Source organism: Pseudomonas germanica, from assembly GCF_019614655.1.
Classification (GTDB): Bacteria; Pseudomonadota; Gammaproteobacteria; order Pseudomonadales; family Pseudomonadaceae; genus Aquipseudomonas; species Aquipseudomonas neuropathica.
Genome location: NZ_CP071586.1, coordinates 2,609,713 through 2,667,383, shown reverse-complemented (window position 1 = coordinate 2,667,383; position 57,671 = coordinate 2,609,713). Strand labels below are relative to the sequence as shown.

General features: G+C 60.3%; 49 protein-coding genes (2 of these 49 only partly in view). 18 read left to right on the top strand and 31 right to left on the bottom strand.

Features of this window, described 5'->3' with window-relative positions; all coding sequences use genetic code 11:
* Together mnxG and J0G10_RS11895 are read right to left on the bottom strand one after the other, a co-directional pair.
* Window positions 1-3,798: the 5' portion of a manganese-oxidizing multicopper oxidase MnxG gene (gene mnxG / locus J0G10_RS11900; RefSeq protein ID WP_220558525.1), read on the bottom strand. It extends 2,037 nt beyond the left edge of the window; only the first 3,798 of its 5,835 coding nucleotides appear in the window; its start codon is at window positions 3,796-3,798; its stop codon lies beyond the left edge, outside the window.
* A gap of 201 nt (window positions 3,799-3,999) precedes the next feature.
* Entirely contained in the window at window positions 4,000-4,608 is a 609-nt protein-coding gene (locus tag J0G10_RS11895; RefSeq protein WP_220558524.1) for a transglycosylase SLT domain-containing protein, read from the bottom strand.
* A gap of 205 nt (window positions 4,609-4,813) precedes the next feature.
* Here J0G10_RS11895 and gspG point away from each other — a divergent pair, with 205 nt between their 5' ends.
* From gspG to J0G10_RS11880, 3 genes are all read left to right on the top strand, one after another.
* Window positions 4,814-5,242, top strand: coding sequence for a type II secretion system major pseudopilin GspG (gspG, locus tag J0G10_RS11890; protein WP_007913548.1), 429 nt, complete (start codon window positions 4,814-4,816; stop codon window positions 5,240-5,242).
* A 14-nt stretch (window positions 5,243-5,256) separates the two neighbouring features.
* On the top strand, window positions 5,257-6,444 hold the full coding sequence (locus tag J0G10_RS11885; protein ID WP_220558523.1) for a type II secretion system F family protein: 1,188 nt from the start codon (window positions 5,257-5,259) through the stop codon (window positions 6,442-6,444).
* Window positions 6,445-6,519: 75 nt separating this feature from the next.
* The gene (locus J0G10_RS11880; protein WP_220558522.1) at window positions 6,520-7,020 is read left to right on the top strand and encodes a hypothetical protein; all 501 of its coding nucleotides are present in this window, start codon (window positions 6,520-6,522) and stop codon (window positions 7,018-7,020) included.
* A 281-nt stretch (window positions 7,021-7,301) separates the two neighbouring features.
* On the opposite strand, the gene J0G10_RS11875 is transcribed toward J0G10_RS11880, so the two are convergent.
* A complete protein-coding gene (locus tag J0G10_RS11875; protein ID WP_220558521.1) occupies window positions 7,302-8,201 on the bottom strand; it encodes a LysR family transcriptional regulator in 900 nt (299 codons plus the stop codon).
* A gap of 250 nt (window positions 8,202-8,451) precedes the next feature.
* On the opposite strand from J0G10_RS11875, the gene J0G10_RS11870 reads away from it, so the two are divergent.
* The gene (locus J0G10_RS11870) at window positions 8,452-9,471 is read left to right on the top strand and encodes an alpha/beta hydrolase (RefSeq protein WP_220558520.1); all 1,020 of its coding nucleotides are present in this window, start codon (window positions 8,452-8,454) and stop codon (window positions 9,469-9,471) included.
* Window positions 9,472-9,579: 108 nt separating this feature from the next.
* Window positions 9,580-11,007 (top strand): mechanosensitive ion channel family protein, encoded by a 1,428-nt coding sequence (locus J0G10_RS11865; RefSeq protein ID WP_220558519.1) that lies wholly within the window; start codon window positions 9,580-9,582, stop codon window positions 11,005-11,007.
* Between the two features lie 316 nt (window positions 11,008-11,323).
* Here J0G10_RS11865 and ycaC read toward each other — a convergent pair whose 3' ends face one another.
* The 6 genes from ycaC to J0G10_RS11835 form a co-directional block, all read right to left on the bottom strand.
* The gene (ycaC, locus tag J0G10_RS11860; protein WP_007913541.1) at window positions 11,324-11,947 is read right to left on the bottom strand and encodes an isochorismate family cysteine hydrolase YcaC; all 624 of its coding nucleotides are present in this window, start codon (window positions 11,945-11,947) and stop codon (window positions 11,324-11,326) included.
* A gap of 70 nt (window positions 11,948-12,017) precedes the next feature.
* On the bottom strand, window positions 12,018-13,856 hold the full coding sequence (locus J0G10_RS11855; RefSeq protein WP_095124792.1) for an amidohydrolase: 1,839 nt from the start codon (window positions 13,854-13,856) through the stop codon (window positions 12,018-12,020).
* Window positions 13,857-13,899: 43 nt separating this feature from the next.
* Window positions 13,900-14,526: an antibiotic biosynthesis monooxygenase gene (locus J0G10_RS11850; protein WP_220558518.1), complete on the bottom strand. Its 627-nt coding sequence runs from the start codon at window positions 14,524-14,526 to the stop codon at window positions 13,900-13,902.
* Window positions 14,519-14,935, bottom strand: a complete 417-nt coding sequence (locus tag J0G10_RS11845; protein WP_220558517.1) for a DoxX family protein — start codon at window positions 14,933-14,935, stop codon at window positions 14,519-14,521. The genes J0G10_RS11850 and J0G10_RS11845 overlap by 8 nt, the downstream gene beginning before the upstream one ends.
* 118 nt (window positions 14,936-15,053) lie before the next feature.
* Complete coding sequence (locus tag J0G10_RS11840) at window positions 15,054-16,799, bottom strand: hypothetical protein (RefSeq protein ID WP_220558516.1); 1,746 nt, start codon at window positions 16,797-16,799, stop codon at window positions 15,054-15,056.
* A gap of 111 nt (window positions 16,800-16,910) precedes the next feature.
* On the bottom strand, window positions 16,911-17,834 hold the full coding sequence (locus J0G10_RS11835; RefSeq protein WP_095047593.1) for a LysR family transcriptional regulator: 924 nt from the start codon (window positions 17,832-17,834) through the stop codon (window positions 16,911-16,913).
* 210 nt (window positions 17,835-18,044) lie between these two features.
* Here J0G10_RS11835 and J0G10_RS11830 point away from each other — a divergent pair, with 210 nt between their 5' ends.
* Both J0G10_RS11830 and J0G10_RS11825 read left to right on the top strand, forming a co-directional pair.
* Entirely contained in the window at window positions 18,045-18,476 is a 432-nt protein-coding gene (locus J0G10_RS11830) for a helix-turn-helix domain-containing protein (protein WP_095124796.1), read from the top strand.
* 125 nt (window positions 18,477-18,601) lie between these two features.
* Complete coding sequence (locus J0G10_RS11825) at window positions 18,602-21,490, top strand: ATP-binding protein (protein WP_220558515.1); 2,889 nt, start codon at window positions 18,602-18,604, stop codon at window positions 21,488-21,490.
* On the opposite strand, the gene J0G10_RS11820 is transcribed toward J0G10_RS11825, so the two are convergent.
* Window positions 21,467-22,924 (bottom strand): ATP-binding protein, encoded by a 1,458-nt coding sequence (locus tag J0G10_RS11820; RefSeq protein ID WP_095047596.1) that lies wholly within the window; start codon window positions 22,922-22,924, stop codon window positions 21,467-21,469. The genes J0G10_RS11825 and J0G10_RS11820 overlap by 24 nt on opposite strands.
* Window positions 22,925-23,014: 90 nt before the next feature.
* Window positions 23,015-23,965: a GlxA family transcriptional regulator gene (locus J0G10_RS11815; protein ID WP_220558514.1), complete on the bottom strand. Its 951-nt coding sequence runs from the start codon at window positions 23,963-23,965 to the stop codon at window positions 23,015-23,017.
* A gap of 215 nt (window positions 23,966-24,180) precedes the next feature.
* On the opposite strand from J0G10_RS11815, the gene J0G10_RS11810 reads away from it, so the two are divergent.
* Window positions 24,181-24,903, top strand: a complete 723-nt coding sequence (locus J0G10_RS11810) for a pirin family protein (protein WP_095047598.1) — start codon at window positions 24,181-24,183, stop codon at window positions 24,901-24,903.
* 49 nt (window positions 24,904-24,952) lie between these two features.
* On the opposite strand, the gene J0G10_RS11805 is transcribed toward J0G10_RS11810, so the two are convergent.
* Window positions 24,953-25,348 (bottom strand): hypothetical protein, encoded by a 396-nt coding sequence (locus tag J0G10_RS11805; protein WP_095047770.1) that lies wholly within the window; start codon window positions 25,346-25,348, stop codon window positions 24,953-24,955.
* Between the two features lie 249 nt (window positions 25,349-25,597).
* Complete coding sequence (locus J0G10_RS11800) at window positions 25,598-26,473, bottom strand: LysR family transcriptional regulator (RefSeq protein WP_220558513.1); 876 nt, start codon at window positions 26,471-26,473, stop codon at window positions 25,598-25,600.
* A 111-nt stretch (window positions 26,474-26,584) separates the two neighbouring features.
* On the opposite strand from J0G10_RS11800, the gene J0G10_RS11795 reads away from it, so the two are divergent.
* The 3 genes from J0G10_RS11795 to J0G10_RS11785 all read left to right on the top strand — a co-directional run bounded on the left by J0G10_RS11795 (window position 26,585) and on the right by J0G10_RS11785 (window position 29,901).
* Complete coding sequence (locus J0G10_RS11795; protein ID WP_220558512.1) at window positions 26,585-27,784, top strand: YbfB/YjiJ family MFS transporter; 1,200 nt, start codon at window positions 26,585-26,587, stop codon at window positions 27,782-27,784.
* Window positions 27,785-27,845: 61 nt separating this feature from the next.
* The gene (locus J0G10_RS11790) at window positions 27,846-28,844 is read left to right on the top strand and encodes an NAD(P)H-quinone oxidoreductase (RefSeq protein WP_220558511.1); all 999 of its coding nucleotides are present in this window, start codon (window positions 27,846-27,848) and stop codon (window positions 28,842-28,844) included.
* Between the two features lie 112 nt (window positions 28,845-28,956).
* Window positions 28,957-29,901: an alpha/beta hydrolase gene (locus tag J0G10_RS11785; protein ID WP_220558510.1), complete on the top strand. Its 945-nt coding sequence runs from the start codon at window positions 28,957-28,959 to the stop codon at window positions 29,899-29,901.
* Here J0G10_RS11785 and J0G10_RS11780 read toward each other — a convergent pair.
* Window positions 29,898-31,709, bottom strand: coding sequence for an ABC transporter ATP-binding protein (locus J0G10_RS11780; RefSeq protein ID WP_095124802.1), 1,812 nt, complete (start codon window positions 31,707-31,709; stop codon window positions 29,898-29,900). The two genes, J0G10_RS11785 and J0G10_RS11780, sit on opposite strands and share 4 nt — an antisense overlap.
* Window positions 31,710-31,930: 221 nt before the next feature.
* Here J0G10_RS11780 and J0G10_RS11775 point away from each other — a divergent pair, with 221 nt between their 5' ends.
* Window positions 31,931-32,344 carry a VOC family protein gene (locus tag J0G10_RS11775; RefSeq protein WP_220558509.1) on the top strand — a complete coding sequence of 138 codons (414 nt, stop codon included), beginning with the start codon at window positions 31,931-31,933 and terminating at the stop codon, window positions 32,342-32,344.
* Window positions 32,345-32,401: 57 nt separating this feature from the next.
* Here J0G10_RS11775 and J0G10_RS11770 read toward each other — a convergent pair whose 3' ends face one another.
* The 5 genes from J0G10_RS11770 to J0G10_RS11750 all read right to left on the bottom strand — a co-directional run bounded on the left by J0G10_RS11770 (window position 32,402) and on the right by J0G10_RS11750 (window position 37,830).
* On the bottom strand, window positions 32,402-32,731 hold the full coding sequence (locus J0G10_RS11770; RefSeq protein ID WP_093439361.1) for a hypothetical protein: 330 nt from the start codon (window positions 32,729-32,731) through the stop codon (window positions 32,402-32,404).
* 151 nt (window positions 32,732-32,882) lie between these two features.
* Window positions 32,883-33,908 (bottom strand): RNA 3'-terminal phosphate cyclase, encoded by a 1,026-nt coding sequence (gene rtcA, locus J0G10_RS11765; protein WP_095047603.1) that lies wholly within the window; start codon window positions 33,906-33,908, stop codon window positions 32,883-32,885.
* Window positions 33,905-34,705 carry a nucleotidyltransferase domain-containing protein gene (locus tag J0G10_RS11760; RefSeq protein WP_220558508.1) on the bottom strand — a complete coding sequence of 267 codons (801 nt, stop codon included), beginning with the start codon at window positions 34,703-34,705 and terminating at the stop codon, window positions 33,905-33,907. The genes rtcA and J0G10_RS11760 overlap by 4 nt, the downstream gene beginning before the upstream one ends.
* Window positions 34,706-34,719: 14 nt before the next feature.
* Window positions 34,720-35,946, bottom strand: coding sequence for an RtcB family protein (locus tag J0G10_RS11755; protein ID WP_220558507.1), 1,227 nt, complete (start codon window positions 35,944-35,946; stop codon window positions 34,720-34,722).
* Window positions 35,947-36,282: 336 nt separating this feature from the next.
* On the bottom strand, window positions 36,283-37,830 hold the full coding sequence (locus J0G10_RS11750; RefSeq protein ID WP_220558506.1) for an RNA-binding protein: 1,548 nt from the start codon (window positions 37,828-37,830) through the stop codon (window positions 36,283-36,285).
* Window positions 37,831-38,034: 204 nt separating this feature from the next.
* Here J0G10_RS11750 and rtcR point away from each other — a divergent pair, with 204 nt between their 5' ends.
* Window positions 38,035-39,639, top strand: coding sequence for an RNA repair transcriptional activator RtcR (gene rtcR / locus J0G10_RS11745; RefSeq protein ID WP_220558505.1), 1,605 nt, complete (start codon window positions 38,035-38,037; stop codon window positions 39,637-39,639).
* A gap of 99 nt (window positions 39,640-39,738) precedes the next feature.
* Window positions 39,739-40,017: a hypothetical protein gene (locus J0G10_RS11740; RefSeq protein WP_038364780.1), complete on the top strand. Its 279-nt coding sequence runs from the start codon at window positions 39,739-39,741 to the stop codon at window positions 40,015-40,017.
* 8 nt (window positions 40,018-40,025) lie between these two features.
* On the opposite strand, the gene J0G10_RS11735 is transcribed toward J0G10_RS11740, so the two are convergent.
* The 9 genes from J0G10_RS11735 to J0G10_RS11695 form a co-directional block, all read right to left on the bottom strand.
* Window positions 40,026-41,843, bottom strand: a complete 1,818-nt coding sequence (locus J0G10_RS11735; protein ID WP_220558504.1) for a glycosyl hydrolase family 28 protein — start codon at window positions 41,841-41,843, stop codon at window positions 40,026-40,028.
* Window positions 41,844-41,856: 13 nt separating this feature from the next.
* Window positions 41,857-42,225, bottom strand: coding sequence for a 5-carboxymethyl-2-hydroxymuconate Delta-isomerase (locus J0G10_RS11730; RefSeq protein WP_220558503.1), 369 nt, complete (start codon window positions 42,223-42,225; stop codon window positions 41,857-41,859).
* A 23-nt stretch (window positions 42,226-42,248) separates the two neighbouring features.
* On the bottom strand, window positions 42,249-43,025 hold the full coding sequence (locus tag J0G10_RS11725; protein WP_220558502.1) for an ABC transporter ATP-binding protein: 777 nt from the start codon (window positions 43,023-43,025) through the stop codon (window positions 42,249-42,251).
* Window positions 43,026-43,035: 10 nt separating this feature from the next.
* Entirely contained in the window at window positions 43,036-43,875 is an 840-nt protein-coding gene (locus J0G10_RS11720) for an ABC transporter ATP-binding protein (protein WP_026000816.1), read from the bottom strand.
* Between the two features lie 11 nt (window positions 43,876-43,886).
* Window positions 43,887-44,804, bottom strand: coding sequence for an ABC transporter permease (locus J0G10_RS11715; protein ID WP_034152645.1), 918 nt, complete (start codon window positions 44,802-44,804; stop codon window positions 43,887-43,889).
* A 62-nt stretch (window positions 44,805-44,866) separates the two neighbouring features.
* Window positions 44,867-46,477, bottom strand: a complete 1,611-nt coding sequence (locus J0G10_RS11710; protein WP_134174211.1) for an ABC transporter substrate-binding protein — start codon at window positions 46,475-46,477, stop codon at window positions 44,867-44,869.
* Window positions 46,478-46,523: 46 nt separating this feature from the next.
* Window positions 46,524-47,537, bottom strand: a complete 1,014-nt coding sequence (locus tag J0G10_RS11705) for an ABC transporter permease (RefSeq protein ID WP_401042814.1) — start codon at window positions 47,535-47,537, stop codon at window positions 46,524-46,526.
* An 84-nt stretch (window positions 47,538-47,621) separates the two neighbouring features.
* Entirely contained in the window at window positions 47,622-49,232 is a 1,611-nt protein-coding gene (locus J0G10_RS11700) for an ABC transporter substrate-binding protein (protein ID WP_220558500.1), read from the bottom strand.
* Window positions 49,233-49,304: 72 nt separating this feature from the next.
* Window positions 49,305-50,459 (bottom strand): mandelate racemase family protein, encoded by a 1,155-nt coding sequence (locus J0G10_RS11695; protein ID WP_008079679.1) that lies wholly within the window; start codon window positions 50,457-50,459, stop codon window positions 49,305-49,307.
* 360 nt (window positions 50,460-50,819) lie between these two features.
* Here J0G10_RS11695 and J0G10_RS11690 point away from each other — a divergent pair, with 360 nt between their 5' ends.
* From J0G10_RS11690 to J0G10_RS11680, 3 genes are all read left to right on the top strand, one after another.
* Window positions 50,820-51,545 (top strand): oligogalacturonate-specific porin KdgM family protein, encoded by a 726-nt coding sequence (locus tag J0G10_RS11690; RefSeq protein WP_122597771.1) that lies wholly within the window; start codon window positions 50,820-50,822, stop codon window positions 51,543-51,545.
* A 95-nt stretch (window positions 51,546-51,640) separates the two neighbouring features.
* Window positions 51,641-52,483, top strand: coding sequence for an NAD-dependent epimerase/dehydratase family protein (locus tag J0G10_RS11685; protein WP_220558499.1), 843 nt, complete (start codon window positions 51,641-51,643; stop codon window positions 52,481-52,483).
* The gene (locus J0G10_RS11680; protein ID WP_220558498.1) at window positions 52,480-53,373 is read left to right on the top strand and encodes an SMP-30/gluconolactonase/LRE family protein; all 894 of its coding nucleotides are present in this window, start codon (window positions 52,480-52,482) and stop codon (window positions 53,371-53,373) included. The genes J0G10_RS11685 and J0G10_RS11680 overlap by 4 nt, the downstream gene beginning before the upstream one ends.
* Window positions 53,374-53,377: 4 nt before the next feature.
* Here J0G10_RS11680 and J0G10_RS11675 read toward each other — a convergent pair whose 3' ends face one another.
* Entirely contained in the window at window positions 53,378-54,133 is a 756-nt protein-coding gene (locus J0G10_RS11675) for a FadR/GntR family transcriptional regulator (protein WP_122597768.1), read from the bottom strand.
* Window positions 54,134-54,332: 199 nt separating this feature from the next.
* Between J0G10_RS11675 and J0G10_RS11670 the strand changes: the two genes are divergently transcribed.
* A complete protein-coding gene (locus J0G10_RS11670) occupies window positions 54,333-55,475 on the top strand; it encodes a pectate lyase family protein (RefSeq protein ID WP_134174217.1) in 1,143 nt (380 codons plus the stop codon).
* A 244-nt stretch (window positions 55,476-55,719) separates the two neighbouring features.
* Here the strand turns inward: J0G10_RS11670 and gspF are convergent, their stop codons facing one another.
* Complete coding sequence (gene gspF, locus J0G10_RS11665) at window positions 55,720-56,931, bottom strand: type II secretion system inner membrane protein GspF (RefSeq protein WP_220558497.1); 1,212 nt, start codon at window positions 56,929-56,931, stop codon at window positions 55,720-55,722.
* On the bottom strand, window positions 56,931-57,671 hold the 3' portion of the coding sequence (gene gspE, locus J0G10_RS11660) for a type II secretion system ATPase GspE (protein WP_220558496.1). The gene runs 666 nt beyond the window's last position; 741 of the gene's 1,407 nt are visible here — the last part of the coding sequence; its start codon lies beyond the right edge, outside the window; it ends in the stop codon at window positions 56,931-56,933. Before gspE ends, gspF begins: the two co-directional genes overlap by 1 nt.

Genomic DNA, 57,671 nt, shown 5'->3' with positions numbered 1-57,671 from the left:
GGGGCCGGTCGCCGAGGTGAGCAGATTCGGCGCCAGGTTCATCGCCGGGATCGCACGGTCGGTACGGCTTTGCATGGCGAACGACAGATCACCACCGAGGCCGTCGGCCTGCATGCCGCGCTTGCCGTCCGGGCCGACCTTGTTCGGGTCGTACACGCGCAGGGCCAGCGGTTCGTTGCGATAGTTGACGACGAACATGCCCGGGTCATCCACCGAAATCGCCTGCGGACATGGCCGGCTCGGGCAGCCCGGAACCTGACCGCCCTGCACTTCCAGCACACCCTCAAGCAGGTTGCTGGCGTTGTTACGCACTGGCGGGTTGATCGCGTAGCGGAAGCTGTCGGCGGTGGCCGGGAACGCCTGCGCATTCGGCACACCGTTGGGACCGGCACCGACATAGACGCCAGCTTCATAGGCGTGCTGGAAGTCGCTGTACTCGAGGAAGAACTCGCGGAAGCTGTCGTTCTTGCCGTCGCCATCGAGGTCACCGGTGTTGATCACCGCTTGCCACGACGTCGGCCCACCGTCCTGACGCGCGCCGCTATAGAGAGGCTCGCCGGTTTCGGCGTGGAACCAGGTGGAACCGGCCGGCTCGGCGAGCACAGTCGCGTACAAACCGATCTGTTGGTGCGTCGATGGGCCTAAGTGGTCGTGGGTGAAGATGGTGCCGAGGCCGCGATCGACGCCTTTGGCGTTGACCACCGGATCGACGAACCAGCGCTGCATCGCCGTGCGCGCACCGACCCAATCGGCGCGCCCGTATTGGCCGAAGAACGGATGGTTCTTGGCTTTCGGGCAGGCCTGGGTGCCGTCACGTGGATCGGTGCCGGCGCACTGATTGAATTCGCGAATCGCGTGAATGCGTTCCTGCACGGCGCCGGGCGAGAGCACGCCATCCTCGTAGTTCCAGCCGTTGGACGAGCCGTCCGCCGAGGTCAAATCCCATTTCGGCAAGTGGATGTGCTGGCCGATCACATCGGTAGGCGTGCGCACCTGATAGTCGTCCATCTCGTAGGTGGCCGGCACCAGGTTGGTTTGCTGGTATTGCACGCAATCGAAGGTGTTCATGCGCATCACCAGCGGCTCTGGCGGACGCTGCTTGGTGATTACCGGCCAGGCGTCTTCCCACAGCGCGAGAATGCGCGCCTGCGGGAAGTGATAACCGACCTTGTTGTACACCGCGTCGAACTGGATGTTGGCGGCTTTGTAGATCCGTGGGCGGTCGGCGGTGAAGCTCGAGGCGCCGACGAAGGACATGCCGTCGATGCGCTCACCGCTGGCGAACTCGCCGCTGCCAGCGCTGGCGGTCAGGCGTTTTTGCCGATCGTCCATGCACGGTTCGTAGTACGGGGCGCCGGCCATCGGCAAGGCACCGTTGGTGCGGAACGCCTTGGCCACCAGTTGATTGCCGGGCAGCAAGGCATAACTTGGGTGATCTTTTTTCGCGTGGAAGGCCATCGCAGACTGTTCGACTTCGGTGCCTTCTTCCGGAAGGTAAATCGGTTTGGCGCGGGTGACTTCCTTGGAGAAGTCCAGCGAGGTGGTCACGGTGTGCGCTTCGCCACCGGCCGACACGCCGTCGAGTGCATGACGCTGCAAGCCGCCATCCCAACCGCCGGACTGCGCCGGGTCAAGGTTGGCCCACAGCGCTTTGCCGCTGGCCTTGAGCGATTGCGCGGTGGCGGCGTCGAGCATGTCCAGCGGCGGAGTTGGCGGACGCTGGCCGACCGAACTTTCCATGCCGCCGATCCAGAACGGATAGCCAGGGTTTTTCAGGCTGCCGTCGGCATTGCGGTTGGCTTCGCTGCGATCGACCAGCGCCAGTGAGCCGATGGCTTGACCGCCGGCGTTGCCAGCATGGTGCTCGCCGTCGTCATCGCCCTCTTCTTCATCCTCGTCGTCATCATTGCCGGCGACCAGGGTTTCGCCGATTTTCGGCACCACCACGACTTTGCCCGGCATCGGCGCCATGGCTTTGCCCGGCAGCGGCACAATGGCCGGGATCGGTGTGCCGGCAACGATCTCGCCGTCCGGCAAGGCGCGTGCTCCGGCGGCCGGTTTGCCACTGCGCAAGGCAAACGGTTCGCTGTGATAGCCGTCGGCGCCCTGCTGCGAAACATCAAGTCGAGTGCCTTCTTCGAAGACATCGTGCACCCGCCACATGGCCCACATGCCCTGGGCAAAGTGCGGATAGAAATGGCAGTGATAGATCGCATCGCCAGCCACGCGGTTGCGGTTGCCCGAACCACCGTTGGCGATTTCATAGGTATAACCGGCGCCCGGGCCAATGCCCTGGGCGTCGACGTAATCGGAGTTGTCGTCGTTGGGGTTGAACAGCCACTGATGGCCGTGCAGGTGGAAGATGTGCTGCTCGTGGCCATTGTGGGTGTTGCGGAATTTGACGAAGTCACCGATGTAGCTGTGGTTGACGTTCGACGGCTCCGACGGATACAGCGCCATGGTGGCTTTCACGCCGATCTGATCGGCGCGCGGTATCTGGCCGGGGGCGATGTTCTCAAGCCCGGTGTTGGCCGGCACATCCACCAGCATCGCCACATCGCCGACGGTGTGCGAGCTGAGGAAGAATTCTTCATAGGCGCACGACAGGCAATCGTGCATCGGCCCCACGCCCAAGCGGTTGGCGACCACTTCGGCACCCATGCCGCCGGAGCCATAGTTGATCATGAACGAGTCGCGGGTCGGCTCCAGCACATGGGCCATCACCGGATCAGCCCAGTACGCCGGGAATGCTTGAGTGGCGGCGGTTTCATCCTGGAATTGCGAGGCAAAATCACGGAACGCTTCGAGGCGGTTGGGGATTGCCGGGTTGCGTTTGCCGACCGATTCCAGCGGATAGGTGCTGGATGGGAAGCTGCCGTCGGCGTTGCTGCCCATGACAATCGCATCGCTCTCGCTGGAAATGATTTCATTGCCGTCGACCATGCCGATGATCGGCGTGCCAGCCTTGCCTTCGCGCAACCACGGTTCGCGCTGTGGGTAGCGCGCCTGGTAATCAACGATCGGTTGACCGGTGGGTGCGCGGCCCGTGGTGGCCAGGCGCATTTCTTCTTCGGTGAGGGTATTGCGATAAGTGCGACCACCCTTGGGTAGGACGACGACCTGGCCGAACAAGCCATTGGCGACGTTGCCGGCCGCGCCCTCGCCGCCAAACGTTGCGCCACGGCTACTGACGGCGAATGCGCCTTCGCGCTCGGCGTACAAGGTGTAGGAGCGACTGGCGCCCGGTGGCACCAGCGTGTTGGCGTTACGCCCGGTGAACGAAGAAATGTCATCGATGCTGTTCACCGCTTGCAGGCCATTGACCTGGAAACCGACGTGACGATCCGCCACCTGCTCATCGACTTTGAAGTCTTCGGCGCCGTTGGCGTTTTCCGCGCCCTCTTCTTCGCCCTCGTTCTCAAAGTGCTTGTTCGGGTTGGCCTGATAGTCGAGCAGGTTCTGCAGATTGATCGTCAGGCAATCGCCGGCAGCCACGCGCAGCACCAGCGGCCGTGGACGCTTGTCCGGGCGCAACGAGACTTTGCCTGGCACTGCGGCGCCGCCGTAAGCCAGTGACTGCTCATGTTCATCGACCACATCGCGGCGCAGGGCGAACATCATGCCGTTGATGTTCTGCGCGCCGAGGCGGTTGAACATCAGTGGCTGATCGAAGGCGACGACGTTGGCCACCAGGTTGCGCTCGCAACGTACGGCCGCGCCGGCCAGCTCGACGCTGAGCATCGAGGCCAGAATCAGCAGCCAGTTAATCAGGGACGGAGCGTGAGGAAAGCCAGCCATGATCAGTAACCTCGTAGTGGGTGCTCTTGGGAACACTTCTCGACAAATGCCTCGGAGCAATCCGCGTGCCACAAAAAATTGCATTAGCGTTCAATCAGTTACTGCGGCCACTTGAGAATCCGGGGGATATTCCCCACCCGTTTTCCCCACTTTTCGGGCCTCCACGGTTTACCCCGAAAGTGGGGAAAACCGGGTTGGGGGTCACAACGGCGCGTCCATCGCCAGGCCCTGCAAACGCCGGTACTGACGCAACACATTCGGTACATAACGCTGGGTTTCGGCGAACGGCGGAATCACTCGACCACGGCTGAGCACCGCGTCGGGACCTGCGTTGTAAGCCGCCACGGCGAGGGCAATGTCGTTGTCGAACAGGGTCATCAGGCGCTTGAGGTATTTCGCTCCGCCCTGGATGTTGGCTTTGGGGTCGTAGACGTCGGTGACGCCCAGCTCGCGTGCGGTGTCGGGCATCAACTGCATCAGCCCGCCGGCGCCTTTGGGGGACGTAGCGCCGGGGTTGTAATGCGACTCGGCGTTGATCACCGCGTGCAGCAGCGCTTCCGGCAATTGATTGACCTTGGCCGCCGCCGACACCAGTTCCGCATAGGGCTGGTTGGCGATCATTTGCGGCTGTTGATCGAGGCTGACCACCGAGGCTTCTGCCTCGCGGATCACCCGTTCGTAGGTGCGTCCGGGCCGGTGAACGTTGGACAGTACATAGCTGCCCTTGGCGTCCACCGAAATGAACACATCGGCCTGCGCGGCGCTACTGAGCAGCACACAACCGAGCAATCCGCCGGTGAGAAATTTCATGTCGGGCCTCCCCGGATCGACCCCGATAAATTGGGGGAAATGCCCCAATGGCCGATCACGTTTGAGCCATACGCAAGCACTGTGCCGACTCTTGAGATGCCCGATTTACAAGGGCTTCAGCCAATCAGGTGGTTTTCAGTGGGGCTGAGCATGGCAATTGCATAAGCCCTTCTGGCGACACGGCTGCCACTCACGGGAGGTCATCATGAAGCTGCAATTTCGTCCGCGTGGCCAACGCGGTTTTACCCTGCTCGAATTGCTGGTGGTGCTGGTGGTGCTTGGCCTGTTGGCCGGGATCGTCGCGCCGAAATACTTCGCCCAACTCGGCCGCTCGGAAGTGAAAGTAGCCAAGGCGCAGATCGAAGGGCTGAGCAAGGCGCTGGATATCTATCGACTGGAAGTCGGCCACTACCCGTCCACCGAACAGGGCTTGCAGGCCTTGGTCACCGCACCCAGCGACGAGGCGAAATGGACCGGTCCGTACTTGCAGAAAAAACTGCCGCAGGATCCGTGGGGACGTAATTACGCCTACCGCTATCCCGGCGAAAACAGCGAGTACGACCTGCTGTCGATGGGCAAGGACGGCCAGCCCGGCGGCGAAGGTGAAAACGCCGAAGTGACCAACTGGCAGTGAGCGGAGCGCGGCCCATGCGATTTCATTTGAAAGCGGTCGGCAAGGCTGGGGTGGTGTCCTTGAGCGTCGAAGCACCCGGCGACAGCGAAGCACGGCGGATCGCCGAGGATCAGGGTTTGCGTGTGCTCAGTTCGCACGCCGACAAACATTGGCGTTCGCTGAAACTGCGCCAGCGCGAGACCTTCAATCTGGTGTTGTTCAGCCAGGAACTGACCACGCTGCTCAATGCCGGCCTGCCGCTGATCGATGCGCTGGAAAGCCTCGCCGAAAAAGAAACCGCCCCCGCTGCCCGGAAAACCTTGAGTGAACTGGTGCGCCTGCTTTATGAGGGCAAATCCTTCTCGCAGGCGTTGGGCCAGTTGTCGGCGGTGTTCCCGCCGCTGTACGTGGCGCTGGTGCAGTCCAGCGAAAAGACCGGCGCGGTCGGCGATGCGCTGGGGCGCTACGTCAGCTATCGCCAGCGCATGGACGAGGTGCGGCAGAAGATCATCAGCGCCTCGATCTACCCGATGCTGTTGCTGATCGTCGGCGGTGGCGTGGTGCTGTTCCTGATGGGTTATGTGGTGCCGCGTTTCAGTCTGGTGTTTGAAGGCTTGGGCGATAACCTGCCGTGGCTGTCGCAGGTGTTGATGAGCAGTGGCATGTTTTTGCATGCGCATCAGGCGGAATTCTTCGGTGCATTGGCAGCAATTGTCATCGCCCTCGCCGTGCTGCAAAAGCAACCGGCGTTTCGCCGTGGGCTGGATCGGCTGGTGGAGAAACTGCCGGCCGTGCATCAGCGGATTTTCATGTATGAGCTGGCACGGTTTTACCGCTCATTGGGAATCTTGCTGCAGGGCGGGATTCCGCTGGTGACGGCCATGAGCATGGTGCGCGGCTTGCTCACCGTGGCGTCGCGGGTGCGGCTCGATCAGGCCTGCGAGCGCGTGCGCGAGGGGCAATCATTGTCTACCGCGCTGGAACTCAATCACCTGGTGACGCCGGTGTCCCTGCGCCTGCTGCGCGCGGGCGAACAGTCCGGCAACCTCGGGCAGATGATGGAACGCAGCGCCGACTTCTACGACGAGGAAATCAGCCGTTGGCTGGAGTGGTTCGTGAAGTTGTTCGAACCGCTGCTGATGACGTTTATCGGCCTGCTGATCGGGGTCATCGTGATCCTGATGTACATCCCAATTTTCGAACTGGCTTCGAGTATTCACTGACTCCGGGAACGGGTCCGATCCCGGCAACAACGCACTTCTACGTTCCCAAACAAAACCACAAAGACGGAGAACGATATGCACATTAAAAAGCTCGTGCTCGCAATGGCCATCGGCGCAGTTCTGTCAGCGTCTACGGTACTCATTCCGGATAGTTTGTCCGGGGTATCCAGTGCTTATGCCAAGGATGGTGGGAGTGGTGGTGGAGGCAGTGGTGGCGGTAGCGGAGGCGGAGGTGGAGGAAGTGGCGGGGGCGGCGGTCACGGTGGCAGCGGTGGTGGCAGCGGTGGAAATGGTGGGGGCGGAAGTGGCGGCGGAGGCAGTCACGGCGGTAGCGGCAACAGCGGTAGTGGCGGTGGCAACAGTGGCCACAGCGGCAGCGACCACGGCTCGGGGCACTCGGGCGACAGCGCCTCATCCGGCCGCAGCGGCACCCATGCTGAAGCGGGAGATGACCACGGGGTCCACCGCGCTGGTGAAGTCGGTGATGATCGTGGCGTACATGCTGCAGGCGAAGTCGGCGATGATCGCGGTGTGCATGTCGGCGGCGAGCCGGGCGATGACAAGCGCGCCAACTGATCCATCCTGAAACACCGCAACCCTTGTGGGAGCTGGCTTGCCAGCGATGAGGCCCGATCAGGCAACGCTGTATTGCCTGACACACCGCCATCGCTGGCAAGCCAGCTCCCACAGGGTTTTGTGGTGTGCAAACAATCAGCAGACAACCACCATCAACTGTGGGAGCGAGCCTGCTCGAGAAGGCTGGGGGTCAGCCAATATTGTTTTGACTGACACACCGCTTTCGCGAGCAGGCTCGCTCCCACAAGGGTTTTGCAGGGTTTGAAAATCTGCTGTAAGGCTCAGAGGGCGACGTTGTTTTGGTTCAGGCGCTCGCGCAAAAACTCGACCAACGCCTGCACCGGTCTGGAAGCCTGACGATGCTGCGGATACACCGCCGATAACGTCAGCGGCTCCGGGCGCAGATCATCCAGCACCGGCACCAGCCGGCCATCCTTCAGCGCCGCGCCGACAATGAACGTCGGCAGATAAGTAATCCCCATCCCCTGCACCGCCGCATCCCTGAGCAACTCGCCGTTGTTCACCCGCATGCGCCCGGTGACATTCACCAGCAACGGCTTGCCCTGCCCCGCATTAAACCGCCACTGCACCGAACGCCCGTGCCCGTAAGGCAAACAATCATGGCTGTGCAGATCTTCAGGCTTGAGCGGCGTACCGCGCTCGGCGAGGTACGTCGGGCTGGCACAGTACACCCGTTCGATCGATGCGATGCGCCGGGCAATCAGGGTCGAGTCTTCCAGCACGCCAATGCGCAGCGCCAGATCGTAGCCCTCACCGAGCAAATCCACCGGCCGATCACTCAAGTCCACCTCAACCGTGACCTCGCGATAGCGCTGCAAAAACATCGGCAGCAGACAGCCCAGATGCGCCACGGCAAACGACAACGGCGCACTAAGGCGAATCGTCCCGCGCGGCTCGGCAGTCTGCCCGGCGATGCCCTGCTCCACTTGCTCGACTTCGCCCAACAGCCGTAGCGCCGATTCGTAATAGCTCTGCCCCAGCGGCGTGACGTCCAGACGCCGGGTCGAACGGTTCAACAACCGCACACCGAGGCGCTCTTCCAGTTGCATCAAGCGTCGGCTGACGAACTGCTTGGACAGGCCCAATTGATCGGCCGCTGAGGTGAAGCTGCCGGAGTCCATGACCTGGCAAAAAATACGCATGTCTTCGAACGGGTTCATTGTCACTCTCTGGTGGACAGTTAAACGCTTTATAGCTGCTTTTTCACTTTTCGGCAGCTCATTAATCTGTGCTCACGGTTTGAAAACAACCCTGAACAGGTAGGAGCTGCCGCAGGCTGCGATCTTTTGATCTTGATCTGCGGTGATGCTGGAAAAGGGCAACAAACAGGATCAAAAGATCGTCCGATCGCGGCCCGAGCCTTCGGCAGCTCCTACACGAATGTATAAACACTCAAAAATGGAATTGAACATGAACATCAAGAAAGCCCTCACCGCTTCCCTCCTCGCCCTGTGCATCGGCAACGCTTTCGCCGCCGAAAACAGCGGTGTCGAACACAACACCCAAGCCTTCCTCAACGCCCTCGCCGCCGGCGGTGGCAAACCCCTTGAGCAACTGAGCCCGAAAGACGCTCGTGCGGTACTGACCGGCGCGCAGGCTTCGGTGAAGGTGGACTTGTCCGGTGTTGAAGTCAGCGACAAGGCGATCAAGGTCGACGGCCAGACGATCAACCTGAAAGTCGTGCGGCCGGCCAAGGTCAAAGGTGAATTGCCGGTGTTCATGTTCTTCCACGGTGGCGGCTGGGTGCTCGGTGATTTCCCGACGCACCAACGCCTGATTCGCGACTTGGTGGTGGGTTCCGGCGCGGTTGCGGTGTACGTCGATTACACGCCGTCGCCGGAAGCGCAGTACCCGACCGCGATCAACCAAGCCTACGCCGCGACGAAATGGGTGGCTGAGCACGGCAAGGAGATCGGTGTCGACGGCAAGCGCCTGGCAGTGGCCGGTAACAGCGTCGGCGGCAACATGGCGGCAGTCGTGGCGTTGATGGCCAAGGAGCAGAAAGCCCCGGCGCTGCGCTTCCAGCTGCTGATGTGGCCGGTGACCAACGCACAGTTCGACGACGGTTCGTACCAGCAATTCGCCGAGGGCCATTTCCTTACCAAAGGCATGATGCAGTGGTTTTGGGACAACTACACCACCAACCCGGCCGAGCGTGCGCAGATCCATGCCTCGCCGCTGAATGCCAGCGCCGAACAGCTCAAGGGCTTGCCTGCCGCACTGGTGCAGACCGCCGAGTTCGACGTGCTGCGTGACGAAGGTGAAGGCTACGCGCGGCACCTGGATGCGGCCGGTGTAGCGGTGACCTCGGTGCGCTACAACGGGATGATTCATGACTTCGGTTTGCTTAATCCGCTGAGTCAGATTCCGGAAGTGAAAGCGGCAGTGCGTCAGGCGGCGGCTGAGCTGAAGACTCATCTGAATCCTTAACAGCAAAAGATCGCAGCCTGCGGCAGCTCCTACTTTGGAATGCAATTTTCTGTAGGAGCTGCCGCAGGCTGCGATCTTTTTATTGGCAGACACTGCGGAGCACCGGCCATGACCTTTTTCTACACCCACCTGCTGTCCTTCAGCGCCGCTTTGCTGCTGCTCGACGCGGTGCTCTGGCACTTCTCGCCCTTCACCCATCGCGCCCCGAGAGTCGGTGTGCGCCTGGTGCTGTTCCTGGCGTTCACGGCGCTGGTGATCAACGCCGGCGTCAGTCCGTTGCAAGCACCACAATTCACCGATGACCGCGTGGCGCAACTGGGTGCGACGGCGTTGGGGATTCTCTGGTGGCTGTACGCCGCGCGGGTGCTGACCGAAGTGATCGGCCTGGCGCTGATGCGCCGCATCGGCCACAGCGGCCGTTTGCTGCAAGACGTGATTGGCGCATTGGTCTTTCTGGTCGCCACCGTTGCCGCGGCCGGTTATGTGCTGGAGCTGCCGGTAAAAGGCTTGCTGGCAACCTCCGGCGTGGTCGCCATCGTTGTCGGTCTGGCGCTGCAAAGCACCTTGGCCGATGTGTTTTCCGGGATCGTGCTCAACACCACCAAGCCGTATCAGGTGGATGATTTCGTGGTGATCGACGGCGTCGAAGGCAAAGTCTTCGACATCGACTGGCGCGCCACGCACCTGCTGACCAGCGCCGGGACCATGGCGGTGGTGCCGAACTCGGTGGCGGCCAAGGCAAAGATCGTCAACCTCAGTCGCCCGAATAACATGCACGGCGTGTCGATCAGCATTCAGGTGCCGAATCACATTCGCCCGCGCCGGGTATTGGATGCGCTTGATCGCACCTTGCAGGGCAGCAGTTCTCTGTTGCTGACGCCAGCGCCGAAAGCCGTGCTGAAAGAGGCCGGTGAAACCATGTCGGAATACGTCGCCAGCGGTTTCATCGCCGAGCTTGGCAAGAAAAGCGAAGTGCGCAATCAATTGTTCGACCTCGCCCATCGGCATCTCGAAGCAGCAGGTATTTCGCGGCATCCGGACGGTGTGATTGAGCCGTCGACCCGTGCCCGAGCGCTGCTCGATGAGGTGAAAATCTTCCGCTCGCTGAGCAGTGAAGAGCGTGATCGGCTGGCGGAATCGATGGTCGCGCAGCAGTACACGGCGGGCCAGGTGGTGCTGGATCTGGACGAGGTGCCGGAGAGTCTGTTCGTGATTGCCACCGGGGTGGTCAGTGCGACCGTGGCGGACGGCGACAGCAAGGTTGAGGCCGGGCGGATGGGGCCGAGCGAGGTCATGGGTGAACAGAGCATTCTGGCGGATACGCCGTCGCAAGCGACGTTCACGGCGCTGACCTCGAGCATCATTTATCGGCTCGACAAGAATCTCACTCGTGAGTGCATGGAACAGCGCACGGAGGTGGGTCGGGCGTTGAATAAATTGCAGGCGGTACGTCAGCAGAACAGTCGCCTCGCGTTGATGGCTAAACCGGTGGCGGTGAGGAAAGGCGGGTTTTTGGGGTGGCTTCAAAAGCGCTGATGCGGGGATTTTAAGATCAAAAGCCTACCCCCTCACCCCAACCCTCTCCCCCAAGGGGGCGAGGGGAAAGGGAGCCGATCTTCATGCGGTTCAAAACTGAAGTTCGGCTCGAAGTTTCAGGTCGGCGTATCTAGAAAAACACCTCGGTCAGTCCCCTCTACCCAAGACATCAAAGGGAAAGGGAGCAGACCGCATGCAATTCAGAACCCGAGTTCAGCTCGGTATCGCACGTCGGCGTACCTCGAAAGAACCCCTCGGTCAGTCCCCTCTCCCTCCGGGAGAGGGCTAGGGTGAGGGGCTTTTCAGGATCAGCCAATTACTTGGCAGTGAACTTGGTATAGCTGTTGATCAGGTTGCGGTAGTTAGGCAGACGCTCCGACAGCAGATGGGCCAGACCTTCCATATCGTTGCGCCAGTCACCCTGCAGCTCGCACGCCACCGAGAACCAGTTCAGCAGGTGGGCACCCGCTGCCGACATCCGCGCCCACGCCGCTTGTTGCACGGTGGTGTTGAAAGTGCCGGACGAGTCGGTCACCACAAACACTTCGTAGCCTTCAGCAATCGCCGACAAGGTCGGGAACGCCACGCAAACGTCAGTCACCACACCGGCGATGATCAGTTGCTTGCGACCGGTTGCCTTGATCGCTTTGACGAAATCTTCGTTGTCCCACGCATTGATCTGCCCCGGGCGCTGAATGAACGGCGCATCCGGAAACTGCTCGCGCAATTCAGGCACGATCGGACCATTGGGACCTGCGTCAAAACTGGTGGTGAGGATGGTCGGCAGCTTGAAGAACTTGGCGATGTCGCCCAGCGCCAGCACGTTGTTCTTGAATTCGTTCGGAGTGAAATCCTGGACCAGCGAGATCAGACCGGTCTGGTGATCGACCAGCAATACAACCGCATCATCTTTGTTCAGACGTGTGTAAGGAACGCTCATGGGAAAACTCCTGATGGACGGATGGATGAAGCGTGAAGCGCCGACCGGATGGCCGGCGCTTCAGGGGAAATCAGAAAGCGAAGCAGGAACAGCCGAACGCGCCCCAGAAACCGGCGAAGTCGCTGACCGGTGCGTTCGACATCCGCGCCTTTTCATGGCTGTGGGTGTGCACCGCACACGGCCCGCTGCACTGATGAACCTGCGCCTGCAACGGCGAATTTTGCCGCCAGTGGCCCGGGACTTTCACCACCGGCGACCAGTCCGGCAGCACCGGAATCGAGCGCGGGCCGAGGTCTTCGAAGTCGCCGGCGGCGTAAACGATCTTGCCGCCGACCACGGTCATGACTGACTCGATCCACTTGATCGCTTCTTCTTCGACATGGAAGAAGTCCGCGCTCAGCGCCGCCAGATCCGCCAGTTGCCCGACCTTGATCTGGCCCTTCTTGCCCTGCTCCGAGGAGAACCAGGCACTGCCATGGGTGAACAGTTCCAGTGCGGTGGTGCGTGGCAAACCTTCTTCGTACAAGGCCAGACCGCCGACGGTGCGACCGCTGACCATCCAGTACAGCGAAGTCCACGGGTTGTAGCTGGACACCCGCGTGGCGTCGGTGCCGGCGCCGACCGGTACGCCTTCGGCGAGCATGCGTTTGATCGGTGGCGTCGCTTCGGCGGCTTGTTTGCCGTAACGGTCGACAAAGTATTCGCCCTGGAACGCCATGCGATCCTGAATCGCGATGCCGCCGCCCAGCGCTTTCACCCGTTCAATGTTCTGCGGGGTAATGGTTTCAGCGTGGTCGAAGAACCACGGCAGTCCGTTGAACGGAATGTCACGATTGACCTTCTCGAACACGTCGAGCATGCGACTGATCGATTCGTTGTAAGTCGCGTGCAAACGGAACGGCCAGCGCTGCTCGACCAAGTGGCGCACCACTGGCTCCAGCTCTTCTTCCATGGTTTGCGGCAGATCGGGGCGCGGTTCGAGGAAGTCTTCGAAATCGGCTGCCGAGAACACCAGCATTTCCCCGGCGCCGTTGTGGCGCAGGAAGTCGTCGCCCTGATGTAACTTGACGCTGCCGGTCCAGTTCTGGAAATCGCTCAGCTCTTCTTTCGGCTTCTGGGTGAACAGGTTGTAGGCGATGCGCACGGTCAACTGGTCGTCTTTGGCCAGTTGCTCGATCACCTGATAATCGTCCGGGTAGTTCTGGAAACCACCGCCGGCATCGATCGCGCTGGTCAGGCCGAGGCGATTGAGTTCGCGCATGAACTGGCGGGTCGAGTTGACCTGATACTCCAGTGGCAGCTTCGGCCCCTTGGCCAGCGTCGAGTAGAGGATCATCGCGTTAGGCCGCGCGACCAGCATGCCGGTCGGATTGCCGTTGGCATCGCGAACGATCTCGCCACCCGGCGGGTTCGGCGTGTCGCGGGTGTAACCGGCCACACGCAGCGCGGCGCGGTTGAGCAGCGCACGGTCATACAGGTGCAGGATGAACACCGGTGTGTCCGGCGCGGCCTGGTTGATTTCTTCCAGGGTCGGCATGCGTTTTTCGGCGAACTGGAATTCGTTCCAGCCACCGACTACGCGCACCCATTGCGGGGTCGGCGTGCGGTCGGCCTGATCCTTGAGCATGCGCAGGGCGTCGGCCAACGAAGGCACGCCTTCCCAGCGCAGTTCGAGGTTGTAGTTCAAACCGCCACGGATCAGGTGCAAGTGCGAGTCGTTGAGACCCGGAATGACGCAGCGACCGTGCATGTCGACCACTTGCGTGTTCGGCCCACGCAGGGCCATGGCTTGGTTGTCGTTGCCAACGACCACGAAGCGGCCGTCGGTGATGGCCACGGCACTGGCCAGCGGTTTGGTGCGGTCGACGGTATGAAATTGGCCATTGAAGAGAATCAGATCGGCGCTCATCGCAGTTCCTCAAGCAAAGTAAAAAGGAGCAACCCCCGCGCGCTCAGCGTGGCGAGGTTTCTTGGGAATCGAGGTGTTCATGGGCCTGGCTGGCTTCGAGCCACGGCGTAAACAAGCGGGTGACCGGCGGCATCACCACGTACACCACCGACAGAACGATGGTCAGGGTGATCAGGAACGTGGCGACCACGTAGTTGGAAAGAAGCGGATGCAGCGCCAGCAGCGGTCCCCAGATCAGCGGCACGAGCAAGGTGTGCGGCAGAATCACCAGCAGCGTGACGACCGCTTGCTTCCAGCGCGGCGGCGGCGAAGCGGCATCGGCCATTGGTGTAAACCAGAATTCCTTGATCGGCGCGACTTCAGTCTGATCGCCGTCAGCCAGCATCGGCGCCGCTTCGGCGACCAGTGCCTGACGCTGCGGCGACTCCAGCCAGCCTTGCATCGCTTCGGTAGAGCTGAAACGCAGCACGCAAGTGTAAAAATCGAGACGCCCGCGCTTGCCGCGCACCACGTCCACACCCAAATGGCCTTCACGCTGGCTCGCGACGCGGACGATATTGCGCAGCCAGGCCTCATACACTGACTCGAAACCGGCCTTGACCCGATGCTTGATGATCAGCGTGACCGTCTCATCGGCCCCCGGCGTTTGTGGATTGAGGACTTCAGGCATAACGCAGCACTCCGGGCAAACGAACAGGAATCACCAGCCGACCCGGCCCGACGATCAACACAGTGGTAAACAGGATCAACAGCAACCAGCCGAACTGCCCTTCAGCCACACTCCATTGCGGATGCACGACCAACAGCGCCACCAGCAGCACAAAGAGAATAGGCACGCAGGCCAATCGCGCCAGTAACCCGGCGACGATCAGTAGTGGACAGAGGACTTCGGCGAAGATCGCCAGGATCAAGGTGAGGTGCGATCCAAGGTGGAACGGGTCTTCGATCAGTTGCAGTTGCGCGGTGAAGTCCAGCAGCTTGGGCAAGCCGTGCACCCACAGCAGAAACAACCCGCCGCTAACCCGCAGGAACAGCAAACCGAGGTCCCGCGACCGTTCTTCTCGTTGCGAAGCGTTCATGACCCCACCCTTGAAATGTCATTGGCCTGAATCATGCCAATGACGGGTGGGGGGAAATTGCACGGATGTGCTCAGTTGCGACGACTGTTACACGATGACGCTGGCTGAGGTTTTGATTTCAAGGCACTGCTCGGATTGTGTACTCCTGTGTCTGAAATACCGTTGCCGTATCAAAATTTGCAACCTGATCCAGATTGACGCGGAACCGAATGATCAGCTTACTGCCATCCTTCAGCAGCCGCAGATAATTGGCCGAAACAAGCGCGGTGTAACCACTGTTCGTCACCCAGGCCCGATGCACCATGTTAGTGGTGCCCACCCACATCTGCAGATTGTGTGCGCCGGTGTTTCTCTCCCCCTCCAAAAAAAGCCAGATTCGTTGTCCCATAGAAATATGCGGCCATATTCCAAACATCAGACTCGCGCCGGACTGGACATCTTTCAGATCGAGAATGTCAGTGCCGTTGGCCTGAGTGATCACCGGAGCCGCGAGTCGATTCAGCGTAATCGGCAACACGTTGAGACGCAGAGGTTGCGAGGTCTCCAGCGCGGAAGTGCCTCGGGTCCAGGTAACCGTCACCTCCATTATTTTTCCAATGCTGAATGGCACCAACGATACGGGCAAACTGATTCTGATCGGCCTTGTGGTGCCGGCCGCAACCGGCGTGGTGGTGTGCGAACCTGCGGGAGGAGTGCCATCAGCAGCTTTCACCGTCACTGAAACCATATCGCTGGGCTGCACGTCGAGATCCACCAAAGCAGTCAGGGTTGTGACAGCGCTAAGCGGATCGAGGTTGAGGTTATCGGGAGCCTCGGCAATCCTCACCGGCAGGTTTTGCGTCACGACGTTGATTCGCCTTGCATTTGAGGCGCTTCCGCTGCCATCCGCCAACCTCACCGTAAACTCATGCGATCCACCGGTCAGGTCAGCCGCGACGTACTGCCAGATACCGTCAACAACATCGGCCGTGTCGAGCCTGGTCGGGCCATCGAACACAGCCACTGTGTCGCTAGCACTGCCGCTCAGCGTGACAGTGGTGTATCGGGTGTCCGCGCCATCGAGTATGTCTCCATCAAGATCGGTGACTGACGATATCCTCGGCCCACTGGGGGCGCTTGTCAGTACGATGTAGTTCCGATGTGCAAATGGCTGCGCAAGGGATGCATCCTGACTGCCTTGCAGCCCGGCCATGAAGCTCAGCGACAGCACGCTGCGATCATGCAGACGTTGCAGTGGTGCAGCAGGGAAGTTCTGTTCGAAGAAACCGAAGCGGTTGAATTCGTCATCGACCACATTGTCCGGCGCTTGCCAGTACGACGCCTCGAAATCACTGCCATCGGCATGGATGCCTTTGAGCTTCAGCCAGAAGGGATTGCCGCGCCTGCCCAGTAACCACGCATTGATTCGCAAGGTGAACTCGGAAAGGTTACTGACATTCAGCTCACTTCCCTGACCGTCGTTGTCGGCCTGTCGGATAAATGGACGAGGCAGATTCAATTGATTGATGCGTGTGATGTAAAGCGGCAATGGCTGTGAAGCTACAGGCGGTTCAGTGCCACGGTAAACCGTGTAGGTGACGATGACGGTTTGCTCGAAGTTGAAAGCCACCAAGAGGTTGTCAATGTGGGTCTGGAAAGGTCGTGCAAATCGGCCGATCGGTATACGCGGTGATGTGTAGGATCCAGAACCTGGCGTACCCGCCCACGTGATCGTGAGACTGTCTTCTGCCTGCCAGTCGAAGTCGATTTCTACCGTCAGGTTGTACCGAGCGGCCTCTGGATCCAACAAGCCGTCAGGGCGACTTTCTTTGATGGAGAGCGGAGGCAGACTGCTGTTGTTCAGCGCAGGTATTAGCGCGTCCATGTTCACGTCCTTTTTGGCTACCCTTCGGCATGGGCCAATCAGACATCGGAACACCGAGATGCGCCACTGTCAGAACTAACAGGTCTGGCTCTTTTTCAGACGAACGGACGCTCACATCACGGGAATATCCAGCGGCGCCGCCATGAACTGGCTGATCCGTGATCTCAACCATTTTTCCGCCGGATCGTTGTCATGCACCCCACTCCATGCCATCGACAATTGCGCAGCATCAATCGGGAACGGCGGGTCTTCAGCACGCAAGGCACAGCCCTCAACCAGCGCACACGCGGCGTAATCCGGCACGGTGGCGATCATCTCGGTGCCGGCAAGCAAGGCGCGCAGGCCGCTGAATTGCGGCACGCCCAAGACCACGCGGCGGGTACGGCCGACCTTGGCCAGGTCCATGTCGATGTTGCCGCTCAGGTCGCCGGAGAACGACACCATTGCATGCGGGCGCTCGCAGTATTCGTCGAGGGACAGCGGCCCCGGACGGTCGTCGCCGCGCAGGACTTTGCAGGGAATGTCGCGCAGTTTTTTGCGCTTGGCGTTGGCCGGCAACTCCGTGGTGTAACTGACACCGACGGAGATTTCTCCAGAGGCCAACAGTGCCGGCATCAACAAGTAATTTGCGCGGCGCACGACCACGACAATCCCCGGCGCCTCTTGCTGAAGCTGACGTAAAAGCGGCGGAAACAGACCAAACTCGGCGTCGTCCGACAAACCGATGCGGAACACGTCGCAACTGCTCGCCGGTTCGAACTCCTTGGCCCGGCTGACCGCACCAGAGATGACGTCCATCGCCGGTTGCAGCTCTTTGAGAATCGCCAGCGCCCGCGCGGTCGGCTCCATGCCGCGACCATTGCGCAGCAGTAACGGATCATCGAACAGATCGCGCAAACGCCCCAACGCGGCGCTGACGGCCGGTTGCCCCATGAACAGCTTTTCGGCGACGCGGGTCAGGTTCTTTTCGAACATCAGCGCTTCGAAAATCACCAGCAGGTTCATGTCGACGCGACGCAGATCGTTACGGTTCATGGGCACGGATTCCTTATAGCCAGCCAGACGCAAGTGCTACGCACTTTACGCGATGAACCGGACTGTGGGCGCAACTCCAGCATGGAATTAACAACGATTAACTCGTCAGCCGCCCGCCCTCGGCCAACAATGAAACCCTCTGCGCAGCGTTGTTTTTTTGACCTGAGGGGATGCGCCGACGTGCATTCCCCATCGACACGGACTTTGGCCATGGCTCACTTACAGCACAGCGTCGCCCTCGCCCCTGCCAACGAACCACGCAAGACCGGGATCGGCGGACTCAGTCCGCAGCGCGAACGACAGGTCAAACAACTGATCCTAGAACGTCTGGGCGAAAGCCTGGAAGTGACCGAACTGGCCCGCGCCTGTTCACTGTCACGCAGCCATTTTTCCCGCGCCTTCAAATGCAGCACCGGGTTATCGCCGCAGGACTGGATTCGCACCCAGCGCCTCGCGCGAGCCAAGCTGCTGATCCAGCACACCGACCTGAGCCTGACGCAAATCAGCCTGGAATGCGGGTTCTGCGATCAGGCGCATTTCTGCCATATGTTTACCCGCAGCGAGGGCATTAATCCGTTTGCCTGGCGCTGCCAGATCATGCGTGAACCCAAAGCCCAGCGTTCACAACCCGCCATGTTTTGATCGCGGCCCCCGTTGCACTGACGCTCAAACCTGAGGATTATGCCGGGACACCCCGGAATAGAAGGCCTGCGCACGCGCCCGGCCCTACTCCGCTCTGTCCGCCGCAGCACCGCAGGAGTGAGCTGTTGAGTCTTTCCCCGAATCAGGCCCTCGGTTTTGGCCCCTATCGGATTCATCCCGGCCAACGCCTGGTGCTCGAAGGCGAGCAGCCATTGCGCCTGGGCCGACGGGCGATGGACATCCTCCTGATTCTGCTGGCCCATGCCGGCGAAGTGGTGAGCAAGCAACAATTGATGGCCGGGGTCTGGCCGGACAGCGTGGTCGAGGACATCAACCTGCGTGTGCACATGGCGGCACTGCGCAAAGCCCTCGGCGACGGTCAGGCCGGCCAGCGTTACATCATCACCGTGGCGCAACGCGGTTACAGTTTCGTCGCCCCGGTTCTACCGCAATCCATGGAGGAGCGTCCTGTGGGCGATGCTGGCGGTCGGCACAATTTGCCCTTGCGGCGCACGCGCATGATCGGCCGCCAAGCGCTGGTCGATAGCTTGATGACGCAGTTACCGCGCCAACGCTGCATCACCCTGGTCGGCCCCGGCGGGATCGGCAAGACCACGGTGGCCTTGCGCGTGGCCGAGCAGTTGATCGGGCATTACCGCGACGGTATTCGGCTGGTGGACCTGGCACCGCTCAACGATCCACGGCTGATTTGCTCACACCTGGCCGCCCTGCTCGATCTGGCACTCCCCGAAGGCGATCCGCTGGCGGCGCTGGTCAATGGCCTGCAACAGCGACAGATGCTGTTACTGCTCGACAACTGCGAACACCTGATCGATGCCGTCGCGATGCTCAGCGAAAGCATTCTGCGCGGCGCGCCGAAGGTGCATATCCTCGCCACCAGCCGCGAGAGCCTGCGGGCGGAAGGCGAATTCGTGCAGCGTCTCGATTCGCTCGAATACCCATTGATGAACGCGACATTGAATCGTCAGCAAGCGCTGGAATATTCGGCGCTGCAACTGTTCATCGAACGGGCCACGGCCGCGCAGGAAAGCTTTGAACTGAGCGATGCGCAGTTGCCGCAAGCGATCGAAATCTGCCACCGACTCGACGGTATTCCACTGGCGCTGGAGCTGGCGGCAGCGCAGGTCGCCGAACTGGGCCTGGAAGGGTTGCTGAGCCAACTGCAGGGCCGTTTGCCACCGCTGGCAGCGGGTAATCAAAGCAGTCTTGAGCGACACCTTACTCTGCGCGCCACGCTGGATTGGAGTTTCAACCTGCTCGACCCTTGCGAGCAAACCTGCCTGCGCCGTCTGGGCGTGTTTTGCGGTGGTTTTACGTTGGAGTCCGCAGCGGCGGTAATCGTCGGCCAACAAATCGACCCCGGCGTGGTGTTTGTGTCGATCACCCAACTGGTGGCGAAATCCCTGCTGAGCGTCGAAGTCGGTGACGAAGAGGTGTTCTATCGTCTGCTCGACACGACCCGCCGCTATGCACTGGAAAAACTCGAGCACGCCGCCGAATGCGAAGAAACCCGCGAACGCCATGCCGAACGCTGCCTGGCATTGATGCAACAGGCGCAAAGCGATTGGGAAATGACACCGACGGCTTTGTGGATCGAGCGTTACGCCCGAGGGCTGGAAGACCTGCGCGCGGCGCTGGACTGGAGCCTGAACGGTGTCGGCCCGGGTAGTCTGGGAATTCGCCTGACAGCAGCGTCGGCGCCCCTGTGGCAAGAGTTGTCGCTGCTCAAGGAGTATGGCGGCTATGTGCGGCGGGCGCTGAGCCTGCTCGATGAACTCGGTGCCCCCTGCCCGCGTCTGAAAATCTCCCTGAAACTGGCCCTCGGCAGTGCCTGTTATCACACGTGGGGAGGCACCCCGGAAACCATCCAGGCGTTCGTTGAGGCTCGCCAGTTGGCCATTGAGCACGACGACGTCGCCGGGCAATTGCGCGCGGTGTCCGGACACATGGCGGTCAACCTCAGTTGCGGACACTACCGCATGGCGCTGGCGCAGAGTGAGCACTTCGATCGCCTCGGCGTGCACGGCGACCCACTGCTGTCATTGAGCACCCACCGTTTACGGGTCCTGGCCCTGCACTATGCCGGCGACCAGCCGCAGGCGCGCATTCATGCCGAGCAGGTGCTGCAGCGCATGGCGCACAGCGGCCACGTCAACCGCTTCACCCACGGTTTTGGTGTGCAGTACGACCAGAGTGTCGCGTCGCTGACGGTGCTGGCGCGGGTGCTATGGATGCAGGGATTGCCGGAGCAAGCGTGGCATTCGGCGCGACTGGCCCTGGATATTGCCGTGCAGATCGACCATGGCACCTCGATTTGTTACACCCTGGCACTGGCCAGTTGCCTGATCGCTCATTACAACGGCGATCAGCAGAACGCCCGGGCGCTGTTGCAACTGCTGCTGGAACAATCGCAGAAGCATTCGGTGCTGCTGTTCAACACGTGGGCGCGACATTACGCGCAGGTGATCGACACGCAAACCAGCACGCCCGTGCCGAAGGACAGCAGTGGGCTGATTCGTGAAATCATGGTGACGCTGGATGACCGCCTTGTGGATGACGCACTGTTTGAGCGAGCGCTGAGTGGTGATGCGGGATGGAGCACGGCGGAGATTTTGCGGGCTCGGGCTGCTGCGTTATTGAAAGACGATCCGGATTGCCTGGACGGGGCCCTTCGCGAGCAAGCTCGCTCCCTCAGGAATTTTGGGTGTACTCAGAACCCATGTGGGAGCGAGCCTGCTCGCGAAGAGGCCCTCAAGGAAGCCGAAGCACTCCTGCAACAATCGCTGACCATCGCCCGCAGCCAAGGCGCGCTCGCCTGGGAACTGCGCAGTGCCACCTCACTGGCGCAACTCTGGCGGCGCCAATCGCGCTGCCAAGAGGCGCTGGATTTGCTCACGCCGATCTATCAGCGCTTCACCGAAGGCTACGCGACTCCGGACTTGCGCAAGGTACGCTTGCTCATTGACGAACTACGCGAGCACAGGCACGCCTGAGGCCCGGCGTATCCGGTTGATATAGAGCGTATGCCGGCGCTCAAGATCAATCCCTTCACCGCAACGCTCCAGTTGCTTGCGCGCATAGCAGCGAGTGGTGTGGAGCATTCGGTATCGGCCTGCACTGCCGCCTCGTTCCACCACCAGCAATGACTTGCACGTCAGGCCTTCAATGATCGCGGCAAGCCGCGACGACGCGAGTTGCGGGCAACTGATCACCGCCAGTGCCGCCTCCAGGGTAAACGCCATTTTGAACACCGATAAACGCTGCAGCGCGCGTTGCTCCTGCTCGCTCAAGCGTTGATAGCTCCAGTCGAGTGCCGCCTGCATCGACTGGTGCCGCGGCACCGCCGTGCGCCGGCCATGGCTGAGCACATGCAGGCCATTGCTCATTTGCGCCTGTAAGCCGACCAATGCCAAGGCATCGATCTGCGCCGCCGCCAGTTCGATCGCCAGCGGTAAACCGTCGAGTTGGCGACATATCTGAAGGACGGCTTTGACATCCTGTTCACGCAAGCAGAAATCATGCTGTCGCGCCCGAGCGCGGCTGACAAACAATTGCACCGCAGAATGGCCCATGGCTTCAGTGATGCAATCGCCTGCGGAACGTTTCGGCAGGGTCAGCGGTGGCACGCCCTGAAGGGTTTCCAGACCGACCTGCAAGGCCTCGCGGCTGGTGGCGAGAATCGACAGCCGGGGAGCGGCCTCAAGCAACGTTTCAACCGCTGCCCGGCAAGCGGCGAGACGGTGGTCACAGTTATCCAGCAGCAGCAACGCATGGCGAGTGGACAGTCCGGGCAAATCGCTTTCGAGGGTGCCCAGCACCTGATCGAGCAGCGGTGTGTCATCGTCGGTCAAGCTCAGATCAATCTGCCACACGCCGTCTCTGTAGTACTGCAACAACAGTTCCGCGACCCGCAACGCGACAGTGGATTTACCCACACCAGCCGCGCCCGTGACGGTCATCAGCCGACACAGCGGCATTTGCCGCACCAGCCCGCCGACCAGCGAGTCGCGCCCGGCGACCGGGGTCAATCGCGCCGGCAGATTATGTTCGGGCGTTTGCAGACCCTCGAAGACCACTTGCGCGACGCTGTCGCAGCGCACCGGGGCGATAAAACTGTAACCGCATTGCGGCACATTAACGATGTAGCGCTGACCGTTTTCGCCGTCACCCAAGGCACGCCTGAGCGCGGCGATGTGCACGCGCAGGTTGATCTCCTCGACCACCGACGTTGGCCAAACCAGGGCAATCAATTGCTCCTTCCTGACCACTCGCCCGGCATGCTCGACCAGCACTTGCAAAATATCCAGCGCACGACCACCCATGCGCAAAGGCCGATCTCCGTCGAGTATCAGCCGTTGGCGCAGGTGGAAGGCGTAGGGGCCGAAATGCAGCACCGACGCCGTGTTCAAATCGATGAGGCTATCCATGCCAACTATATTGGCAGCCTCAGATGACGCGACAACCGCTACACGAGACTCAATTCGGACATACGGGTGCGCCAGACGGACAACAGCGCTCTAGCTGAACTGTTCGCGGTATTGCGCGGGCGTCAGGCCGAGCTTTTCAGCGAACAACGAACGCATGTGCCGCACACTGCCGAAACCACTTTTGTAAGCCACGGTTTTAAGCGGCAGATCGCTGGTTTCCAGCAAGTTTCGTGCGCAGTCGATGCGCGCACTTTGCAGAAACTCCATCGGCGTCATGTTGATGTCGCGGGTGAACACCCGCGCGAAGTGCCGCGCGCTCATATTGGCAATCGCCGCCATGCGCTCGACCGTGAAGGCTTCGTCGAGGTGTTCCAGCACGTAACTCTGCGCGCGGGTAATCGGCGTTTCCTGCGGTGCCACGGCAGCCATCAACGGGCTGAACTGCGCCTGCCCGCCCTGGCGCTTCATCACCACCAGCAGGACTTTGGCCACATCCTGCGCGAGCTTCTTGCCGTGATCGCGGGCGATCACGGCCAGCGCCATATCGATCCCCGCCGTAACACCTCCCGAGGTGATCAGGTTGCGATCCTCGACATAGATCTGATCGGTCGTGACATGGGCCTTCGGGAACCCCTTGATCAGGCGTTCGGTGTAGTTCCAGTGCGTGGTTACACGGTAACCGTCAAGCAAACCGGCGTGCCCCAGGACAAAAGCGCCAGTGCAGATTGATCCGTAGTACTCGACCCGCCGGACTGCATCTTTGAGCCAGGCAAACAACGACGGGAACTGCTGGTTGTAGGCACCGGGGCCTCCCGGCACCAGCAGCAAATCATAACGCTCGGTGTCGTCGCCAATGATCCGGTCGGCCTGCACCATCACACCATTTGACGCCCGCAGCGGGCCCTCTTCGGTGCCAAGGGTGATCAATTGATAATGCGCTTCGGGTTTCAGGTAGCGATTGGCAACCGAAAAAACCTCCAATGGCCCGGCCATGTCGAGCAGAAGAAAGTCGGGAAACAGCACCATTGCCACGGTTTTCATGGGAAGACATCACTTCAATCAGAGAGACATGATACGGACCAGACATTATGGCCAACTGTAGCCGTTTGAGCGCAAAAGTTTTGTGTGAAGGCTATCGCAAAACTGTCAACCTGACAGGGACAGTCTTTCAATTTTCATCTACTTATTGCGCAACACAGTAAACAGTAACCTTCTCCTAACTCGGACGAATTCACGTCCCACAAGGAGATTTCATCATGCTGACCCTTCGCAAAGCCTCCGATCGTGGCCTCGCCAATCATGGCTGGTTGAAGTCCTTTCACACCTTTTCCTTTGCCAGCTACCGTGACCCGCGTGAGCAAGGTTTTTCCGATCTACTGGTGATTAACGACGACCGCGTTGCCGCTGGTAAAGGCTTCGGACAGCACCCGCATCGCGACATGGAGATCTTTTCCTACGTGCTGGAAGGCGCACTGGAACATAAGGACACACTGGGCACCGGCTCGGTCATTCGCCCGGGCGACGTGCAGTTGATGAGCGCCGGCAGCGGCGTAGCGCACAGCGAGTTCAACCACTCGGCGACCAAACCGGTGCATTTCCTGCAAATCTGGATCGTGCCAGATGTCAGCGGTGCCAAACCGCGCTATCAACAGGAGCATTTCAGCGCACAGAAAAAACGCGGTCGCCTGCAATTGATCATCTCGCCGGACGGCAACGACGGTTCGCTGAAAGTGCGTCAGGACGCACGGGTCTTTGCCGGGCTGTTCGACGGTAAAGAAACTGCCACGCTGGAGCTGCCAGCCAACCGTTATGCCTACGTGCATGTGGCGCGCGGCAGTGTTGAACTCAATGGCCAGTCGTTGCAGGAAGGTGACGGCGTACGGGTTCGCGAAGAACAGTTGCTGACCTTGAGCAATGGTGTCGATGCCGAAGTGCTGGTGTTCGACTTGCGGCCGCAGGAGTTGCCAGAAATGCCATGATGCGGTGTTTCAATGCTCACGAAAAACGGCCTTCTTTGAAGGCCGTTTTCTATTGTGGTGATTCGGGTACTTGTTGCGAAGCAGGTCTTGGTGCACTTATATCCTTGCCGATCTGGATCGCCGCGAGTGTCGTCTGCAAGGTGGTTAATACCGCTGCTTGATTGGCAAAGTGCGCCCCTACGACGACGGTGATCATTCCGAGAAAATGGACGGCGGTCGTCGCCCAGTAATGTGCCTTCACTGTCGAGACATGTTTGATGGCTTCTTTTGAGTCTTCGGCGATTTGTTGTACGCCGTCCCACATCAAATCGTATCGTTTGTCCCTCTCCGCCTGAGTCAAAAGATAAGCATCGATTCTCGCCGACACACCTTCGACCCGAGCGTCCATCCTGCTCTCAATGGTCTCGATCCTGGCATTGAATTCTTCACGACTGATAGCGTTCATGGCTTGAGTATTCCGACCTTTGCTCGCAAGGTCACTGATTGGGTTTTGACTGAATTCCGTGGTTCTCAATTCGACACCTTCCTGGGTTTACCGATACCGTCCCTGGTATCAACATCAGTGCGAGCCCTGCACCCCTCACCGACATGACGAAACAATAGGCCCCATCCAACCTCCTCACAAGCCGGGAGATTCTGCCTCTGATGTAGGCCGTTTCGTCAGAGCTTGTAGCCCTGCCAAAAGAACATCTGCCTAGTCATTCTCCGACGCGAACACGTCGACAATCTGCTCAATCACCGCCCTCACCCGCGCGGTATGCCGCAAATCCGCGTGGGTCACTAACCACACTTCATACGGCAATGGTCGAGTGCGCTCCGGCCAGAGCCTGATCAGACCATCGCGCTCACCCATGTACACCGGGATTTCTCCTACACCCAACCCTGCGGCAATTGACCGGCGGACGAGCAAACTAGAACTGAGGCTGGCGACGATGCGGCCGCGACTTAGCGGTTCCGACACCAGGGTCAGGTCCTTTTTGCTTTGCAGATACGGTTGATAGACCACCAGATCATGTCCCTCAAACGCTGTGTCCGGTTGCGGCACGCCATTGGCGTCTATATAGGCCTGAGAGGCGAACAAGCCCACCGGCCATCGGGCGATTAGCCGAGCGATCAGATCAGGATTGTCCGGCCGGGTGTTGCGCACCGCGATATCCGCCTCGCGCTTGGCCAGGCTGAGGATCTGCGTGGACGCATCCAGTTGCACTCGTACGTCCGGGTGCTGCTCGTGCAAACGGGCGATGGCCGGGATCAGAAAGTCGATCGCCAGCGAATCCGTGGTACTGACGCGCACCGTGCCGGTCAGGCGATCGTCCAGACCTTGAATCTGCCGCTCCAACTCCAGTGCCGAATGCTCCATTTTCTCCACACTCCTGAGCGCCGCCTCACCGACAGCGGTCAACGCGTAGCCGTCGGAGGTGCGCAGGAACAACGTCGCGCTCAGGGACTTTTCCAGTGCTGTGATCCGTCGCCCGACAGTGGCCTGATCCACCCCCAGAACCCGCGCAGCGCCACGTAGCGTCGACTCGCGGCAAACGGCCAGAAATACCCGTGCGTCATCCCAATTCATGCTGCCTCCCAGTGATGCAAATTTGCATCGCAGCGACGCTAAATCGCCGCATTAACGCAGCAACAATAGCCGATATGCTGAACGCCATAAACCTTCCGCGAGATCGCTATCATGCGCACTTCAACCTCCACCGGTATCTGGCTGCCGATCTTCGCCGGGCTCTGCGCCAGCCTGGTCAGCATCGGGCTGGCGCGTTTCGCTTATACCCCATTGATCCCTTCGCTGATTGAGGCGCAGTGGTTCAGCGCCAACGATGTGGTCTACCTCGGTGCGGCCAATCTGGTGGGCTACCTGATCGGCGCCCTGCTCGGCCGGCCGACAGCGCGCCAGCTCGGCAATAAAAATGCCTTGCGATTGATGATGCTGGTGGTCACGGCGGCATTTTTTGCCTGCGCGTTTCCGTTGTCGGTGAGCTGGTTCTTCGGCTGGCGACTGCTGTCGGGGATTGCCGGCGGTGCGATCATGGTGCTGGTGGCCGCGACCGTACTGCCGCATGTTCCGCCGGCGCGTAAAGGGCTGGCCAGTGGCGCGATCTTTCTCGGCATCGGTCTTGGCATTGCCGGCTCCGGGACGCTGGTGCCGCCGCTGTTGAGCCTCGGCTTGCAAGCGACATGGCTGGGCCTGGGGGCGTTGGCTTTGTTGCTGACGGCGCTGAGCTGGTTCGGCTGGCCGTCCGATTTCCCGCACCCGGTCGTTGCGCAAGAAACGGTGTCCGCAGAACCGACACCGCGCGGTGTGTATGTGCTGTTCGCCCAATACGCCTTCATGGCCGCTGGCCTGGTGCCGGCCATGGTATTTCTGGTGGATTACGTGGCGCGTGGACTCGGTGCCGGGGCACATATCGGCGCGCTGATCTGGGTGATGTACGGTTTGGGCGCAATTGTCGGCCCGGTGAGTTATGGCTTTCTTGCCGATAAGCTTGGCGCACGCTCCGGCATTCGCCTGGTGCTGGTAGTGCAGGCGATTGTCCTTGGGTTGCTGGCAATGACTCACTCGTTTCTGGCGCTGGCGTTGCTGGCGGTTATTCTCGGTTCATTTCCGCCCGGCATTGTGCCGCTGGCTCTGGCGCGAGTGCATGAGCTGGTGCCGGAACACCATCGTCAGCAGATCGCCTGGAGCCGTGCCACGGTGTCATTCGCCACCTTTCAGGCGCTGGCCGGATTTGCCTATTCAGCGCTGTTCAATGCCAGCGGCGGTCATCACGCGCTGTTGTTCGTCATTGCCGCTGGCGCAATCGTCGTGGCGCTGCTGCTGGAGCAAGCCATGAAATGGTTGCCCGCTCCTACTGAGTCGCGCTGCTGTGCAAATTGAAGGGAATCATTGCTTGCACAGCACGCTCCCATCTACAGAACTTATGCCAACAGGAATCGATATGTCCCTGCCCAACGAAATGACCCGAATCGAAATCAGCGAACCCGGTGGCCCCGACGTCTTGCAACCCAAACGCGTGGCGCTTCCAGCTGTCGCAGAAGGCGAGGTGCTGATCCGCGTACACGCCGCCGGAATCAACCGGCCGGACGCCTTGCAGCGTGCCGGCAAATACCCGATGAAACCCGGCATGAACCCGATTCCCGGGCTGGAGGTCGCCGGTGAAGTCGTGGCGCTCGGGGCGGGTGTCAATCAGTTCGCCGTGGGCGACAAAGTCTGCGCGCTGACCAACGGCGGTGGTTATGCCGAATACTGCACCGTCCCCGCCGGCCAGACCCTGCCGATTCCACACGGTCTGGACTGGGTGCACGCCGCCGCAATCCCGGAAACCTTCTTTACCGTGTGGGCCAACCTGTTCGGCCTCGGCGGCGCCAGTCGTGGTCAGCGCGCACTGATTCACGGTGGCACCAGCGGCATCGGCACAACCGCACTGATGCTGTGCCGCGAATTCGGTATTGAAGCGTTTGCCACCGCCGGCAGCCCGGACAAATGCGCAGCGATTCGCGATCTGGGCGGCGCAGCGATCAATTATCGCGATGAGGATTTCGCGGCAGTCATCGCCGAGAAAACCGCAGGCCAAGGCGTCAATGTGATCCTCGACATAATGGGCGGCTCGTACCTCAACGATAACGTCAGCGCCCTGGCGATGGATGGCCGTCTGGTCATGCTCGGTTTCCTCGGCGGCGCGCGAGCCAATGACTTTGACTTGCTGGCAATGATGGCCAAACGTGCGGTGATCACCGGCTCCCTCTTGCGCGCCCGTACCGCTGCTGAAAAAGCTGCGATTGCCGATCAACTGCGCGAGCACGTATGGCCGGCGCTGGCTGCCGGGCGCTGCCTGCCGATGATCGACAAGGTCTACCCGCTCGCCGACGCCGCTCAGGCTCACGCGCACATGGAGGCTGGCGACCATATCGGCAAGATCGTTCTGCAGGTCGTGTGAGTCTTTGCAGCATTTGGTAATCGTTGCGCCGGGGCGGTGGTCGAAAAACTCACGCGCAGACCGAGGCATCTGGTAAAAAGCCTTCTTTATCTGCGCCTGGGTGAAACGTTTAATGTTCCTGTCCTTCATGACGCGTCTGCGACGCCGCCGTTTGGCGTTTGCCTGCATGGCCGCGCTGATTATCGGCGTGCCGACCAGTTGTGCCGTGCTCGAACACACCGAACGCAAACTGCTGTTTCGCATCGAACCGGGCACCGCCGGTTGGTATCGCGGCTTGCCCGGCAGCGTGCAGGAACTCGACCTGCAACCGAAGAGTTTCAAGGCCGGGGAAAACATTCATGCCTGGTGGTGGCCGGCGGAAAAAGCCAATGCGCCGGCCATTCTCTATCTGCATGGCGTGCGCTGGAACCTCACCGGGCAGTTGTTCCGTATCGAGCAACTGCGCGCTGCGGGCTATTCAGTGCTGGCCATCGACTACCGAGGATTCGGCAAGAGCCATGGTGATCTGCCGTCGGAAAGCAGCGTTTACGAAGATGCGCGGGTGGCGTGGGAACGCTTCAAACTGCTGCAACCGGACCCAGCCAAACGCCTGATCTACGGGCACTCCCTCGGTGGCGCCGTGGCCATCGATCTGGCCGCGGAACTCGGCCAGGCCGCTGCTCGCGATCATTCTGCATTGCCGGTTCGCGGACTGGTGATCGAGTCCACATTCACCACGCTGGCGGATGTTGCCACGTCGGTGGCCAACACTTCGCTGCCGGTGCGCTGGCTGCTGTCGCAGAAATTCGACTCGATCGACAAGATCGCTGATATCCACATGCCGCTGCTGGTGGTCCACGGTTTAGCTGACGCTTTCGTGCCGCCGCGCTTCAGCGAGCAACTGTTCAACGCCGCGCAACAACCCAAGCGCCTGCTGTTGGTGCCGGGCGCGACGCACAACAACAGCATGGCGCTCGGCGGGCAGAATTACCGCAAGGCGCTCGACAGCCTGATGCAGAGCAAACCGGCCCCCCGGGTGGCCGGACCTGCCACCGTGCGCAACGGGCGGGACACTTAACGGTAGCCGCGAGCCTGCAAATCGAACAGTTGCGCATAATGCCCAGCGGCGGCGATCAATTGATCGTGGCCACCCTGCTCCAGAATCCGGCCTTGTTGCAGCACGATGATGTGGTCGGCATTGCGCACGCTGGAAAAACGATGGGAAATCAGCAACGTCATGCGACCTTCGCTGTGTTGGCTGAAATGCTCGAACACCGCCGCCTCGGCCGCCGGGTCAAGGGCGGACGTTGGCTCATCGAGGATCAGAATGTCGGCATCACGACGCATGTACGCGCGGGACAAGGCAATCTTCTGCCACTGCCCGCCAGACAATTCCTGGCCACCGGCAAACCAGCGTCCCAACTGCGTGGCATAACCCTTGTCGAGCCCTTCGATGAAGGGAGCCGCCATGCCTTGGGCTGCGGCCTCCTTCCAGCGCTGCGCGTCGTTGAACGCCAGGGTATCGCCAACGCCAATGTTTTCTCCGACGCTGAACTGGTAGCGGATGTAGTCCTGAAAAATCACCCCAATGCGTCGACGTAACGCGGTCTCCTGCCAATCCTGCAAATCGCTGCCGTCGAGCAGGATGCGCCCTTGATCAGGACGATAGAGCCGGGTCAGTAACTTGATCAGCGTGGTCTTGCCCGAGCCGTTCTCGCCGACCAGCGCCACGCTCTTGCCTGGCACCAGTTGCAGATCAATGTTTTCCAGCGCTGGCCGACTGGCACCCGGATAACGGAAACCGACGTTCTCGAAACGCAAGCCATCACCCGGGCAGACGCCGACCGTCAGGTGGCCGCTTTCGACCTGAACCGGTTCGGCCAGGTATTCATACAGACTGGTCAGGTAGAGGCCGTCTTCGTACAGGCCACTGATCGCACTCAGACTGCTGCTCACAGCGCTTTGGCCTTGCTTGAACAGCACCAGATACATGGTCATCTGACCAAGGCTGATCTGGCCATGTACGGCATCGATGACCACCCAGGCATAGGCCACATAAAAAGCCGCAGTACCGAGCAGGCCAAGGCCGAAACCCCAGCCATCGCGCCGCAAAGTCAAACGGCGGTCTTCGGCATACAGCCTGGCGAACGTGTCGCGGTAGCGTTGCAGTAACAGCGGCGCGAAGCCGAATAGCTTGACCTCTTTAATATAGGTTTCGTGGGACAGCAGGGTTTCGATGTAATTCTGCTGCCGACTCTCCGGCGCACGGCGAGTAAACAAACGAAAGGCGTCACCGGAAAAATGCGCTTCGGCAAAAAACACCGGTAACGCACCGACCACCAGCAACGCCAGCGCCCAAGGGGAAAAATGTACCAGCAGCACCCCGAAGCTAATCAGCATGATCAGGTTCTGAATCAAGCCCAACGACTTCATGACCAGCGCCAGTGGCCGGGTCGAAGCCTCGCGACGGACACGCACCAGTTTGTCGTAGAACTCGGAGTTTTCGAACTGCACCAGTGACAGGGTCTGCGCTTTCTGCAAAATCAGCGTATTGACCTTCTGCCCCAGCTGCACCCGCAACAGCGATTGCTGCACCGACAGTGCCCGTTGCGTGCCGGACAACAGCGCCAACACTCCGGCCTCCAATAACACATAACGCAACACGGGCCACAGCGGCGCACTGCCGTGCTGCGCGTGCAACTGCATCGCTGCCACCACCGCATCGACAATCCGCTGGCCCAACCATGCCGCCAGTGCCGGCAGCAAACCGGCAACCAACGTTGCCAGCACCAGCCCCAGAAACAAGCCACGCGATGTCCCCCAGACCAAGCGCAAGGCTCGCTGCGCCTGATCGAACAAGGACGTGAAGCGCGATAGATCAGGCATGGGGCATTGGACTCTGCAGGTGATGATTGTGCGTCATGGTACTCCAGCGCTACGACTGAATTTCAAACGACGACCGCGTTATCGTCGACGTGCTTTTCAGAACAAAAACATCTGGAAGACCCTGCCCTTTCCGGCGTCCAACGCTCTGCTATGGTTTAACCGCCCTACGCGGAACCCGGCGACACCCGCCCGCTCCGCGCCTGACTGCCGGGAGCAGAGACATGAGAATCAATCCCTACCTGATCTTCAACGGAGATTGCCGCGCGGCCTTCACCTTTTACGAGCAAGCCTTGCAAGGAAAGCTTGAGGCGATGATGACGTTCGGCGAAACGCCCGCCGCCGAACACGTGCCCGAAGAACACCACGACCTGATCATTCACACCTGTCTAAAGGTGGGTGAGCAGATGATCATGGCCTCGGACACCACACCCGATCGCCCGACTCAGGGCATGAGTGGCTGCTCGATTTCGCTGAACGTCGACAGCATCGCCGAAGCCGAGCGCGTGTTCAACGCACTGGCCAGCGACGGCCGCATCGACATGCCGCTGGAAGCGACGTTCTGGGCGGCGCGCTTCGGCATGCTGGTCGATCGTTTTGGCGTGTCGTGGATGGTCAACTGCGAAAGCGAAAAGTGACGCTGAAATTTCGTCAGCCATGAAAAAGCCCAACCGGTTCAGGTTGGGCTTTTTGCTTCAGCGCTGGGCCAATTCGTGGCGTACACATTGTTCGTAATAGGTCTGCTTGACAGCTGCAGGCTTGAGCTTCGACGTGCTGTTGTAGGTTTGCTCGGTGATTCCCATCGCGGTCATACGCATCCACGGTTGCTGGAATCGTCGCACTTGCAATTGTTTGCGCGCGCCATACAGCGAGACGCCTGACAGCTTCGATTGCTGAGCACCGGCAGCGATATCCGAACCCCAGGTGCAGGCAAAGCGATGGCTTTTGCTTAACTCTTTCGCCTGCACGCCTGTGGCGAAGACAGCCAGGGAAAGCGTTGCAACGGTGATAACAATCGTCCGCATAGAGCCCACCTAACCTTTTGAAAAAAGGCGATTTTGCCGGGGAAGCGAACGTCCGGGGGCCAGCAATTTGCCGCCTTTTCAGAGTTTTTTGCGGGCCAAAAAAGGGCGACAGGATTTCCCGATAAAATCCCGTCGCCCCGTTCATGACCGATCAATTGACAATGACCTCAACGCGCAGTCGATCGGCACCCTCCTCGCGACAATCAATACGAACCGGCAAGAACAGCTCGATCACCGCGATATTGCTGTGCAAATGCTCGGTCATTCGCGGCGTGGTGAACGAGCCACCACCGGCCAGCGCCATTGGCAACAGCAACTGATCGGCGAGGTGCTCAGCGACCGCAGCGCCACTGCGCAACCAGTCGGCAGCCTGACTAATCGCAGCATCGGCAACCTTCTCTGCGCGCAATGACACTTGGCCAAACGCGCTGAACACCTCGGTGACGTGTTCGAAAGCGTACTCCAGCAGCAACACGTTGCCTGGCCCGCGAGCCGGATCGAGCGTCACAGAGTGCAGCGCCGTAGCCGGAAGCTTCAATCGCTTGGCCACTCGGCTCAGCTCACGTTGGGCGACCGTAGGTCCAAGCCCGGCGGTCAGAGCCCACGCGCTTGGTGAAATCGCTTCGCCACGGTCACACAGATCGAGTCGCGTCAGGTTCGCCGGTTGCACATTCACCTCAATCTCGCCCCCGCCGGCCGGGGCAAAACCATGGCGCAACAAGTCCAACTCAACGTTGGCCCCCATGCGGCGCAGCAGCGGCAGCCAACTGCGCGTGAGAAAATCGGCCGGCGGCGCGAGCGGGTTATGCGTGCCACCGGAAATCCGCAGCCGACTCGCCTGCGGTGCCCGTAACAGTGCTGGCAACAAAGTCTGTAACACCAGTGTGCAACTGCCGGCCGTGCCGATGGCGAATTGAAAGTCGCCAGCGCGAATCGCGCCGGGTTCGAAGCTCAAGGCTTGCGAACCCAAATGTGCACCGCCAACCGTTGCACCACACACCTCGGCCGCCGCCATCACCGCCGTTAAGTGTTGGCGCAGCAGTCCCGGACGGCTGCGCCTGGCACGAATCTGTTTAATGCGAAACGCCCTGCCCGTCACCATCGATAGGCTCAAGGCGCTGCGCAACACCTGGCCGCCACCGATGGCACCGTCCAGTTCTATCACTTCCTGTTTCATGGCATTCCTTGCGCATACAGCCCGACGGTATCCCGGAGGTACTGATCCAGCCGTCGCGAGTCTTCCTGAGTTCTGAGTAATGTGGGCACTTCGCGCTCGAGTTCGGCCGCGATGAACCCGTGCAACGCCGGTCGACGCGGCCCATAGGCGCTCTCATCGGCATTGCGTTTAAGGGCGAGCAATTCGTCGACTTCATCGAGCAACGCGCGGTCGTCGACGGTGGTCAGGAGGTCGGCAAACGTCATCGGTGGCCGGCCTCGTCCCTGATCGATCCAGCGCACGGCCAATAATGGTCGCAGCACGTAGAAGTACTTTTTGAAACGCACGGTTTCACCTTGCAGGTAACCGCGAAAGTTCTTCTTTGCCATCGACAGATAGTGATTGCGCGCTGCTGGCGGGCTGTAGAACGCTTCGGCGAGTTCGCGCAGCTGTGCCACCTGCGCGGTTTCACTGCGATAAACCAGCGGCGAGTCGAGCCACTCCAGCAAGGTCGGATTGGATTTGCGCAATAATCCGAGGGTCTTGCGCAGCTCCCAACCACTGACATCAAGTTCATCGTCCAGCGGACGTTCGATCACATCGCGCGGCGCATCGACCTGAACGAACCACTCGGGCTTCTCCACGTAGACAAACCGCACGTCGTAATCGCTGTCGGTCGAGGCAAAACCCCAGGCCCGACTGCCGGACTCACAGGCGTACAACACCGTGACATTGCGCTCGCGTTCTATCCGCGCAAGCTCTGCCAGAACCCGCGCGCGCATCGTGGCGCACAGCGGGTGACGCTCTTCCAGTTCCATGACTTGCTTTCCTTTTATCCTTTGACGCACACCACCTGACGCAAGGTGTGCAGCACTTCCACCAGCTCACGCTGGGCGTGCATGACTTTGTCGATGTCCTTGTAGGCCATCGGAATCTCGTCGATCACCGCCTCGTCCTTGCGGCACTCCACATGGGCCGTGGCGCGAATCTGATCCTCGACAGTGAACATATTCTTGGCCTTGGTCCGACTCATGGTGCGGCCGGCGCCGTGGCTGCAGGAACTGAAGGATTCTTCGTTACCCAGGCCGCGGACAATGAAACTCTTGGCGCCCATCGAGCCTGGAATAATCCCCAGCTCGCCCTTCTTCGCCGACACCGCACCTTTGCGCGTGACCAGTACCTCTTCACCGAAATGCAGCTCTTTCTGCACGTAGTTGTGGTGGCAGTTGACCGCTTCCAGCGCCACTTCGAACGGCTTGCGGATAATCTGCCGTGTCGCTTGAATCACCGCGCGCATCATCAGCTCGCGGTTCTGTTTGGCGAAGTCCTGCGCCCAACCCACCGCTTCCACGTAATCATCAAAGTGCTGACTGCCCTCTTCGAAGTAGGCCAGATCACGATCCGGCAGGTTGGCGATGTGCTGACGCATATCCGCCTGAGCCATCTGGATGAACAGGTTGCCGATGGCGTTGCCGACACCGCGCGAGCCACTGTGCAACATGAACCAGACCCGGTTGGCTTCGTCCAGGCACACTTCGATGAAGTGGTTGCCGCTGCCGAGCGTACCGAGGTGCCCACGGTTGTTGGTGTTGGCCAGTTTCGGGTACTTGTCGGTAATCAATTTGAACCGTGGCTGCAACCCCGCCCAGGCCTGATCGGCTTGCTGCGGGATTTCATCCCAGGCGCCCTTGTCGCGTCGCGAACGGTTTGAACTGCGGCCATGCGGCACGGCTTGCTCGATGGCGCTGCGCAGACCGAGCAGGTTGTCCGGCAAATCAGCGGCGGTCAGCGACGTGCGCGCGGCGATCATGCCGCAGCCGATGTCGACGCCAACCGCTGCCGGAATGATCGCGCCGACGGTCGGGATCACGCTGCCGATGGTCGAGCCCTTGCCCAAGTGCACGTCCGGCATGACCGCCAGATGTTTGAAGATGAACGGCATTTTCGCGGTGTTCATCAACTGCTCGCGGGCCTCGTTTTCCACCGGGACGCCTTCGGTCCAGAGTTTGATCGGTTTGCCGTTGGCGACTTCGAGCAGTTGGTAAGTGTGTTCTTTCATGTCTTCATTCTTTATTCATTGGCCGATGATTCGGCGTTGTTCTGTAAGTCGCAGCGACAAAAACACAGGCACTGTGGCTCTGCCAGTTGAGCCCCCGTTGCCGGGGCGGGAGTCGAACCCGCGTTCCGATGTAGTACCTGTCGTATTCGCTGCCAATAACTGCAAAAAAGGTGGCACGACAAAAGTTGATGACTGTTGCGCGTTGCCGCGCTCCGGACTTAACCGGCCTTGGATGTACAGCCATCAGGCATTCGTGCCGTCACTGGCGCTGACAAGGGCTTGATGAGACGTTTTGGATGTAGTCCCATCGGCATTCAGCGCCGGTGATCAATCAATTCATGACGCGCTTTCGATCGCTTCGACCCAGTGCTGCGCACTGTATTGGCCGCTGGTGAACTGCTCGATCACGTCGAACACCGCATCGCTGAAACCGCCGACATTCAAGATGTCATCGCGATCCGCCGCCTGTGTTGCAGGACCTGGCTGGATGTCGATGCACACCAGCCGGGCCTGTGGGTTGAGCTTCTTGATCCGCTCCCATTGCCGCATCGTCTCGCTGGCGCCGCGACGCTGCGAATCGATCCACGATTCGTTGTCCGAGACCATGATCAACGTATCGACCCTGGCCTCGCTGTCCGCCAACCTCTTCAGCGGTGCCGAGCAGTTGGTGCCGCCGCCAAAAATCCCGGCGAGCTTCTCGGCGTTGCTGATCACACTGTCACGCGGGTTGAGCTGGATACCTACCACGTTGATCTCGAACGGCATCACCCGGGCAGCCGGCTGCTTGCGCAATACCGCTGCGGCGACCAACGCCGCCACGTCGATGCAGCGCACCTGCGAGGTCGCACCAGGGCGATAACCGGTCACCGGGCTGCCCATCGAACCCGACACATCCGGGCAAACCACCACCGCGCCCTTAAGCGTGGGCACGTTGGCCAGCGACAACTCCAGCGCCTCCTGCAAGGCTTCGCGGATCACCGCCGGGGTGTTTTCGCCCATCATCCGATAAGCCGACAACAACTGGTACGGATACACCCGCGCCTTCGCCACTTCCTGTGGATCAGCCAACCGCGCCGCGACATATTCGATGCAACCCGGTACTTCAAACGCACCGTGGCGCGCCAGGCTGTTGAGGTTGATGCGCAATCCCTGCCAGCCCATGTTGCGGGCTTGAGTGGCCCATTGCTCCTTGTTCAGTGTTTCGTTGCCGAGCAACTGAAACGGCACCGCCGGCACTTCATCACTCGCGCCGCTGCGAAACGCCAGCAAATCGCGGGTCAGCTCGGGCAAGGCCTTTGCCTCCACCGGTTTACCGATCAACCAGGCGAAAAACGCTTCGCGCCACGCTTCGGCAGGTTTAGGGTGAACCATCTTCACCACGTCCGCCAACGACGGTTGATTGCCGATCGACGCTTGCAACAGTTGCCGCTCGGTCGCGCTGTTCAGCCAGTTCTGCACCAGACGCTTGGGTTGCGAGCCAAGGGATTTACGCCCGGTGGCACCGCTACGGAGGATCTGTACAAAGTTGCGCAGCATCTTGCCGCTGTCGATCACTTGCTCGAAAACCTCTGGCACCAGACTTGAACGCTGCGCGGTCAATGCCGCCAGCAACAATGCTGGCATGTCTTTCATGTGACCTTTCTTGCGAGCGTAGATCGCGGCTTTCGCCACGAAGCGACTGTCCAGTTCGGCCACCAGCTTCAGCACTTGATCCAGCTGACTTTCTGCGGAGGCGTAAAAGGTCTGGTTCAGGCAACCGGTGACTGCCAATTGCGCCAGTTGGTGCTTCGGGCTGTAGGCATAAGCGCTGGCACCGGAAGCATTCAAGGTGTCGCAGGCCGGCAAGTGATTCGATTGCGTGTTGAAGAGATTTGAGTTGGCCATCTTGGCGTCTCGCTGTGTTGTCCTGTTCGTTGCGATAGGTATTGCAGCAGCTGTGCCAGTTTTTGATCCTCCTCGAAAAATGTTTATATCTTATTGATTTATATTGATTTTATTTAATAATCCGTTGTTCATCGAATGAGTTGACGACAAAACCTTCACCGAATACTTATCATTGGATATCGCCTTTTATCTTTTGAGATAAACATGCCAAACAAGCAAACCGTTGCCATCGGATTTATCGGTGCCACCCTTGATCGCGTCGGTAAAGGTGCCAATCGCTGGAGCCATTGGCGCCCCAGCGTTGGCCTGTGCCAACAGCAGGATGTGCTGATCAACCGGCTCGAGCTGATTCACGGCATCGACGCCCGTGACGTCAGCCTCGCCGAGCGGGTGCGCGTCGACATCCAGCAAGTTTCGCCAGAGACCGAAGTGCGCCTGCACCCGATGTCACTTCGCAACCCGTGGGATTTCGAAGAGGTCTACGGCGCACTGCACGACTTCACCACCGCCTACGATTTCGACACCGAGCGCGAGGACTACCTCGTCCACATCACCACCGGCACCCACGTCGCGCAGATTTGCTGGTTCCTGCTGACCGAGGCGCGCTATCTGCCGGCGCGGCTGATCCAGACCTCTCCGGCCAAGCGCACCAGCGAAAGCGATCACGCCATCGGCACGCATGCCCTGATCGATCTCGACCTGTCGCGCTACGATCGCATCGCTTCGCGCTTCGCCAACAAGCGCCTCGAAGGCCTGGAGTTCTTGAAGTCCGGCATCGCCACACGCAACGCCGCTTTCAACCGCTCGATCGAACAGATCGAGCGCGTGGCCGTGCGCTCGAAGGCACCGATGCTGCTGATCGGCCCGACCGGCGCCGGCAAATCCTTCCTCGCCCGACGCATCTACGAACTCAAACGCAGTCGCCATCAGATGCACGGGCGTTTTGTCGAGGTGAACTGCGCCACACTGCGTGGCGATGGCGCGATGTCGGCGCTGTTCGGCCATGTCAAAGGCGCCTTCACCGGTGCGCAGAACGCTCGTGACGGCCTGTTGCGCGCCGCCGATGGTGGAATGCTGTTTCTCGATGAGATCGGCGAGCTGGGCGCAGACGAACAAGCGATGCTGCTCAAGGCGATTGAAGAAAAACGCTTCTTTCCGCTGGGCTCGGACAAGGAGGTCGAAAGCGATTTCCTGATCATCGCCGGCACTCACCGCGACCTGCGCAGCCGGGTCGCTGATGGCTTGTTCCGCGAAGATTTGTACGCACGCATCAACCTGTGGACGTTCGACCTGCCCGGCCTCGCCGGTCGCCGCGAGGACATCGAACCGAACATTGATTTCGAGCTGGAACGTCACGCCCGTGAACACGGGCAACTGGTGCGCTTCAACCTGGAAGCCCGGCGCAGTTATCTGGCGTTCGCCAGCTCTCGCGAGGCGGCGTGGCTCGGCAACTTCCGTGAACTCTCCGCCTCGATCACACGAATGGCGACCCTGGCCGACAGCGGACGTATCGACGAGGCACAGGTGCAGGAAGAAATTGATCGGCTGCGCTACGCGTGGGGATTGGCACAACCGCAGGCGATTTCAGGAGAGTTGCCGGGGGACGCCGAAAGCATGGATCTGTTCGACCGCTTGCAATTGAAGGCAGTGATCGAGGTGTGCCGGCAGGCGGACAGCTTGTCCGATGCCGGCCGCCGCCTGTTCGGAATATCGCGCCAGGCCAAGGCACAAGCCAACGATGCCGATCGACTGAGGAAATACCTCGGCCGGTTCGGGCTTGAGTGGAGCCAGATCGTCGCCCTCAAGTGATGAGAAGGCAGCGACTGACCACCCGTCCAATCACGGGCACCTTCGCCTGCAGGACGCTTCCAATGAATCACCATCCGCTTCCACCGGAAGACGCCCATCATGAACAGAACCATTGCAGCGATCACCCTGACTGGCCTGCTCGCGGCCTGCCCGCTTTTCGCCTCCGCAGCCGCGAAGACTGCTGACGAGTCTGCCGCGCCACCGACCGCGCTTCCCGGCGTGAATCAGGCCAGTAAAGCTCAATCCAACGCAGACAAGGCCGACAAGAAAGGTGAAGAGGCGTCGGGTTCAAACTCCGGCGCCGAGTCGCATGAAACGGCAAAAGATGCAGCCACTTCAAGCGACTCGGAAGACCTCGGTAAATCGCCGAAACCTTGATCAGGGTTCTACTGAGGTGGCGGCTGCACATCCGTGAAGGTCAGCCCGACACTCCCGGTGATTTGCCACGGGTTGGCAGCGCCGTGCCCGCTGAACGACACATGGTCGAACAGCGAATCCTTCAGCCCGTCGATCTGCGCCTGGGCCGGACCACTGAAGCGCACGCGCTCGAACACCAACCCCTGATGCCAGGCATTGTGCTGACTGTCACCTTTGACCTCGATCGCCTTGCCTTGAGCATTTTCGACGCTCACGTCGGCGACGCGGATATCGCGGAATTGCCCCGGAATGGTTGAGCGCTGGTAATCCAGCTTGGCGTTCGGATCGTTGTAGTCAAGGGTAAAAATGAACGCCTGCTTCAGCGTATTGCGGATCGCCGAGTCGCGGAAGATCACGTTACGCGCGCCGCCGCCCATGAAATTGGTGCTCTTCATGCGCAGGCCGGCATCGGTGCCATCGGAAACGTTGTCTTCGGCCAGGATGTTTTGAATCCATGCGCCGGTATGGCTGCCGGCAACCACCATGCCGTGACCCTTGCGAAAGTAGTTATTGAAGATCCAGGCATCTTCCTGCGGTTTTTGCTGCACGGCCTCCGCGCCGGTACCCGCAGCAAAATTGACGCAGTCATCGCCGGTATCAAAGAAGTTGTTGAAGACCATCGCGCCCTTGCTGTTGGCGAATTCGATGCCATCGCCGTTATTGGCGTCGTAGGTTTTATGCGTGGTGTTGGCCAGCACTACGTTTTCGGTTTCCAGGTTCATGATTCCGTGGAAGGCCGGATTCACCACGGTGAAGCCGCCGTAGAACACATTTTTTACGTTGCGCAGGGTGATCAGCGACGAGCGCATCTGCCCGTAGGCGTCCTTGACGTTCATGCCGCGTGCGACCGCTTGCTCGACTTGCGCCTTGGCCAGAATGCCGTCCTGCTGGTAGCGGGTGTTGTCGCTGGGCAGGTAGAACGGCAATGGCTGACCGCGCTCGTCGACGACATCGGCGCGGCGCTTCCAGCCGTTACCGTCAATCGTGCCTTTGCCGACGATTCGGATGTTTTCGAACGACTGATGCTGCCGCGGATCACGCGGCAAGGCGTTGATCAGCGACGCCGGGCGCACGGTGCTCGAATACGGATACTGGATGTAGCCGGCCAACGGATAGTCTTCGGCACGCTCGGAACCCAACAGCGTTGCACCCTCGGCGATTTCCAGGGTGATGTTGCTCTTCAGGTAAAGCGCTCCGCTTTTGTAGGTGCCCTTGGGCAACCATACTTTGCAGCCGGGGGTGCAGGCGTCGATGGCGTTCTGGATCGCCAGGGTATCGAGACTTTTGCCATCACCCTTGGCGCCGTACTTCCTCACATCGAACACGGCGGCAACCTTGCTCGTCCGTTGCACAACGGCCGGACTGTCTGCCGACTCCTTGCCATCGGTGCCCACCGAACGCACGGTGAACCGATAGGCCGTATCCGCTTTCAAGCCTTGCGCGGTGTAACTGTGAATGCCGATGCGATGGTGAAAACCGGCGACATCCTGTTCGTAGAAGCGGTCGATGTAAGGTTTGGCCGGCGAGACACGGTCATTGTTGGCGTTGCTGCCGCCCAGCAACACACCGTTGGCGTAGACCCGGTAGTCGCTGATATCGGCGTGATCGGCGGGCTTTTCCCAGACCAGGATGATCTGCTGATCATCGTAGGCCAGGGTCGGCACCTGCAGTTTTACCGGCGCCTCCAGCGCCCACGACGGCACACTGCAAACCAGCGTCAACGTGGCCGCCAGCGACAAAGCCAAAGGCTGTTTGCGCCGCGTCGGAACAACATATCGATAAGGCATGAGCACTCCTTGTTCAGGCCGACAATCCGGCTTCTTGCAGATATTGGCTGCGGTTGACGAACGTCTCGCGGGGCATTTCCACAACCTCCATCGACAGCGACTCGACGTCCGGCAGTAAAGCGACCAGCGCCGCCACGGTCGCCGAGGCCAGACGCCGGCGCTGTTCAGCACTGCGCCCGGACAACACCGACAGGACGACGTGGACAAAATCGTCCGCGCCCGCGCCGCAGCGGTAATGCTCGAACGTATTGAGGCGCACCTTGATGTCCCCGGCCTTGAACAGGCCGAAGGCATCGAGGGCGTCATGCACGGCAGCGAGCAGGGTTTGCTCGCCGACACGTCGGGCCAGGGTTTGCGGGCAATCGATAAGGCAATGCGGCATGTCGCGCTCCTTGATGGATCGGTTCAACCAGCGAGCTGGCACGCCGATTCCTGGCTGAAATCACGACTGGCTTGTACCAGCATCCGCGTGTAGGCGTGGCTTGCCAGATCCTGGCTGAGCGCCTGACTGTCGAGCAACTCGACGATCTTGCCCTGCTGCATTACCGCTACCCGATCACACAGGTGCGTGACCACACCGAGATCGTGAGTGACCATCAGGTAGGTGAGTTTCTCGCGCCGGCGCAAATCCGCCAGCAGATTGAGAATCTCTGCCTGCACCGAGACATCCAGCGCCGAGGTCGGCTCATCGAGCAGCAACACGCGCGGCTCGAGAATCAGCGCACGGGCAATTGCCACGCGCTGGCGCTGGCCACCGGACAACTGGTGCGGATAGCGAAAACGGTAACTATCGTTCAGACCGACCTTGAGCAGGATCTCGTTGATCCGGTCGTCCTTGTCGCGCACGCCGTGAATAATCAGCGGCTCACGCAATGCCGTGTCGACAGTGTGGCGTGGATGCAGCGAGCCGTAAGGGTCCTGGAACACCATCTGCACCTGACGGAAGTGTTCCTTGGGAATCTTGTGCTGCAGCGGCGCGCCAGCAATGCTCAACTCGCCGGTCCAGTGCCGGTACTGCCCGGCCAGGCAGCGCAATACCGTGGTTTTGCCGGAGCCGGACTCCCCCACCAGGCCGAAGGACTCACCGTCGGCGACACTGAGGTTGACGTCGTGCAGCACCTGATTGAGGGCTGGGCCGGCGCCGAAACTCAGGTTCAGCGCGTGTGCTTGGATCATGGACATGGTCGATTCCTCAGCAAGTCAGCCACAGTGGATCGCGTTGCAACACCGGCAACCGTTCGCGACGGTTGTCCATGCTCGGCAACGCCGCCATCAGGCCGCGGGTATAGGGATGTTGCGCATGTTGCAGGTCGCCGGCGGCGAGCGATTCGACCACCCTGCCGGCGTACATCACCAACACGCGGTCGCAGTAATTGCGCACGAGGTTGAGGTCATGGCTGACGAAAATCAGACCCATTTCCTGCTGCTCGACCAGCTCTTCCAGCACGTTGAGCACTTGCTGACGCACCGACACATCAAGGGCCGAGGTCGGCTCGTCGGCGATGATCACCTGTGGACGAGTGATGACCATCATCGCGATCATGATGCGCTGACCCATACCACCGGAAACCTCATGCGGGTACAGGTTGTAGACCCGTTGCGGATCACGGATATGAACCTTTTCGAGCATTTCCAGCACCCGCTCGCGGGCCTCGCTGCGGCTGGCCTTGTGGTGCGCCAGATACGCCTCGGCAATCTGATCGCCGACCTTGACCACTGGGTTCAGCGAGTATTTCGGGTCCTGCATGATCATCGAAATGCGCTGGCCACGAATCTTCTGCATGACCTTTTCGCCGGCAGACAGCAGATCGACTTCACCGAACTGCATGGCCTTGGCGGTGATCCGCGCGCTGGCCGGGTGCAGCTTCAACAGGCTGCGACCGACCGTCGATTTGCCCGAGCCCGACTCACCGACGATGGCGAGTTTTTCCCGCCCGAGGGTGAAGGACACGTCGCGCACGGCGTGGGTTTCTTTCTGAGCATTGACGAAGCGTACATTGAGCCCTTCGACGTTCAATTTGATTGCAGACATACAGCCTCCGATTACTCGCTGCGCGGATCAAGAATGTCCCGCAGGCCGTCGCCCAACAGGTTGAAAGCCAGGCTGACCAACATGATTGCGGCCCCCGGAACAGCCACCAGCCACCAGCACTCGAGCATGTAGCGGCGCCCGGTGGAAATCATCGCGCCCCACTCCGGCGACGGCGCCTGCGCACCGAGGCCGAGAAAGCCCAAAGCCGCTGCGGTGAGGATGATCCCGGCCATGTTCATCGTCAGGCGGATGATCACCGACGACATGCACATCGGCACAATGTGCCGCAGGATGATTCGCGTGGACGAAGCCCCTTGCAGCTCAACCGCCACAACGAAGTCAGCCTTGCGCAACGACAGGGTTTCAGCCCGCGCCAGTCGCGCGATCGGCGGCCACGACGTCAGCGCAATCGCTACCACCGCGTGTTCCAGGCCCGGACCGAGCGCAGCGATAAATGCCAGCGCCAGCACCAGGCTGGGGAAGGAAATGAAGATGTCGGTCAGGCGCATGAACACCGTGTCGACCACACCACCGTAATAGCCGGAGACGGTGCCGATAAACAGCCCGATCGGGCCGACGATCACGGTCACCAGGGTGATGATGTACAGCGTGATGCGCGAGCCGTAGACCAACCGACTGAAGATATCCCGGCCATATTCATCGGTACCGAACCAGTGGGCGGCGCCCGGCGCCTGCAGGGCATTGGCGAGGTTCTGCGCCACCGGATCATGGGTGGCGATCCACGGCGCAAACAGCGCCACCACTACCAGCACCAGCGCGACCAGCAATCCGGCCAGGGTCATCGGGTTGCGCAGCAGGTGCCGCAAGACTTTCAGGGCACTTTTGCAGAAGGCGTCGAAGCTGGATCCGGGGGTACGATCCGACCGCCGCTTGGCGCTCGAATCAGTAGAAGACATGTTGGCAATCATGGGCATGTTCTCGGATTGAATTCAGGATCACCCAGCGCGTACGCCGACGCACCGGGCAGCGTTCAGCGTTGTTTGTAGACACCCAGATACCGCGTCGCCTCGGCATCATCACCGGCAAAACCCTTGACGTCGGCGGCGCTGACCACGGTGTCGGTCATCTGCGAAATCATCATGATCGGGCCGACCTGCTCGTCGTAGATTTTCTGCGCCTGGTGATATAGGTTCAGGCGCTGGCCGGCATCGCGTTCGACCCCGGCCTGATCAATCAGGCTATTGAGCTGCGGGCTGAAAAACGACGCGCGCCAGCCCTGGAAATTCGGCAGGCCGGCGTCATCGCTGTTGTTGGGGTTGTAGGCAAACGTGCGCAGGCTGAAATACGGATGCGGATAGCGCTCGGCCCCGCGCGCAACGATGATGTCGAAGTTGCGCGCACGCATGGCGCCGTACACTTGGTTGCCAGTGCCGTTGACGATGCTGGCCTTGATTCCGCCCTCGGCCAGCGTCGCCTGCAGACGCGCGGCGATATCGATGAAGGGCGGCTCTGACAATGTGCGAATGGTCGTGGTAAAGCCGTCCGGATAACCCGCTTCGGCGAGGAGTTTTTTCGCCTTGGCGACGTCCATGTGATAACCCGGATCCGGCAGGCGCGCCGCCAGACTGAGTTGCATCGGCTGTTGATTCAGCTGGCCGTAATACGGCATCACCTGTTCGTCCAGGCCCTTGTAGTCGATCAGGTTGCGCACCGCTTCGCGCACTTTGGGGTTGGCAAATTCAGGCTGTTTCATGCTCAGCGCGACGTAGTACATGGTGCCGCGCGGCAGTGACTGCACGTGGATTTTTTCCGAACCGTCGATGGCGCGGATGTCCGGTGCGGCCATGCCGTACGCGAGATCGAGGTCTCCGCGCTCCAGCATCAGGCGCAGCGACTGCGATTCGGTCATGTGCCGCACCACCACGCGTTTGAGCTTGGCAGCACCGCCCCAGTAACCGTCGAACCGGGTCAGCAACAGCGAGTCGTTCGCCGTCCATTTGCTCAGCACAAAGGGGCCGCTGCCGGCCTCGTTGGTCACCAGCCAGTTAGCACCGAGGTCAGCGTTTTTCTCATGCGCCAACGCTGTTTTACGATCGATCACCACCGCGCTTGGCGAGATCGCCAGCGAGTCGATCAACAACAGCGGATCCATGGTTTGCGGCAAGTCGATGACCAGCGTGTGGGCATCGCTGGCGCGGATCAGTGACTGAATGTTGTCGACGTTATAACCGTAGGCTTTCCAGGTCGTGGCCAGGCCGAAATTCAGTTTCATCACCCGGTACAACGACCAGGCCACGTCTTCAGCGGTCAGCGGATTGCCGGAGTGAAACTTCACGTCCTCACGCAAATGAAAGGTTATCTGCTTGCCGTCGTCGCTGATCGTCCAGCGCTCGGCCAGTTGCGGCAGATGCTGTTCCGGATTGCCCTGATCACGCTTGACCAGGGTGTCGTAAAGATTGGCATTGACGCCGGAAGCGTCGAGGCCCGGTGCGTTGGCTGGATCGATGGAAAACAGGTTGACCATGCTCATGCCGACGATCAGTTGGTCGGCCGGCGTCTTGGCGCTGGCCTGGGTCATCGGCACCAGCGCCAGGACCGCTGCCAACAGGCCAGCGTGCAGTTTGGTAAATGCAGTCGTCATTGAAAAATCCTTCTTTTTATAATTTTTAGTGCTGCTGCCAGGCGTGTTAACGCGTGCGCGGATCGAAGACCTTGTACAAGGCATCACTGATCAGGTTGAGCGCGACAAAAATCAAACCGATCACCAGCACACAGCCCATCACCGCATTCATGTCGCCGAGCATCAGGCTGCTGGTCAGGTACTGGCCGAAACCCGGCCAGGCAAAGACCGTTTCGATCAGCACCGCGCCTTCGAGCAGCGAGCCGTAAGCCAGCGCCACCACCGTCAGCAGTTGCACGAGGATGTTGCGAAAAGCGTGACCCCAGACCACTTGGCGGCGCGACAAACCCTTGACCCGAGCGGTGATGATGTATTCCTGGGACAGTTGCTCGAGCATGAAGCTGCGGGTCATCCGACTGATGTAAGCCACCGAGTTCAGCCCGAGGATCAGCGCCGGCAAAACGATGTGGCGCAAGGCGCTGGCGAAGGCTTCCCAGTCACCCGCCAGGCTCGAATCGATCAGCAACAGCCCGGTGACTTCGGGCACCATGCCGTCGTACGCCAGGTCGATGCGACCGGCGCCCCCGGCCCAGCCGAGCCAGGCGTAAAACACCAGCAAGCCCATCATGCCCAGCCAGAAAATCGGCGTGGAATAGCCGAACAGAGTTATCACTCGCGCGACATGATCGCCCAGTCGCCCTTGATTACTCGCCGCGCAAACGCCCAGCGGCAAACCGATCAGCACACCGAAGAGGATGGCCAGGGTCGCCAGTTCGATGGTGGCCGGAAACACCCGGAGGATGTCATCGAGCACCGGGTGCCCGGTCAACAGCGCGTTGCCGAAATTACCGTGCAGCAAGTCATTGAGGTACAGGCCGAACTGGGTCCAGATCGGCTTGTCCAGCCCCATCGCCCGGTACACCTGATCGTAGGTCGAACTGTCGGCGTCCGGCCCGACCACCGCCAGCACCGGATCGAGCGGCATGACCCGACCGATGATAAACGTCAGCGCCAGCAGGCCCAGCAACGTCACCAGTACCGTGCTGGCACGCCGCGCGGTATTGGAGGCGCGGGCTCCCATGGCAGAGGCAGTCATAACAAACATAGTCAGCTCCTGATAAAACGGTCACCGGTGCACCCGGCACGCGAAGTTCATCCGTGCATTTCAGCGTTTTTTGTAGACGTCTTTGTAGCGCGTGGTCGCGGCCGTGTGCCCTTGAAAATCGGCAACATCGGCGTAGACCAGCACCGTGTCGGTCATCTGCGAGACCGGCAGAATCGCGCCCACTTGCTGATCGAGTTGCTGCTGGATGTCCTGATACTGCGCCTGCTGTTTCTGCGCGTCGGGCTCGACTTCGGCACTCTCGATCAACTGATTCAACTCGGGACTGTAGAACGAAGTGCGCCAGCCCTGAAAGTTGCTCAGCTTGGCTTCGTCACGGTTATCCGGGTTGTACACCAGCGTGCGCAGGCTCGAATGAGGATGACGTTCGGCGCCGCCACCGCCACGGCCGACGATGATGTCGAAACTGCGCTCACGCATGGCGCCGTAGATCTGGTTACCGGTGCCGGTGATGATGCTGGCTTCGATCCCGGCCTGCGCCAACGTCGATTGTAGGTTGGAGGCGATGTTGATGAACGGCGGTTCGGCCAGCACGCGAATACTGGTCTTGAACCCGTTGGGATAACCGGCTTCGGCGAGGAGCTTTTTGGCCTCATCGACATTCAGTCGATAACCGGGGTCCGGCAAGCGCGCGGCCAGTCCCAACGGCATCGGCCGCTGATTGATCACGCCGTAGTGCGGCATGACGGTCTGGTTGATGCCCTGATAGTCGATCAACGAGCGCACGGCTTTGCGCACGCGCGCGTCGGCGAACATCGGCTGCTTCACACTCAGTGCGACGTAGTACAGCGTGCCGCGTTGCAGGGTTTGCGTGCGGACTTTGTCGCTTTTCTGCAAGGCCTGGATGTCCGGCGCCGACATGCCTTTGGCGATGTCGAGGTCGCCCCGTTCGATCATCAGACGCAACGACTGCGACTCGGTCATGTTGCGCATGACGATGCGCTTGAGCTTGGCCGGGCCACCCCAATAACCGTCGAAACGGCTCATCAGGATCACGTCGTTGGCCCGCCAGTCATTGAGCACGAAGGCACCACTGCCGGCGGCGTGCGTCACCAGCCAGGCGGCGCCCAAGTCATTGTTCTTCTGATGTTCGAGGACTTTTTTGCGGTCAAGAATGAAGGCACTTGGCGACGTCGCCAGCGTGTTGAGCACCAACTGCGGATCGGTGGGTCGCGGCAATTCAATGACGAAGGTATTGGCATCGGTCGCGCGCATCGAACGCTCGACGTTGTCAGCAGTAAAACCGTAAGCCTTCCAGGTCGACGCCAGTGCGAGATTGAGTTTGAGCACGCGCTGCAACGACCAGGCGACGTCTTCGGCGCTCAACGGGTTGCCCGATTGAAATTGCACGCCTTGGCGCAGATTGAAGGTCAGGGTCTTGCGGTCGTCGCTGACGTGCCAGCGCTCGGCGAGTGCCGGCAACAGCTGATCCGGCGCAGCGACGTCTTGCACCAGCAACATGTCATAGAGATTGGCATTGATCTCCGACACGTCCAGGCCGGTGGCCGCCGCCGGGTCGAGGGACAGCAGATTGATCATGCTCATGCCGACGATCAATTGATCGGCCGGGGTTTTGGCATGGACGGCAGGTAGCGCGGTCACCGCCAGGGTAGCCGCCAGAACCCGCGCCCACAGCGAAGGAAGAATGTTCATAGCGAGAGTGCCTTTCTTATATTTATAGGGCTCTCGGACAGCCCGGCATGCACCGGGCAGCCCGCGTACACGTCAGAAGCTTTTAAGCGTGTTCATCTCGATGAAGTTGAAGTCGATGTCTTCGCCCAGACCCGGCAGGTCGGACAAATGCACAAAACCGTCGCTGTCCATCGGGTCGACCAGACGCTTGAGGTACGCCGGCACCTCGTCGTAATCCAGGTACGGGTGCAGCAAGCCGCGCTCGTACCAGGTGCAGTTCTTGATCGCGCCGACCACCGTCAGGTTGGCTGCGCCGTTGCCGTGAATTTCGCAGTCCATGCCAAACGACTCGGCCATGTGTGCGACTTTCAGGCATGGCCCGATCCCGCCGACCCCGGCAACGCCGGCACGCAGGATGTCGCAAACGTCATGTTTGACCCAACTGGCCCGGCTCAGGTGTTTGCCGGACAAGGTTTCCGGCCCGAGCACCGGAATGTCCAGTTGCCCCGCCAGCCAGGCATAGGATTCGGCAGACTCTTCCATCATCGGTTCTTCGAACCAGGCGAAGTCGAGTTTTTCCAGTTCGCGTCCGATGTACAGCGCTTCGGTGCGGCTGTACCAGTGATAACCGTCAAGCATCAAGGCGATATCCGGGCCCACCGCTTCGCGCACCGCCGCGCAGGCTTTGACGTCAATGCGCGGACTCGGCGCGAACGAGACCGGCGGCATCCAGGTGTGCAACTTGATCGCCTTGTAGCCGCGCTTGACCAGCGTTTCGGCAAAGCGTCCGTAGTCCTCCGGCGTCGCCAGGCCCTCAGGCAATTCATCGCCGCACATGGTTGAGCCGTATGCCGGCACCTTGTCGCGAAAGCCGCCGATCAACTTGTGCACCGGCACGCCGAGCTTGCGCCCCGCCCAATCCCACAACGCCTGCTCTACCAGCGCCAGCGCGCGATCAGTCAACTGGCTGGCGCTGCCACGCTGCCAGTGCGCCAGGTCATGCCAGATCTTTTCGCGATCAAAGGCGTTCTGCCCGACCAGCACCTTGCGCACAAAACCATCCAGCACATAAGGACGAATCAGCTCCGGCGCACCGAGGGCGTAACCCTCCTTGCCGTCTTCGGTCTGGATGCGCAGCAACGCCATTTGCGCCTGACTGACATCACCGGGATGAGCATGGCCGGCGCTGTCGACTGCGCGGCGGGTGGGATAGGAAAAAACCTGGACGTTGACTGCTGTGATTCTCATGGACGTCTTGAGCCTTCTTATTGGATTTGTGACAGGAGTGTCGTCGGTTGCGATCGATCATAGGTCATCGTACAACACTTGAAAAGACCCAATAACACCTCTTCGAATATAAGCGTTTTCGGCTAAACGTCCAGCAAAGCGCCATATTTAAAGATGACTACGGAATAACAGGACTTGCTTTAGACCCCTATTCACATGGCATATATGTATCAATATGTTTCCAAACCAGCAAAATGACGTAGACGAGTCATCTTGTCGTACGATAACTTATATCTGTGCCTCAAATGAGAGCCATACGCAACATCGCGGTGCCTGTAGTACTCGTCAAACGACCCTAACAAAAACAAAAAAGAAGACCGTATGAACACCACCCTACGCACGCTCGTCACTGTCGCGGCCCTCGGCCTGCCCTTCGCTGTCAACGCTGACTCTGCCAGCCTCAACTACCGCCATCAGTACACCGAGGAGGACAGCGCCCACGCCGACCGAATCAAGCTCAACTACCGCCTGGACAGTGGCCTGGGATTTGAGGCGGAGATGAAATACCGCACGGCCGGGGACCGCAAAGATGTCGCCTACGACAACATGGTCAACAACGGCCATGAGTTCACGGTGAGCTACAACTACAAGCTCAGCGCGCAGTCGACGCTGACCCCGGCGTTTCAGATGGACAGCTCCAAGGATGCGACCGCCTACAAGTTCGGCCTCAAGTACAACTACAAAATCGACGACGCCTTCTACGTAGCGACGCGCTATCGCCTGGACCTGCGCAAACTCGATCGCGATCAGGTCAACAAAGACATGCCCGATCACTACAAGGATGACCAGACCACCCACCGCTTCGAAGGCTGGCTCGGCTACACGCCAGCCAACAAGTGGGCCTACGAATATCAGTTCATCTATTTCAAGACTGACTACATCCGCTACGACAACAAGAAGAGCGACTACGAACAGAACCTGATCGTCAAATACAAGCTCACCAAACAATGGGCGCCCTTCATGGAAATCGGCGACATCAAAGTCGAGTCCACCTCACCCGACCGCCAGGCTCGCTGGCGTCTGGGCGTGCAATACAACTTCATGTAAGCAGCGCGCCGCTTTTGCCTGGCGAGCGCGCATCGCTTGTCGGGCAGGCACCCTGCCGCTCCCCCTTTCTCCACCGCGTAATGGAAGACCCGACCATGACCACACAAGCTGCGCAGACCAAACCTTTCAACCGTATTCTGCTGACCGGCGCCGCCGGTGGGCTCGGCCAGATTCTGCGCGAAACCTTGCAGGTTCACGCCGACACCGTCCGTTCCTCGGACATCAGTGCGATGGCGCCAAGCCGCGGCGCGCATGACGAAGTGATCAACTGCAATCTGAGCGACAAGGCCGCTGTCGCCGCGCTGGTCGAGGGCGTCGATGCCATCGTGCATTTAGGCGGGATCTCGGTGGAGCGATCCTTCGAAGAAATTCTCGAGGCGAATATTCGCGGCACCTTTCATGTTTATGAGGCCGCGCGCCTGCACGGGGTCAAGCGCATCGTGTTCGCCAGCTCCAACCACGTCACCGGTTTCTACCCACAGGACGAACAGATCGACGCCCATTCACCGCGTCGCCCGGACGGTTATTACGGCTTGTCGAAGGCTTACGGCGAGGACCTGGCAACGTTCTATTTCCACCGCTATGGCATCGAAACAGTGAGCCTGCGCATCGGTTCCTCATTCCCCGAGCCGCGCAACCTGCGCATGCTGGCGACCTGGCTGAGCTATACCGATCTCGAGCACCTGATCGCCCGCGCGCTGCTGGCCAGCGATGTCGGGCACAGCGTGGTGTACGGGGTGTCCGCCAACCGTGATCAGTGGTGGAACAACCGGCACGCCGCGCACCTGGGCTTTGCGCCGCAGGACAGTTCCGAAGCCTTTCGCGCAAAGGTCGAACAACAACCGGCACTCGCCGCCGACCATCCCGACCGCTTGTACCAGGGCGGCGCGTTTACCGCAGCAGGTCCGTTTGAAACGCCGACGCAGACGCGCTCATGAGTGCCGAACTGATTGTCGATGCGCGCAACACCACCGGTGAAAGCCCGGTCTGGCAAGCCGACGAGAACGCCTTGTATTGGGTGGATATTCCGGCCGGCCGTTTGCATCGCTGGCAGCTCGACGGCCAGACCGAATGCTGGCAAGCGGACGAAATGCTCGCCTGTATCGCCCGCAGCGAAGCGGGACATTGGCTGGGCGCGCAGGAAAGTGGACTGTTCAAACTGCGCCCGCAGGCTGACGGACGTCTGGCTGCGGAAAAGCTCATCGGCGTCGAGCACGCCCGCCCGCGCATGCGCTTCAATGATGGTCGCTGCGATCGTCAGGGACGCTTCTGGGCCAGCTCGATGCCAACCGCTATGGGCGCCGAGGCGGTCGGCGCGCTGTATCGCTACGACGCGCAGAACCCGAACGATGTATCGATGCTGGCGCCGCAACTGGAGGACCTTGTGGTGCCCAACGGCCTGGCGTTCAGTCCCGACGGGAGCATCCTGTATCTGTCCGATTCGCACCCGAGCCGGCAACTGATCTGGGCCTTCGATTACGACATCGACAGTGGCACGCCGCACAACCGCCGCTTGTTCGTCGACATGAACAACCACCCCGGTCGACCGGACGGTGCCGCCGTCGATTCACACGGTTGTTACTGGATCTGCGCGATTGATGCCGGCCTGGTGTTGCGCTTTACCCCGCAGGGGAAACTGGATCGCGCGTTGCCGGTGCCGGTGAAGAAACCGACGATGTGCGCCTTTGGCGGCCCTCGACTCGACACCTTGTTTGTCACCTCGATTCGCCCGCAAGGCATCGACCTCGCCGATCAGCCACTGGCGGGCGGAGTCTTTGCCCTCAATCCGGGTGTTCAAGGCCTGCCTGAACCCAAGGCCCGCGCCTGAGGCTTCAGACGTTCAACGCCGCCGCGTCTGCAGCTTCGTAGGCGCGGCGCAGACGCTCGCGGCTGTTGGACAGATGCAAACGCATGGCTGCGCGCGCGGCGTCGGAATCACGCCGGACAATCGCAATGTAAATGTCTTCATGCTCGCGACTGAGGCGCTCCAGATAGGGTTCCTTGCGGTCATTCTCCAGGCGTTTGGAATGCAGACGTGTGCGCGGCAGAATGTTCGCGCCCAGGTGCAGCATGATGTCGGTGAAATAGCGGTTGCCGGTGGCCAGCGCAATTTGCTGGTGGAACTGAAAATCCGCCGACACGGCGTAGTCGACACTGACGGCGCGGGAATTGATGGCGTCCAGCGAATCACGCATCAGTTGCAGCTGCTCATCGGTACGCCGCGCACATGCCAGACCGGCGGCCTCGACCTCCAAAGTGATGCGCAATTCAAGCACCGCCAAGACATCCTGAAGCGTGACGATGCTGTCCGGATCAATGCGAAAACCGCTCGGGCTGGGAATGTCCTGAACAAAGGTGCCGATACCGTGACGGGTCTCCACCAGGCCCGCTGCCTGCAGACGCGATATCGCCTCGCGCACGACCGTGCGACTGACGCCGTGCTCGGCCATGACCTGAGATTCAGTCGGCAGCTTCGTCGCACGCGCGAGTTCGCCGCTGCAGATGCGTCGGGACAGCTCGGTGACCAGGTCCTCCGCCAGGCTGCGATGCCGGCGACGAACATTGGGGGTGACGTTGGATCTGTCCATCAGCAACAAAAATCTCGAATTTTCGAATAATTACGCATCATAGCCCATTCAGTTGTACGACAACGCACCAGTTCACATGATAGGATTTCTCATGCAGCGGACGTTCGATTCGCTGCAATGGCGATAAGGACGTCCGCTCGAGAAACACGTCGAAATTTCGCGTGTAAAACACTCAAGTTAATCAAGGATCTGATTACTCATGACAAAACCAACAACCTTCACGGCCTGCAAACTGGCCAGCGCCATCGTCGGCAGCCTGCTGTTTTCCAGCCTGCCCGCACAAGCGGCCGATATCTGGCTGGATGTTGCAACGACTGGCTGGGCCACGCAAAACGGTGGCACCAAGGGTGGCTCCAAAGCGGCAGCCAACAACATCTACACCGTGAAGAACGCCGCCGAACTGAAAGCCGCACTCAGCGCTTCGGTCGGCACCAACGGTCGTATCATCAAGATTACCGGGCCTATCGACATCAGCGAAGGCAAAGCTTATACGACGACCGCCGATATGAAAAAGCGCGGCCGTCTGGATATCCCGGGCAAGACGACCATCGTCGGTACGAGCAGCACGGCGGAGATCCGCGAGGGTTTCTTCTATGCCAAGGAAAACGATGTGATCATCCGCAACATCACCATCGAAAACCCGTGGGATCCCGAGCCGATCTGGGACGCCAATGACGGCAGCGCCGGCAACTGGAACTCCGAGTATGACGGGTTGACCATCGAAGGCGCCAACAATGTGTGGGTCGACCATGTCACCTTCACCGATGGCCGCCGCACCGATGACCAGAACGGCACTGCCAACGGTCGTCCAAAGCAACATCACGACGGCGCACTGGACGTGAAAAACGGTGCCAACTACGTGACCATTTCCTACTCGGCGTTCAAATCGCACGAGAAGAACAACCTGATCGGTTCCAGCGACAGCCGCACCACCGATGATGGCAAGCTCAAGGTCACGATCCACAACACCCTGTTCGAAAACATCTCCGCACGCGCACCACGCGTGCGCTTCGGCCAGGTGCATCTGTACAACAACTATCACGTGGGCAGCACCAGCCATAAGGTCTACCCGTTCAGCTACGCGCACGGCGTGGGCAAAAGCTCGAAGATTTTCTCCGAGAAAAACGCTTTCGAAATCTCCGGCATCAGCGGCTGCGACAAAATCGCCGGCGACTACGGTGGCAGCGTTTACCGCGACCAAGGCTCGACACTCAATGGCAGCGCACTGAGCTGTTCGTGGAGTTCGAGCATCGGCTGGACCCCGCCTTACAGCTACACCCCGCTGAACGCGGACAAAGTCGCGGCCGATGTTAAGGCCAAGGCTGGCGCTGGCAAGATCTGATTGGTCGATGTAACCGTGTTAATGAAAAGCCCTCGGTGACGAGGGCTTTTTCATGTCTGCTTGAAGACCGTGCAGGGGTGAAGTCCTGAAAAAATCTGGATTATTTATTGCCCTGACCGGCCCCATCGCTGGCAAGCCAGCTCCCACAGGTTTTCTGTTGTGACACAGATCGCATCAACAACTCCGCCCCCTGTGGGAGCTGGCTTGCCAGCGAAGGGGCCCGATCAGACACCATCAAAACCGGCTACTGGACCAGTTGATTGATCTCAATGATCGGCAGCAACACCGCCATCACAATCACCAGCACCACCCCGCCCATCACCACAATCATCAGCGGCTCAAGCAACGCGGTCATGCCCATCGCTCGCCGTTCGATATCACGCGACAGGGTTTGCGCTGCGCGCTCGAGCATCGGTGGCAGTGAACCGGTTTTTTCACCGCTGGCGATGAGGTGAATCAGCACCGGTGGGAAGACATTTTCCACCCGCAACGCTGCTGCCAGGTTGACGCCCTCACGCACCTTGGCCGTGGCCTCAGTGACGCTCAGGCTCAGGCGATCGTTGGACAACGTCTGCCGCGCCGCCTCCAGTGCCCGCAACAATGGCACCCCGGCGCCGCCGAGAATCGCCAGCGTCGAGGCGAAACGTGCGGTGTTCAGGCCAAGGATGAAACGCCCGAATAACGGCAATTTCAGCACCCGATGATGCCAACTCAAGCGCGCCGCCGGATTGCGCAGATACAAACGCCAGCTCCAAAACGCGCCAGCCATGATCCCGGCACACAGCCAGCCCCAACTGCGGATGAAATCACTGGCGTTGAGCATCGCCAAGGTCAGCCCCGGCAAGTCCTGCCGCGCCTGAGAAAACGCGCTGACCACCTGCGGCACCACATAACTGAGCAGGAAAATCACGATGCCGATCGAGACCAATCCAACCACGCCCGGATAGATAAACGCGGTGAGAATCTTGCCGCGCAGGTTGTTGCGCTCCTCGATGTAGTCGGCGAGCCGCTCCATGACCTGCGCCAGATCGCCGGACTCCTCCCCGGCCGCAATCAGCGCGCGATAGATCTCGGGAAAATCCCTTGGCCGTGCGGCCAACGATTCGGCCAGACGCATGCCACTGCGCACATCGGCACGCACGGCGCTGAGGGTGTGGGCGATGTGCTTTTTTTCGGCCTGTTCGACCGTGGCACTCAGCGCGGCTTCCAGCGGCAGACTCGCGCCCAACAAGCTCGCCAATTGCCGCGTGGCCCAGGCTAGGTCGTTGTCCGAGAGCTTGGCGCTGAACAGTCCACCGCCACCGTGTTGGGCAACGTTGCTTTCCTTGTGCACTGACAATGCGGTCAAACCGTGCCCGCGTAATGTTGTGAACGCGGCAGCCTGGCTGTCCGCCTCAAGGTGCCCGGATTCAATCTTGCCGGTCGCATCGGCAGCTTCAAAACGATAGCGATTCATCAGGCGTCCCGTGTCACACGGAGGATTTCTTCAGGGGCGGTGGCGCCGCTGCGGATCCAGCGCTCACCGTCCTCACGCAGGCTGAACATCCCGGCCTTGGCAGCAGATGCGCGCAAGGCCTGCTCCCCTGCCCCTTGGTGGATCAGGGTGCGGATGTCGTCGTCGATGCAGAACAATTCGTGAATGCCGGTGCGGCCGCTGTAGCCGGTTTGATTGCACGCCGGGCAACCGACCGGGCGCCAGGTGCCGGGCGCGGTGGGGTCTTCTTCCTTGCATTGATTGCACAGCCGCCTCACCAGTCGCTGCGCCAAAACCCCGAGCATTGACGACGCCAGCAGAAACGGCTCGACGCCCATGTCGATCAAGCGGTTGACCGCCGACACCGCGTCGTTGGTGTGCAAGGTCGCCAACACCAAATGCCCGGTCAGCGACGCCTGCACGGCGATTTGTGCGGTCTCCAGATCGCGGATTTCGCCGATCATGATGATGTCCGGGTCTTGCCGCAGGATCGCACGCAAGGCCAGGGCAAAGGTCATGTCGATCTTGGCATTCACCTGAATCTGGCTGATCCCCGGCAAGTCATATTCCACCGGGTCTTCCACGGTGAGAATGTTGCTGGTACTCGCGTCGAGCCGCGCCAGTGCGGCGTAGAGGCTGGTGGTTTTGCCGCTGCCGGTCGGGCCAGTGACCAGGACGATGCCGTGGGGCTGGCGGATCAGCTGATCGAGTTTGGCCAACAC

Coding starts and splice junctions, on each gene's coding strand:
- J0G10_RS11740 (WP_038364780.1), top strand. CDS start 39,739: ATGAACAGAACCATTGCAGCGATCACCCTGACTGGCCTGCTCGCGGCC.
- gspG (WP_007913548.1), top strand. CDS start 4,814: ATGAAGCTGCAATTTCGTCCGCGTGGCCAACGCGGTTTTACCCTGCTC.
- J0G10_RS11795 (WP_220558512.1), top strand. CDS start 26,585: ATGCGCACTTCAACCTCCACCGGTATCTGGCTGCCGATCTTCGCCGGG.
- J0G10_RS11700 (WP_220558500.1), bottom strand. CDS start 49,232: ATGAACATTCTTCCTTCGCTGTGGGCGCGGGTTCTGGCGGCTACCCTG.
- J0G10_RS11720 (WP_026000816.1), bottom strand. CDS start 43,875: ATGTCTGCAATCAAATTGAACGTCGAAGGGCTCAATGTACGCTTCGTC.
- J0G10_RS11895 (WP_220558524.1), bottom strand. CDS start 4,608: ATGAAATTTCTCACCGGCGGATTGCTCGGTTGTGTGCTGCTCAGTAGC.
- J0G10_RS11770 (WP_093439361.1), bottom strand. CDS start 32,731: ATGCGGACGATTGTTATCACCGTTGCAACGCTTTCCCTGGCTGTCTTC.
- J0G10_RS11850 (WP_220558518.1), bottom strand. CDS start 14,526: ATGCCTGAAGTCCTCAATCCACAAACGCCGGGGGCCGATGAGACGGTC.
- J0G10_RS11685 (WP_220558499.1), top strand. CDS start 51,641: ATGACCACACAAGCTGCGCAGACCAAACCTTTCAACCGTATTCTGCTG.
- J0G10_RS11820 (WP_095047596.1), bottom strand. CDS start 22,924: ATGGATAGCCTCATCGATTTGAACACGGCGTCGGTGCTGCATTTCGGC.
- J0G10_RS11790 (WP_220558511.1), top strand. CDS start 27,846: ATGTCCCTGCCCAACGAAATGACCCGAATCGAAATCAGCGAACCCGGT.
- J0G10_RS11830 (WP_095124796.1), top strand. CDS start 18,045: ATGGCTCACTTACAGCACAGCGTCGCCCTCGCCCCTGCCAACGAACCA.
- J0G10_RS11680 (WP_220558498.1), top strand. CDS start 52,480: ATGAGTGCCGAACTGATTGTCGATGCGCGCAACACCACCGGTGAAAGC.
- J0G10_RS11670 (WP_134174217.1), top strand. CDS start 54,333: ATGACAAAACCAACAACCTTCACGGCCTGCAAACTGGCCAGCGCCATC.
- J0G10_RS11810 (WP_095047598.1), top strand. CDS start 24,181: ATGCTGACCCTTCGCAAAGCCTCCGATCGTGGCCTCGCCAATCATGGC.
- J0G10_RS11755 (WP_220558507.1), bottom strand. CDS start 35,946: ATGAAAGAACACACTTACCAACTGCTCGAAGTCGCCAACGGCAAACCG.
- J0G10_RS11775 (WP_220558509.1), top strand. CDS start 31,931: ATGAGAATCAATCCCTACCTGATCTTCAACGGAGATTGCCGCGCGGCC.
- J0G10_RS11800 (WP_220558513.1), bottom strand. CDS start 26,473: ATGAATTGGGATGACGCACGGGTATTTCTGGCCGTTTGCCGCGAGTCG.
- J0G10_RS11760 (WP_220558508.1), bottom strand. CDS start 34,705: ATGGAACTGGAAGAGCGTCACCCGCTGTGCGCCACGATGCGCGCGCGG.
- J0G10_RS11880 (WP_220558522.1), top strand. CDS start 6,520: ATGCACATTAAAAAGCTCGTGCTCGCAATGGCCATCGGCGCAGTTCTG.
- J0G10_RS11730 (WP_220558503.1), bottom strand. CDS start 42,225: ATGCCGCATTGCCTTATCGATTGCCCGCAAACCCTGGCCCGACGTGTC.
- J0G10_RS11735 (WP_220558504.1), bottom strand. CDS start 41,843: ATGCCTTATCGATATGTTGTTCCGACGCGGCGCAAACAGCCTTTGGCT.
- J0G10_RS11840 (WP_220558516.1), bottom strand. CDS start 16,799: ATGGACGCGCTAATACCTGCGCTGAACAACAGCAGTCTGCCTCCGCTC.
- J0G10_RS11855 (WP_095124792.1), bottom strand. CDS start 13,856: ATGAGCGCCGATCTGATTCTCTTCAATGGCCAATTTCATACCGTCGAC.
- J0G10_RS11805 (WP_095047770.1), bottom strand. CDS start 25,348: ATGAACGCTATCAGTCGTGAAGAATTCAATGCCAGGATCGAGACCATT.
- J0G10_RS11750 (WP_220558506.1), bottom strand. CDS start 37,830: ATGGCCAACTCAAATCTCTTCAACACGCAATCGAATCACTTGCCGGCC.
- gspF (WP_220558497.1), bottom strand. CDS start 56,931: ATGAATCGCTATCGTTTTGAAGCTGCCGATGCGACCGGCAAGATTGAA.
- J0G10_RS11780 (WP_095124802.1), bottom strand. CDS start 31,709: ATGCCTGATCTATCGCGCTTCACGTCCTTGTTCGATCAGGCGCAGCGA.
- J0G10_RS11695 (WP_008079679.1), bottom strand. CDS start 50,459: ATGAGAATCACAGCAGTCAACGTCCAGGTTTTTTCCTATCCCACCCGC.
- J0G10_RS11835 (WP_095047593.1), bottom strand. CDS start 17,834: ATGAACCGTAACGATCTGCGTCGCGTCGACATGAACCTGCTGGTGATT.
- J0G10_RS11870 (WP_220558520.1), top strand. CDS start 8,452: ATGAACATCAAGAAAGCCCTCACCGCTTCCCTCCTCGCCCTGTGCATC.
- rtcA (WP_095047603.1), bottom strand. CDS start 33,908: ATGAAACAGGAAGTGATAGAACTGGACGGTGCCATCGGTGGCGGCCAG.
- J0G10_RS11705 (WP_401042814.1), bottom strand. CDS start 47,537: ATGGGAGCCCGCGCCTCCAATACCGCGCGGCGTGCCAGCACGGTACTG.
- J0G10_RS11845 (WP_220558517.1), bottom strand. CDS start 14,935: ATGAACGCTTCGCAACGAGAAGAACGGTCGCGGGACCTCGGTTTGCTG.
- J0G10_RS11785 (WP_220558510.1), top strand. CDS start 28,957: ATGTTCCTGTCCTTCATGACGCGTCTGCGACGCCGCCGTTTGGCGTTT.
- J0G10_RS11875 (WP_220558521.1), bottom strand. CDS start 8,201: ATGAACCCGTTCGAAGACATGCGTATTTTTTGCCAGGTCATGGACTCC.
- J0G10_RS11690 (WP_122597771.1), top strand. CDS start 50,820: ATGAACACCACCCTACGCACGCTCGTCACTGTCGCGGCCCTCGGCCTG.
- J0G10_RS11725 (WP_220558502.1), bottom strand. CDS start 43,025: ATGTCCATGATCCAAGCACACGCGCTGAACCTGAGTTTCGGCGCCGGC.
- J0G10_RS11865 (WP_220558519.1), top strand. CDS start 9,580: ATGACCTTTTTCTACACCCACCTGCTGTCCTTCAGCGCCGCTTTGCTG.
- J0G10_RS11675 (WP_122597768.1), bottom strand. CDS start 54,133: ATGGACAGATCCAACGTCACCCCCAATGTTCGTCGCCGGCATCGCAGC.
- rtcR (WP_220558505.1), top strand. CDS start 38,035: ATGCCAAACAAGCAAACCGTTGCCATCGGATTTATCGGTGCCACCCTT.
- J0G10_RS11815 (WP_220558514.1), bottom strand. CDS start 23,965: ATGAAAACCGTGGCAATGGTGCTGTTTCCCGACTTTCTTCTGCTCGAC.
- J0G10_RS11715 (WP_034152645.1), bottom strand. CDS start 44,804: ATGATTGCCAACATGTCTTCTACTGATTCGAGCGCCAAGCGGCGGTCG.
- ycaC (WP_007913541.1), bottom strand. CDS start 11,947: ATGAGCGTTCCTTACACACGTCTGAACAAAGATGATGCGGTTGTATTG.
- J0G10_RS11710 (WP_134174211.1), bottom strand. CDS start 46,477: ATGACGACTGCATTTACCAAACTGCACGCTGGCCTGTTGGCAGCGGTC.
- J0G10_RS11885 (WP_220558523.1), top strand. CDS start 5,257: ATGCGATTTCATTTGAAAGCGGTCGGCAAGGCTGGGGTGGTGTCCTTG.